Below are 56,951 nucleotides of genomic sequence, written 5' to 3'. Positions count from 1 at the left end.
TGATTTTGCGGGCCTTCTCGGGCCATGACCTGAACGGCGCATCAGACTACAAGTTGCTCGATCAACGGGTCATCGAAGCGTATCGCACGATGAAAGAGCGCAACGTGTTCTTTCGCGGCATGATCAGCTGGATGGGATTCAGGTCTACACAGATTCCCTTCGAGGTCGAGCCACGCATCGCTGGCGATTCGGGATGGTCCGTCTTCGGATTGATTCGCCTCGCCGCCATTGCCGTCACGAGCTTCAGCACTTTTCCACTGCATCTGATCACGATTTTTGGCGTGCTCTTTTTTGCCTTTTCCGTGGTTCTGGGGATGCACACGGTGTACATGAAGTTGTCGGGGGCAGCCATCAACGGCTTTACCACCGTCATCTTGCTGCTGTTGATCATTGGCAGTTCGCTAATGATCGGCCTCGGAATCATCGGCGAATATCTGGCACGCATCTATGACGAGGTCAAACAACGGCCCCGCTACATCGTCTCCCAAAAGCTGCCGCTGAGCCCATCTTCTGAAAGCCCAGCCAGCCATTGAGTCCGCCACGCCGCTCGTCTCGGCACATCCTCGCGCAATGACCCCGCGTTCTGCGCCACCGTGGGACCAGTGCGCGGCCGTCTAGCATTCCTTCTGAACAACGCCTGGACCTTCACGCACAAGACCTCGGACATGCCACAGGCAATCTCCGTGAACGGCCCCGACCCAACCCAGCAAAGTGTGGCTCTTGTACGCTCTTGCCCTTCCACAAACAGGGCACCGTACCCAACCACCAGATGATCCAGAAGGTAGACATGCAGACAGCCGCTTTTCCAACCACCCAGCGAACATCGAGTGACTGGATAGCACTGATCTTCGTCGCCGTACTCGGGGCCATCCAGGTCTATTTTTTTGACATCACATTCCATGGTCCGGACCAGATCCGCGATGTGGAAATTGCACGCAGACTGATTCATCACCAGGAGTGGCCGCTCAACGGCCCACCGCTGTTCGGGGAACGTTTTAACCTGCCACCGGGCTTTTACTATCTGCTTGCCCTGCCCCTTCTTGTCAGGGACACAGAAGCCGCGATCTTCATCACATTTGGTGCCCTGTTTGCGCTGTCGGTCTGGTACCTATTGCGTGTAATCCAGGCGCATTTGGGCTCCAGGTGCGCACTTTCCTATGCAGTGCTGGCGTTTCCCATCTTTGCGTCTTTTTATACCCATAGCGCCTGGAACCCCGCCCTGGTAATGACACTGAGCAATGTGGTCCTGGGCTTGTTCATCCGCCTAGCGCACCAACGCCGCCACGATGGGCTGCTGCTTCCCCTGGCCGCATTCCTGCTCGTGCAGATACACCCTTCTGCCGCGCCCCTGCTGCTGGGTCTGGGAGCCTACGCACTGCTGAATTACCAGATTCTCCTGAACCGCAAGACACTGGCGTCCCTGCTCCTCGTTGCAGGGCTGACATGGGTGTGGATCAGCATGTCAGGTGTTATTTCCAAGCTCCTATCGTCGGCCCCGGCGTCCGCCGGCATATCCCCCGGCAATGGCTGGCTCACCAATCTGGTGGACGTGGCCAAATGGCGCGACGTTTTCCTGATGCCCTACAGCGCCATTGAAAGCATCCAGCCGACCATCAACGGACTGGGCGCACTGGCAGGCTTTCAACTGGCCCTGATGGGAGTGGGTGTGTTGTTGGGCATCGTCTTTGCGGGCAAAGAGCGCACCATCCGCTGGATATTGACCACCACGGCGCTGTGGTTCATCGTTTCCATGGCTTTCCTGAGCCAGGGCGCTTTCTGGCACCTGGATGTGGTGCACCCATGGCTTGCTGTACTCGCTGCCTCGGGACTGGCGCGCGCCAGCGAAAGAACCAGGCTGTCCACCAGGCGTTTCAATGCCGTGGCCGCAACATCCCTGGCCCTCATTGTCGTCGCCCATCTGACCCTCTACACGCAGTTCGAGAAGAAGGGCAAATACGATCTCTTGCTCGCTTCGCTGTTTTTCCCCAAGCTGGAACCCCTGGATTACAAAATTCCGGGATACACGTTCAAGCACCTGCATGCAATGCGCGACAGCCTGGCGAGCCGAGGGATCTGCCAGGATCAGGTCATTGGCCTGGACCCCATGGTGATGGGCAATGCGGTCAATCGAACGCTCAACGCGCCGTGCACCTCCCGAGCGACCACGGGACAGGCTTCGCAGAACCTGTATTTCATATCCGGCGAGCAGGATGCACTCCTGTTTGACTTCACCCAAGGCTTGCAACCCTTGACCACAGTGGGCTCCAGCGGGATTTACGCAGTCAAGAACACCGGTGCTCTGCTCAACGGCAAAGCCGAAAACAATGTCTTGTCGCACAAAAAAATGGACTACATGACCTTCCTGCCCGCGCGACTTGAGGATGGCCTGACCATCACTCTCCCGCCAGCATCAGACACCATCTTGCGTGTTGCCTTGCGGTGCGGCCGGGACTACCCCATCGGGCAACAGACGCACTGGACGGTGCAAGGCGCAGAGTACAAAAAACCCCTGGTAGCCATACACACCCGCTACCTGGGGTCCAACTACTACGACCTGGAATGGACACTGACCATACCAGCAGGCCAAACCCAGGGCGCCACGGTTTCCTCGACGCTGGGTCCGCTCGATTGCGACGTCTCCGCAATAGCCCGTCCTCTCCAGATGCACTGACAAGCCCCCTTGAAAAGGCTGCAAGAAGCGTCACGGTAAAGCTCGTGGGCGGTGAAGTGCCTGGGTCCGGACCAACACCCAGGAAAGCGGAAAAAAGTCCCTCCGCAGGGTGGCCTCTTGTTTTTCTGCACCGGCTCTGTGTCGCAACGGCCATATGGTCGTTCGGGATGCAACCTTTCAAGCCGAAAGTCATCACAGGCGGCCGATGACGCAACATCAGTGCGTTCCACGGCTGCGCTGGAGGCCGGATGATCCTGGGCATCTGTCATGGATGCGCGGTGTCCCAATCTTGCAATCTTTCAAAATTGCCGATCTCCATCGCCGTTGTCAGCGGCCGGCGGTGTGCGCCCAATACGGTAGAGAGCAAAATTTTCTCGGCGCCAAGGTACGCGCTCCGGGAGAGTTCTTCTTCTGAAGAGCCACAATGCGGCAGCCTGATATCCATCAAGATCACATCCCCAGCTTCCACACTGATGGATTGAACGAGAGAGGCATCAGCAGGTTCGCTGGCGGAATCGCTGTCGAGAGAAATGGGCGCCAAATGGGCGCCGGGCACCGTCTTCAGACCCTTTCCGGCCTGCAGATAGCTGCCGCGTTAGGCCGAGTAGCCCTAAGAGTCGGGAGAGAGGAGATGGTACTTTCTCTCAATCTCAGGCAGCAGACGCTGAATAACTTCGCTCAACTCAACGCACTGTATTGGCGTCATCACGGGAACAGTCATGGAAACTCCTTGCAACCTGTGCTGCACAGCAAATGCGTTTCCTTGTGCATGCGCTACGGCATCATTGCGGAAATCTTCAACCGCAGCTAGCCAGCTTCGAAATCGCAGCAGTTCTTCCCGCACAGGAAACGCGGCTACTTCAAGTTCTTCTCTTAGCGCCTTAGTCTCTGGAGACTTGTTGCCCGCCACTTGACCACCGTCCGCATAACCGCTGTTGTATAGCTGCATGAAGTACACCGCAGCCAGTTTGTTCAGATGCATCGAAGCCTCGGAGCATTCGCGCGGCAACGGCAATACGCGGTCGTAGCTAGCGAGCACTACAGCATCATCCGCGTAAGCCACTAGGCGAGAGTATGGCCGCCCTGTTTGCGCTTCATAGTGCTGATGCTGAGCCCTTTCGGTCGCCAAGATTGCGTCAGCTTCCGCCGCATACAGCAAGCGCGCCGCCAACTCTAGACAGGATTGCGCATCAACTAGAGCGGATATCCAGAGCAGTAAGCGCCCTCTCAATTCTTGACTCACAGTTAATCGTAAAAAAGTTGATGAAATGCCGAATACCCCAGAGCCCTTTATCGGGCGCTGGGGTGCATGCTGATTGGTAGTCCTGGGAAGAACTGGACCACCGACACAAGGATTTTCAATCCCCGTGTCACTCGGCGTCAGATCAGTGGAACTGCTCTTCTTCGGTCGAACCCGTCAGGGCCTTCACAGAGGACGAGCCGCCCTGGATCACCGTGGTCACGTCGTCGAAGTAGCCTGCGCCCACTTCCTGTTGGTGCGACACGAACGTGTAGCCCTTGTCGCGTGCTGCGAATTCTGGCTCTTGCACCATGTTCACGTAGTGCTTCATGCCTTCGCCGTTGGCGTATGCATGGGCGAACTGGAACGTATTGAACCAGTTGATGTGGATGCCGGCCAGCGTGATGAACTGGTACTTGTAGCCCAGGGCCGACAGGTCTTCCTGGAACGAAGCGATCTGGCTGTCGTTGAGGTTCTTCTTCCAGTTGAACGATGGCGAGCAGTTGTACGACAGCAGCTTGCCGGGGCAGGCGGCGTGCACGGCCTGGGCGAATTCGCGGGCGAAGCCGATGTCTGGCACGCCGGTTTCGCACCACACCAGGTCGGCGTAGGGAGCGTAGGCCACGCCACGGCTGATGGCTTGTTCCAGGCCGTTCTTGACGCGGTAGAAACCTTCTTGCGTGCGCTCGCCGGTCAGGAACGGCTTGTCGTTGGCATCGTGGTCAGACGTGATCAGGTTGGCAGCTTCTGCATCGGTACGGGCCAGCACGATGGTGGACACGCCCATCACGTCGGCCGCAAAACGTGCGGAGATCAGCTTTTCGCAGGCTTCCTGCGTAGGCACCAGCACCTTGCCGCCCATGTGGCCGCACTTCTTCACGGCAGCGAGTTGGTCTTCGAAGTGCACGCCGGCAGCGCCCGACTGGATCATGTTCTTCATCAGTTCGAAGGCGTTCAGCACACCACCGAAACCGGCTTCTGCATCGGCCACGATGGGCAGGAAGTAGTCGATGAATTCCTTGTCGCCGGGGTTGATGCCACGGCCCCACTGGATTTCGTCGGCGCGCTTGAAGGTGTTGTTGATGCGGCGAACCATGGTGGGCACCGAGTCGTAGGCGTACAGCGACTGGTCGGGGTACATGGTCTCGGACGTGTTGCCGTCAGCGGCCACTTGCCAGCCCGACAGGTACACGGCTTCCAGACCGGCCTTGGCCTGCTGCATGGCCTGGCCGGCGGAGATCGCGCCGAATGCGTTCACGTAGCCCTTCTTGGCGCCGCCGTTGATCTTGTCCCACAGCTTTTCAGCGCCGCGCTTGGCCAGCGTGTGCTCGATAGGCAGCGAGCCGCGCAGGCGCACCACATCGGCGGCGGAGTAGCCGCGCTTCACGCCCTTCCAGCGGGGGTTCTGGGCCCAGTCTTTTTCCAGGGCGGCAATTTGCTGTTCGCGGCTCAGTTGTTCGTTGAGGGATTGGGGCATGAGATCACTCCAGAGGTTGGTTGAAAACGCCGGGCTGCTTGTGCTGCCCTTGGAGATAACTTTAAGTCTTCTATAAGACTTGAGCAAGCTCTTATGTCTTATACAAGAGATAAATTTTCTCCTTGAAAAACAACAACTTAATCACACCATTTCTCAATACAGAAATTGATTTCTCATATCGAGAAAAATTGCGGCAATGCAACATCTATCGTATTCTGCATTACGAAATCCAGTTTTTGCATTACAAAAATCTATGGCGTCACAGGGTGCCCAAACGCGGGGCCTTCAGCCAGTCCCCCTCGGGAATGCGCGGCGCAGAGACCACATATCGGGGATTGATCTCATAGACCAGGCAGGACACGGCTCGCCCGCCCACATCGACCACGATGTCACGCTTCACATACTCGTCGCTGGGATTGGCGCCCAGGTCCTCGATCTCGTCCAGAACGGTCTCCAGAGCAGGCTCAATGGCATACACCTCGCCCTGAACCCACAAGGGCCCGCCCAGCGCCATGCCCGGATAGGCTCCCAGGTGGTAGAGCACCCCCTCCACTTGGGCGGTGCCCAGGAACCGGGGCGCCGGGCGAAGGCGGGTGATGTCATTGGATCCGCCGCGCCGCAGCGTGCCATAGACAAAGACACAGCGCAGGGAGGCAGCGGGCAGGATTTCGTCGGGCATGATGCGCACCTCTTTTTGGCATAAAACAGGTTCTTGTCAATCTCCAGTCTAGTGAACACCATCCCCAGCCGACCTTTCGCGTATCTGTGCCTGGCCCTCAGCATGGCGCTGGTGGGCAGCTACGTGGCGCTGTCCAAACCCCTGGCCGCCGTACTGCCGGTATTCCTGCTCGCATGGATGCGCTTTGGCATTGGCGGTGTGGCCATGCTGCATTGGCTCAGGAAGCCCGTGGACGAGCCCCCACTCACCCCACAAACCCGGCGGCTGCTGTTTCTGCAATCGTTCCTGGGCAATTTCCTGTTCACCATCTGCATGATCTACGGAGTGAGTCTGACCGATGCCGTCTCGGCCGGCGTGACCCTGGCTGCGATTCCCGCCGCAGTGGCGGTGATGGGCTGGGCTTTTCTGCGGGAACGCGTCGCACCACGCACCTGGGCGGCCGTGGCCTGTGCCGTGGCGGGAATTGCCTTGTTTTCGCTATCAAAACAAGAGCATTCAGCGCTTACTGGACAAGCGCTGGGCACTAAAAATTCTCAAAACTTTGCCTGGTTGGGGCCTTGGCTGCTGCTGGGCGCGGTGGTGTGCGAGGCGGCCTATACGGTGATCGGCAAGAAGCTCACGGGCAGCCTGGGCCCCAAGCGCATCTCCTCGCTCATCAACCTGTGGGGCTTTGTGCTGTCCACGCCGTTCGGGCTGTACGCAGCCTGGCATTTCGACTTTGCCGCCGTGGGCTGGGGCATCTGGACGTTGCTGGTGTTCTACGCGCTGGCGGCCTGCGTGTGGACGGTATGGCTCTGGATGACCGGGCTCAAGGCCGTGCCAGCAGCGCAGGGTGGCGTCTTCTCGGTCATGCTGCCAGTGAGTGCAGCCTTGGTAGGCGTGCTGGTGCTGGGTGAATCACTGACCCGCTGGCAATGGGCGGCGTTTGCCATCGCACTGGCCAGCATGCTGCTGGCCACCCTGCCCTCACGCGCCGCCCTGCGTGTGGGTCGGCATGGCGGCCGCGCAGGCTGATGGGGGCCCACCAGCCACCCAGCCCCAACGGCTACGCAGCCAACGGGCGCGCGCTGACGACGATGCCATCCGCATCGGCATACAACCAGTCGCCCGGCCGCACCCAGACCCCCTGGATCTGCACAGCAACATCGCGCTGTCCTTCCCCCCGGCGCTCGGTCGGCAAGGGAATCAGCGCCAGTGCACGAATGCCAACGGCCGCCGCGTTCAACTCGGCCACGTCACGCACGCAGCCGTCCACCACCACACCGGCCCAGCCATTGAGCGCAGCGGCAGCCGCCAGATTGCCCCCCACAAGCGCCCGGCGCAGCGATCCGCCACCATCCACCACCAGAACGCGGCCCTCTCCCGGCGACTCCACCGCAGCCTTGACCTGCGTGTTGTCCTCATGGCACTTGACGGTGCTTATCGGGCCTGCAAACGCGGCCACGCCGCCAAAACTCTGAAAAACGGGGGGCAGAACGCGAAAAGCCCCGGTCATGTCGCCCTTGTGCACATCGCAAAAATCGCAGGTACTAAAGGGGGCGGCAGAAGGTGCAGCAGTCATTTTTGGAAGGCCTTTCGGACGAAGTGAACAACGGGAACGCAGCGGGCGCACAGCGCCGGACAGGTTGCCCCGCATTGTCATACAGCCCCAGGGGGCGGACTGGAAAACGCGGCCAGCGCAGGCGGCTTTGTCAAGGCAGAAGCGCCGCGTGGGCGACTTATTGGCCTGCACGCGGCACCACCGCTACAAATCGAGGCAAAAAAAGCCGTTTCTCCCTTGGAAACGCGTTTTTTTCCCAGTAGCATCAGCCTGCCAGTGGGAAAGCCTAGTTTTCGCTGGTGAAAATTTACTTCCAACAAGGAAAACCCAACATGGCAACTGCAAAAAAAGCTCCGGCAAAAACAGCCCCCGCAGCCAAGACGGCTGCTGCCCCCGCCAAGAAGCGCACCCCCAACGCTGCTTTCATGAAAGCACTCACGCCCAGCCCCGCGCTGGCCGCCGTGGTGGGCTCGGCACCGCTGCCACGCACGGAGATCATCAGCAAGCTGTGGGTCTACATCAAGGCCAACAACCTGCAAGACGCTGCCAACAAGCGCAACATCAACGCCGACGCCAAGCTCAAGGAGCTGTTCGGCAAGCCCCAGGTCTCGATGTTTGAACTGGCTGGCCTGATCGGCAAGCACGTCAAGTAAACACGCACCCTGGTGCACAAAGAAGCCGGCCCAGCCGGCTTTTTTTTCGTCTGGACTCCGGCAAACTGTGGCGTATTGGCATCAATGCAAATGAGAATGACCCGCATTTGATGTAACATAAAGAAGCAAGTCGAAGCACAGCCATGTTGATCTAGCCACTGCCTTTCGTCTGCAATCAGCGCCCCACGCGCCACCTGCACCCATTCCCCATCGACGGAGGCCATCTTGGCAAAAACACGCGCTCAGCGCCGCAGCTCCGTGCTGCGCCCACAACAATCCTCTCCCTCCCCCGTGTCCACCACATCGCGCGGCTTGTCCTCCGACAAGGCACTGCTTCCGCTGGGCGCGCTGATGCTGGCCGCCTCCGTGGGCGCCATGGCACAAACCACCACACCAGAGAAAACACTGGCCCCCGTCGTGGTCAAGGAACGGGCCGAAGCCCCTGAGGGCAAAGACAGCGTGCGTGCCACCGAGACCACCATTGGCAAGGGCAAGCAGCAGCTGCGTGATATTCCGCAGTCGATCACGGTGGTCACCGAGCGCCTCATCGACGACCGTAACCTCGACACCGTCAAGGAAGCCCTGAAGAACACCGCCGGCATCACTTTTCTGGCGGCCGAGGGCGGCGAGGAAGACATCCGCCTGCGCGGCTTTGCGCTCCAAAGCACGGGCGACATGTTCATCGACGGCATGCGCGACCCCGCGTTCTATGACCGCGACACCTTCAACCTGGACCGCGTCGAGCTGCTGCGCGGATCCGCCTCCATGCTGTTTGGGCGCGGCTCCACCGGCGGCGCTGTGAACCAGGTCAGCAAGGCCCCCCGCCTCATCGATTCGCACCAGGTGGACCTGACCCTGGGCAGCCACCAGTACCGCCGCATCACGGGCGACTTCAACATCCTCACGGGTGAAAACGCCGCCCTGCGCCTGAACGCGATGAGCACCACGGCCGACAACAACGGCTCGGGCAGCAGCCTTGAGAAGAAGGGCATTGCAGGCACCTACGCCTTTGGCATCGGCACGCGCGACGAGTTCGCCGTGAGCCTGTACCACCTGGACAACAAGAACGGCATGAACTACGGCATGCCCTGGATCCGCCGCAGCGCCAACTCGCCTGTCAGCGACACCACGCTGCTGCCGCTGGACCCCAAGAACTACTACGGCGCCGCCAGCGACTACAACGCAGGCAGCGCAAGCTTTGCCACGCTGGGCCACATCCACCGCTTTGACGGCGAATCGGAGCTCAAGACCCAGGTGCGTTTTGGCCGCTTCGAGCGCGACCAGCGCGCCGGCACCGTGCGTCTGGCCGCCGCGGCCCAACAGCCGGGCGGCATCGCCGCAACGCTGGACAGCTTCGGCCCCGCCACGCGCCTGACGCGCGGCACGCAGCTCAAGATCCAGAACATGGACACCGTGCACCTGCAAAGCGACTTCAGCAAGAAGTTCGAAGCACTGGGCTACAAACACGAATTGCTGGCAGGCGCCGACTTCGCGCACGAGAAGAAGACCGTGTACGCCGCACGCAACGCCGCGCAAGGTGGCGTGGACCTGGTCAAGCCCCCCACCACCGTGGCCACGCCCAACGATGGCGTCGGCGTGGACGAAACACGCCGCGTGCTGCGCACGTCGAGCGACTTCGATGCCAAGGGCTACGGCTTCTATGCCCAGGACCTGATCCAGATCGCTCCCCACTGGAAGCTGCTGGCCGGCCTGCGCTACGACAACATGGATGGCAGCTACAACACGTTTGGCATCCCTGCTGCAGCCCCAGGCCCTGTCACTACCACCAGCTACCGCCAGAAGATTTCCGAGTGGAGCAAGCGTGCGGGCGTGCTGTACCAGCCCAACGATCTGCAGTCGTACCACTTCTCGTACGGCACCTCGTTCAACACCTCGGGCGACACGTATTCGTACAGCGCCGCGACGGTGAACACGCCCCCCGAAGCCAGCCGCAACATCGAGATCGGTGCCAAGCTGGACTCGGCCGACAAGCGCTTCACCACGCGCCTGGCCGTGTTCCACTCCACAAAGTACCGCGAGCGCAACACCGATCCCGACCTGAATATCGCCGTGCTGTCGGGCAAGCGCCACGCTGCCGGCGCCGAGATCGACGTCACTGGCCGCCTGACCTCCAAGTGGGAGGTCTACGGTTCGTACATGTGGATGCCCAGCGCCAAGATCGACATCGGAGCTGAAGGCGCCGAAGGCCAGGGCAGCCGCCCATCGCTCACGCCCCGCCACAGCGGCACGGTGTGGACCACCTACCAGATCACACCTGAACTGCGTGTGGGTGGCGGCCTGAACTTCCGCAGCTCGCAAACCCCCAACCGCAACCCCGGCTGGGAAGTGCCTGGCTACGTGACCGCCGACCTGATGGCCGAATACGCCATCAACGAGCGCTACACGATCAAGGCCAACCTGAGCAACGTGACGAACAAGCTGTACGCCGACTCGATCTACAGCGGCCACTACGTGCCCGGCGCAGGCCGCATCTTCCAGGTCACGGCCAGCATGAAATTCTGATCTGCGTCACAACGTTTCTTCAAGGTATTTGCCGCCCCCTTACCGGGGCGGCTTTTTTGCTTTACAACCCACGCCATGCTGCTCACGCTCCCCGATCTTCTCTCGCCCCACGACCTGCAGACCGCCCGCCAGCTGCTGCGCAATGCCCCTTGGGCCGACGGCAAGGACAGCGCGGGCACACAGGCGCGCCAGGCCAAGAACAATGAACAACTGCCACGCGACTGCGAGGCCGCGCAGCGCATTGCAGCCCTGGTGATGGCGTCGCTGGACCGCAGTGCGCTGTTCCTGACCGCCACCCTGCCCAAGCGCGTGTTTCCCCCACGCATCAACCGCTACGGCGGCGGAGCCAACCACTACGGCGACCATGTGGACAGCGCCGTGCGCCAGATGGCCGACCGGCGTGAACGCCTGCGCACTGACATCTCGTGCACGGTGTTCCTGTCGGAGCCCGACGAATACGACGGCGGCGAGCTGTGCATCGACGACACCTTTGGCGAGCAGCGCGTGAAGCTGCCCGCAGGCCACGCGGTCATCTACCCCGGCACCAGCGTGCACCAGGTCAGCCCCGTGACCCGCGGGCACCGCATGGCCTGCTTCTTCTGGGTGGAAAGCCTGGTGCGCAGCGACGAGCAGCGGCGCCTGCTCTACAACATGGACATGGCCCTGCTGCGCCTGCGCCAGCAGCACGGCGAGTCGCCTGAGACCGTGGCGCTCACGGGCACCTACCACAACCTGTTGCGCATGTGGGCGGATACGTGAGCCAGCCTCCCGCCGATCCCCGCACCGCGCTGCCGCCCGGCATCGTGAACCTGGCGGACCACGAGGCCCATGCCGCCACCCACCTGGAGCCCGGGGCCTGGGCCTACTTCAACGGAGCTGCGGCCGACGAGATCACCCTGGCTGCCAACCGCCGGGCCTGGGACCAGATCGGCTTGCTGCCCCGCGTGCTGCGGCCCCTGGCGGGCGGGCACACACGCGTGGAACTGCTGGGCCGCACGCTGGCCCACCCCATCCTGCTGGCCCCTGTGGCCTACCAGCGCATGGCCCACCCCGACGGCGAACTGGGCGCAGCCTATGCCGCGGCCGCCCTGGGCGCGGGCATGGTGCTGAGCACCCAGGCGAGCACCCGGCTGGAGGCTGTGGCCAGTGCCATCCGGGACGATGCGGGGCGGGGGCCGTTGTGGTTCCAGCTGTACCTGCAGCACGACCGCGATTTCACCCGTGAACTGGTCGAACGGGCCGAACGCGCGGGCTGCGAAGCCCTGGTGCTGACGGTGGACGCGCCCTGCCACGGGGCACGCGACCGCGAACGGCGGGCCGGGTTCCGCCTGCCGGCTGGCATCAGCGCCGCCAACCTGCTGGGCATGCTGCCCCCGCCGAAAGTCCCGCTCGCCCACGGCCAGAGCGCACTGTTCGATGACTTGCTGCAGCACGCCCCCACCTGGGCCGATGTGCAGTGGCTGCAGTCCATCACCCGGCTGCCCGTGCTGCTCAAAGGGGTGCTGCACCCCGACGACGCCCGTGAGGCCGCCAGCCTGGGCGTGGCAGGAATCATCGTCTCCAACCACGGCGGGCGCACGCTGGACACCACGCCGGCCACCGCCACCCAGCTGCCGCAGGTGGTCGAGGCGGTCCGCGCCGTTCACCCAACGATGCCTGTGCTGGTGGACGGGGGCATCCGGCGTGGCACCGACGTGCTCAAGGCGATGGCGCTGGGGGCCAGTGCCGTGCTGGTGGGGCGCCCCGCCGTCCACGGCCTGGCCAATGCCGGGGCTGCCGGCGTGGCCCACGTGTTGCGGCTGTTGCGCGATGAACTGGAGATCGCGATGGCGCTCACCGGCTGTGCCACCTTGGCCGACGCCTCCCCCGCGCTGCTGGTGCGGCGTTGACGACTTTCCGGCGATCTGGCGCTTTGTCCCCGTTGCGGGAAATGATTTATTGCAAATGCGATAGATTCGTATTTATAATGCAGACACCTTCAACAGCCAGCCACACTGCCTGCCGCCATGATCGTCTGTGTTTGCCGCCGGATTTCCGACCGTGAGATTGCCCGCCACGCACGTGCAGGCATGAGCTTTGACGAAATCCAGTTCGAACTGGGCGTGGCCACCCAATGCGGGTGCTGCGAAAGTTGTGCCCGCGATGTCGTGGCGCAGTGCAGTGCATCGAATCCGGTGGCCGCCCTGCACAATGAGGCAGCGCCGAAAACGATCCAGCTTGCCAGCTCCATCCTGGAAAGCAAGTCATGGAACTCCTCTCTACACTCGCAGGCAGCCTGATCCTCGTCGCAGGCTCGGCCTGGTGGATTTTTCGCAAATAATCGAGGTCTTTTAGGGCGCTAGCGCTTGATGTACAAGCGCTAGCCGCTATCATTTTTATGTCTCACCCTGATCGTTTTGCCACCCCCGGGGGGTTCAGCCGCAACACCGTGATCGTGGGCTCTGTCGTCGCTCTGCATGTTGCGGGCCTTTGGGCCCTGCAGTCCGGCCTGCTGCGCAAGGCCGCCGAGATCATCGTGCCGGCGGAACTGCTGACGGAGTTCATCGCGCCACCCGCCGCACCCAAGATCACGCCCCCGCCGCCCGCCCCCCCGCCACCGCCCAAGCCCGCCCCCAAGGTGGCTCCGCGTCCCGCGCCCATGCCGGTGGCCATCGCAGACCCCACCCCCGCACCCAATGCCCCCACGGGCATCACCACACCCCAGCCGCCTGCGCCCCCCATCGAGGCGCCCATGGCTCCGCCCGCGCCAGCCCCGGCGCCCCCGGCTCCGCCCGCCCCCCCCAAGATCGAGCTGCCGTCCAGCGACGCCGCTTACCTGAACAACCCCAAACCCAGCTACCCCGCCATCAGCAAACGCATGGGCGAGCAGGGCAAGGTGATGCTGCGCGTGCTGATCGGCATCGACGGTACCCCGCAGAAGGTGGAAATCAGCAAGTCCAGCGGCTTCGACCGCCTGGACCGACAGGCCCAGGAAGCCGTCATGCGCTGGCGCTTCGTGCCCGGCAAACGCAACGGCGTGCCCGAGACCATGTGGAACCTGGTCCCTGTCAACTTCGTTCTCGAATAACCAAATTCACCACCAATTACCGCTTTAGGGAGTTTTTCTCATGGAATCGCAATTCGGCATCGCCAACGTCTGGATCCAGGGCGACTTTGTCACCCGCGCCGTCGCCATCCTGCTGCTGGCCATGTCGCTGGCCTCGTGGATCGTCATCCTCATCAAGGCCCTGGACATCATCAAGTTCAAGAAGCACACCCGGGCTGCCCAGGACTTCTGGCACAGCGAAGACTTCGCCGCTGGCCTGACCAAGCTGGGCGCCGACCCGACCAACCCCTTCCGCCACCTGGCGCTGGAAGGCCGTGAGGCCACGGCCCACCACCGCAACACCAAGGCGCACCTGCACGACAGCCTGGACGTGAGCGACTGGGTCACCCGCTGCCTGCGCAACTGCATCGACGAATTCACGTCGCGCCTGCAGTCCGGCCTGGCCATCCTGGCCTCGGTGGGTTCCACCGCCCCCTTCATTGGCCTGTTCGGCACCGTCTGGGGCATCTACCACGCGCTGCTGGCCATTGGCACTTCGGGCCAGTCCACCATCGACAAGGTGGCCGGCCCCATCGGCGAGGCGCTGATCATGACGGCCCTGGGCCTGGCGGTCGCCATCCCTGCGGTGCTGGGCTACAACGCGCTGGTGCGTGGCAACAAGTCCATCCTGGGCGGCCTCAACAGCTTCGCCCATGACCTGCACGCCTACTTTGTCACCGGCGCCCGCGTGAATGCGCCCGGCGAGCAAGGCAAGGTCCTGCCCATGAAGAAAGGTGGCTAAGCCATGGCCTTCGGAACCCAAGACGACGCCGATGACGTGATGAACGAAATCAACATGACGCCCCTCGTGGACGTCATGCTGGTGCTGCTCATCATCTTCATCATCACCGTGCCCGTCATGAAGCACTCGGTCAACGTGGACCTGCCCCGCGCCACCAACCAGCCCGAGAACATCAAGCCCGAGACCGTGCGCCTGTCGGTGTCGGCCGATGGCAAGTATTTCTGGAACGAATCGCAGGTCACGGAAGAAGAACTCTTTCCCCGCCTGCAGGCCGAGGCCGCCAAGGAGCCCCAGCCTGACCTGCACATCCGCGGAGACAAGGAAGTGCGCTACGAACGCGTGGCCCAGGCCATGGCCGCAGCGCAACGTGCAGGTGTGCGCAAGATCGGGTTTGTGACCGAGCCCCAGTCCTGAGCGGAGCGTGCGGTTGGCATGCCCGCCGCACCCGATGCGCCAACAGCCTCTGACTCCGCCGGGCTCTCAGCCCGGCAGCCTGTTCAAGCCGCTGCCCGGTACAGCTTTGCTGGCCGGGCAGCGGCGTTGAAGGCCCCCGGAAAAGCGCCCCGGACCGGCCAGAAAAAACAACAAAAAGAAACATCAAACCCGCTTGACTTGTAATTGCGAATCGTTATCATTAACAAAACGCACTGCAACGCAACAGGAAAAATCTTCATGCAAGCCACATTGACCGCCGCCTCGCTCCTGCGTCCTCTTTCCGCCGACAAGGCTGCCTCGCAGGTCGGCCACGAAGGGGCCGTACCTTTTGCAGAGGCTGGCGCTGCTGCCGTGGACAGCAGTGCCTTGCTGCAAGGCCAGAAGGCGGTCGCCATCAGCCACAACGGTTCGGTCTACCGCCTGCAGGCCACCAAGCTGGGCAAGCTGATCCTGACCAAATAACGGCGTTTCTCCCTCCAGCGTGAACGGGTGAACGCAAAGGCCCAGCACAGGCACTCCAGACAGGTTTCATCGTGGGGCGACTCCCGGGCTTGCAACAAGCTCGCAAGGGTCGTTTTTGCCAGCCAACGGGTTCGCCCGCGTAGCCAGGCTTTTTTTCTGCCCAGTTCTCCCCGCCCCAGGAAGCTTCGAACCCAACAAAAAAACCGGCCACTGGGCCGGTTTTTTTGTTGGGAATGCAGGTTTGGAGTGCAAATTTGAAGATTTTTGGCAGCTAGCGCTTGATGGACAAGCGCTCGCAGCTATAAATTCAATAGCGCCTTCGATAACCCATGTGCATCAAAGCCCAAGCGCTGCAATCCCGGCACGGGCAATTTGCGCATCCTCGGTCGACTTCACGCCACTCACACCCACAGCACCCAGGCACTGGCCGTCCTTGAGGATCGGCACACCGCCTTCGAGCAGGCCGTCGATGCCAGGCGCGCTCAGGAAGGACGTGCGGCCCCCGTTGACGACGTCCTCATACACCTTGCTCTCACGGCGGCCCAGGGCAGCCGTGCGGGCCTTGGACGGGGCGATGTGCGAGGACACGGCGGCGGCGCCATCCAGGCGCTGCAGCCACAGCAGGTGGCCGCCATCGTCGACGATGGCGATCGTTACCGCCCAGTTGTTCTTCAGGGCTTCGGCTTCGGCCGCAGCGGCCACCGCCTTGACGTCGGCCAGTTCGAGTTCGGGTTTGGTTTTCATGGAGCAATCCGGAAAAGGAAGAAATGAAATGGAGGGTGAAAGGGTTGCCAGCAGGCCGCCCCCGGCACCAGAACTGGCAAGCATAGCGGCATCGCAGCGGCCCTTCACCCCCACCCAGGGTGAAAGAACCCTTACCAAAAGTAGGTGACCCAAAGCGGTTATTGCAAGGCCAAAAACCATCACCACCTAAAATTTGTCGTGTCTGCGTTGTGCAGGCCAACAAGGAGAGACACAAGATGAATGACCAAGTCACCACCCTGGGCCACTCTGCGGGCTATGGCATCTCGCAGGAAGAGCGCCACAAGGTGCTTCGCAATACTTACTGGCTGCTCGCGCTGAGCATGATCCCCACGGTGCTCGGCGCCTGGGTGGGCGTGGCCACGGGCATCACCCAGTCGCTGCGCGGCGGCGTGGGCCTGATCGTTTTCCTGGGCGGCGCATTCGCCTTCATGTTCGCGATCGAAAAGACCAAGCGCTCGGCCGCTGGCGTGCCGGTGCTGCTGGCCTTCACGTTCTTCATGGGCCTCATGCTCTCGCGCCTGATCGGCATGGTGCTGGGCTTCAAGAACGGTACCGACCTCATCATGACGGCCTTTGCCGGCACCGCAGGCGTGTTCTTCGTGATGGCCAGCCTGGCCAGCGTGATCAAGCGCGACCTCTCGGGCATGGGCAAGTGGCTGATGGTGGGCGCACTGGTGCTCATGGTCGGCGCCGTCATCAACGTGTTTGTCGGCTCCTCGGTCGGCATGATGGCGATCTCGGTGGCTGCCATCGGCATCTTCAGCGCCTACATGCTGTATGACCTGAAGCAGATCCTGGACGGCGGCGAAACCAACTACATCAGCGCCACACTGGCGCTGTACCTGGACATCTTCAATGTGTTCCAGAGCCTGCTGGCCCTGCTGGGCATCATGGGTGGCGAGCGGGACTGATCCCCTCGTACTCGCGTGTGACCATCCTCAAAGGCTCCTCCGGGAGCCTTTTTTCTTGTACCTTTGCGCCGCCCGGGCCTCAATAGCGCGCACGGCGTGCCGATAATGCAAGTACATGTATCGCAAACCTTCCTCCACCGCATTGCGGCTGCTGGCTCTCTCCAGCATCCTGCTGCTGACTGCCTGCGACAAGATTCCCGGCCTGGGCCCGGACCCGCGCGTCGCCCAGCGTGAGGAGGAAGCCAAGGCCATCGGCGGCGCCTGCCGCCACGCACTGCGGGGCCTGGAAGACTGCTACACCCTGAACCCCAAGGCCGCCAAGGCCTCGGTGTTTGCCGGGTGGAAGGACATGGACGCCTACATGCGCGAGAACAAGCTGGAAGGCACACCTTCGGTGCTCGGCAAGGTGGAAAAGCCCGAACGCACAGAGCGGTCCGGCGACATCGAGACCGAACCCCGCGACCCCGCTGCCAGCCGCAGTCGCAGCTAACAACCCCATCCCGCCATCAGCATCTGAGGGGGCAGCCAGCACAGTGGCCGCCCTGCCCTCGCCTTGGGCTCAGACGCGCTCGAACACCGCCATGCTCTCCACGTGGGCCGTGTGCGGGAACATGTTCACCATGCCCGCCGCCGTGCACTGGTAGCCCCCCAGGTGGACCAGCAGCCCGGCATCGCGGGCCAGCGTGGCGGGGTTGCAGCTCACGTAGACGATGCGTTTCGGGGGCGTCCAGCCCTCGGCCCCAGCAGGCAATGGCCCTGCGCCCTCGGCACCGATGCGCGCCTGCTCGATGTCCGCAAGGGCCTTGGCCAGGGCGAATGCGCCTTCGCGGGGCGGGTCCACCAGCCATTTGTCGGCAGATCCGTCGGCCACCAGCATCTCTGGGGTCATCTCGAACAGGTTGCGCGCTACAAAATCAGTAGCTGCCAGCGCTTTATGGTCATGCGCGACGGCCTGATTCAAGGCATAGTTTTCGCGCGAACGTGCCACCAGCGCCTCGCTGCCCTCAATGCCCAGCACCTCGCGGGCCTGCGTGGCCAGCGGCAGTGTGAAGTTGCCCAGGCCACAGAACCAGTCGATCACACGCTCATGGGGCTGCACATCCAGCAGGCGCAGCGCGCGCGACACCAGCACGCGGTTGATGTGCGGGTTCACCTGCGTGAAATCGGTGGGCTTGAAGGGCATGGTGATGCCGAAGTCCGGCAGTGCATACGACAGCTGCTCGCCGCCTTCGTCCAGCAGCTTCACGGTGTCCGGCCCCTTGGGCTGCAGCCACCATTGCACGTGGTGCTCGGCCGCAAAGGCGCGCAGCCGGGCGAGGTCATCCGCGCTCAGCGGCTCCAGGTGGCGCAGCACCATGGCAGTCACGGTGTCGCCACAGGCCAGTTCGATCTGTGGGCAGGTGTCGCGTGCGTCCATGCCTGCAATCAGCGCCCGCAAGGGCATCAGCATGGCGTCCACATGGGGCGGCAGCACAGGGCACTGCTGCATGTCTGCCACATAGCGGCTTTTGCGTTCATGAAAGCCGATCAGCACCTGGCCCTTCTTGATCACATGGCGCACGGACAGCCGGGCGCGGTAGCGATAGCCCCAGGACGGGCCTTCGATGGGGCGCAGCATGGTCTGGGCCTTGACCTTGCCCAGGTGCCAGAGGTTGTCTTCCAGCACCCGCTGCTTGACGGCCACTTGGGCGCCGACATGCAGATGCTGCATCTTGCAGCCGCCGCAGGCACCGGCATGCAGGCCAAAGTGTGGGCAGCCAGGGCGCACGCGCTGCGACGATTCACGGTGAATCGCCAACAGGCTGGCCTGCTCCCAGTTGTTCTTTTTGCGGTGGGTGTTGGCGGTAACCAGCTCGAATGGCAAGGCACCGTCGATGAAGATGACCTTGCCGTCGGGCTTGCGGGCGACGCCCTGGGCATCCAGGTCCATGGACTGGACCTGCAGCCAGCCCTCGGGCAGGTCGCCCTGGGAATTCTGCTCGGTCGGTTCAAACGCGGGGGATAGTTCTTTCGGTTCGCTCATCCCCCGATTGTCTCAGGCCCGGGACGCCCTTCCGCCGGGGCCGCCGCACCGGGGTCCTGAGAACCTGCTCACGATCGCGCAGGGGATCGTGAGCCGCTTCTTAGCCGCGATCTGCGCGGGCAGGACGGCCGCCCATGCCCATGGAGCCCGTGGCCCCCTGTGCGGACGCCAGAGGCAGCTTGTTGATGGGGAGGTCGCAGTTGTGGTTGTCGGGCGAGAACACCAGCGTGGAGCCCGGGGCAACGAGAGGCAGGGTCTGGTGAATCTGGTAGGACATGTCCACCGGCGGCTCCGGCGCGCGGTACACGATGTCCTTGTCGGGGCCGTAGACCACGTAGCACGAGGCCGCGGCCGACTGGCTGAAAAAGGCGGCTGCCAGCAGGGCAGCAGCAGCGTATGGGAAGCGGATCATGGTTCTTCTCCTCAATCTGGCAGGTCTGCTGGGCATTATGCGGGCTTTGGCAGGTCGAGCCAATGTGGGTGTGGCCTGGAGGCTGCGGTGTCGTTGCACTCTCCACGTGGCTTTCAACGCAGATGCAGGTGGTTGGTGTGCTTGACCTCCTCCATCACCGCATAGGTACGCGTCTCGCGCACGCCCGGCAGTTGCCACAGCACGTTCCCCGCAAACACGCGGTAGGCATTCATATCGGCTGAGCGGGTTTTGAGCAGGTAGTCGAACCCGCCCGCCACCATGTGGCATTCCATGATCTCGGGGTGGACCTGCACGGCAGCCTTGAACTGGTCGAACACGTTGGGCGTGGTGCGGTCCAGCAGCACCTCTACAAACACCAGCATTCCCGCGCCCAGCTTCAGGGGGTTCAGGCGCGCCTCGTAGCCCAGGATGAAGCCATCGCGCGTGAGGCGTTGTACCCGCGCCAGCACGGCCGTGGGCGACAGGGCTACAGCCTCGGCCAGCTTGAGGTTGGCAATGCGGCCGTCTTCCTGCAGGATTGACAGGATCTTGCGGTCAATGCGGTCCATATCGGGTTCTGTTTGCATGTCGATTAGAGTTTTATTCGGCTTCAGCGCCAATTTTCAACCATTTATTCATCAACAACCCAAGGATCATCGCTAATAACGCGCCCAACCAACACTTCCCACCGTGTTGGGCCCCGCCAAACCCCTGAAAGACACCGCCATGACGCAGCCCTCCGCCCCGTTTGCAGACTTCGCACCCCGCACACCGCTGAACAACCCGCTGCGCGCTGCCATCACCGCCGCCACCCGCCGCCCCGAGCCCGAAGCCCTGGCCCCGCTGCTGGCCCAGGCCCGACTTCCTGCCGACCAAGCGGCGTCCGCCGAGCAACTGGCGCTGCGCATTGCCAAGGCGCTGCGCGAACGCAAGGCCAGCGCCGGGCGTGCGGGCATCGTGCAGGGGCTGCTGCAGGAGTTTTCGCTGTCGTCGCAAGAAGGCGTAGCGCTGATGTGCCTGGCCGAGGCGCTGCTGCGCATCCCCGACAAGGCCACACGCGATGCGCTGATCCGCGACAAGATCAGCCACGGCCAGTGGGATGCCCACCTGGGCAAAAGCCCCTCGCTGTTCGTCAACGCGGCCACCTGGGGCCTGCTCATCACCGGCAAGCTGGTGGCCACGCACAGCGAAGGCAGCCTGGGCAACTCGCTCAGCCGCCTGATCGGCAAGGGCGGCGAGCCGCTGATCCGCAAGGGCGTGGACATGGCCATGCGCATGATGGGCGAGCAATTTGTGACCGGCGAGACCATCGACGAAGCCCTGCGCAACGCCCGCACGATGGAAGCCGAGGGCTTTCGCTATTCGTACGACATGCTGGGTGAGGCGGCGCTGACCAGCGAGGATGCCAAGCGCTACTACGCGTCGTATGAGCAGGCCATCCATGCGATTGGCAAAGCCTCTGCCGGGCGTGGCATCTATGAAGGGCCGGGCATCTCCATCAAGCTGTCGGCCCTGCACCCGCGCTACAGCCGCGCACAGTTTGGCCGCGTGATGGACGAGCTGTACCCGCTGGTGTTGCGCCTGACCGCGCTGGCCAAGCAGTACGACATTGGCCTGAACATCGACGCCGAAGAAACCGACCGCCTGGAGCTGTCGCTGGACCTGCTGGAGCGCCTGTGCCACGAACCCACCCTGGCGGGCTGGAACGGCATTGGTTTTGTGATCCAGGCCTACCAAAAGCGCTGCCCCTTCGTCATCGACTATGTGGTGGACTTGGCGCGCCGCACCCAGCGCCGCCTGATGGTGCGCCTGGTGAAGGGCGCGTACTGGGACAGCGAAATCAAGCGCGCCCAGGTCGATGGCCTCGCGGACTACCCCGTCTACACCCGCAAGGTGCACACCGACATTTCCTACATCGCCTGCGCCAAGAAGCTGCTGGCCGCGCCCGAAGCCGTGTACCCCCAGTTCGCCACCCACAACGCCGAGACGGTGGCCACCATCTACCAACTGGCGGGCAGCAACTACTACGCCGGGCAATACGAATTCCAGTGCCTGCACGGCATGGGCGAGCCGCTGTATGAGCAGGTGGTGGGCGCGATCACTGCGGGCAAGCTGGGCCGCCCGTGCCGCATCTACGCCCCCGTGGGCACGCACGAAACCCTGCTGGCCTACCTGGTGCGCCGCCTGCTGGAAAACGGCGCCAACACCTCGTTCGTGAACCGCATTGCCGACGAAACGATTGCACTGGACGATCTGGTCAAGAGCCCCGTGCAAGTGGTGGACCAGCAAGCTGCGGTGGAAGGCGCCGCGGGCCTGCCCCACCCCCGCATTGCCACGCCCCAGGGCCTGTATGGCGCCAACCGCGCCAACTCGCGCGGGCTGGACCTGTCAAACGAGAACACGCTGACCGAACTGGCCACCGCCCTGCAAGCCACGGCGGCCCATGTCTGGACGGCGGCTCCCTTGCTGGGGACCGATGCCCCTGCAGGCCCCAACCAGCCCGTGCGCAACCCCGCCGACCACAGCGACGTGGTGGGTAACGTGCAAGAGGCCACCACTGCCGACGTGGACCAGGCCCTGGCCCATGCCGAGGCCGCCGCAGTCCCCTGGGCGGCCACACCGCCTGCCGAGCGTGCTGCCGCGCTGCTGCGCACGGCCGACTTGCTGGAGGAGCGCATCCAGCCCCTCATGTGCCTGCTGATGCGCGAAGCAGGCAAGAGCGCCAGCAACGCCATCGCCGAAGTGCGCGAAGCCGTGGACTTCCTGCGCTATTACGCAGCCCAGGTGCAAAGCACCTTCGACAACACCACCCACCTCCCACTGGGCCCCGTGGCCTGCATCAGCCCCTGGAACTTCCCGCTCGCCATCTTCATGGGCCAGGTGGCGGCCGCGCTGGCCGCTGGCAACCCCGTGCTGGCCAAGCCGTCAGAGCAAACCCCGCTGATCGCCGCCGAGGCCGTGCGCCTGCTGTGGCAGGCCGGCGTGCCCCGCGCCGCCGTGCAGCTACTGCCCGGCCAGGGCGAAACCGTGGGCGCCCGCCTGATCGGCGACGCCCGCGTGATGGGCGTGATGTTCACAGGCTCCACCGAAGTCGCCCGCATCCTGCAGCGCACCGTGGCCGGGCGGCTGGATGCCGCAGGCCGCCCCATCCCGCTGATCGCAGAGACCGGCGGGCAGAACGCGATGATCGTGGACTCGTCCGCGCTGGTGGAACAGGTGGTGGGCGATGCCGTGTCGTCCGCCTTTGACAGCGCAGGGCAGCGCTGCTCGGCGCTGCGCGTGTTGTGCGTGCAGGAAGACGCTGCGGACCGCGTGGTGGAGATGCTGCAAGGTGCCATGGGCGAACTGCGCGTGGGCAACCCCGGCGAGTTGCGCGTGGACGTAGGTCCGGTGATCGATGCCGAAGCACAAGCAGGCATCGCCCAGCACATCGAGAAATTCAAGGCCCAAGGCCATCGGGTGTTCCAGCACCCGCAGCACCTTGCGACCGCGACCAGCCAAGGCACCTTTGTCCCCCCCACGCTGATCGAGCTGAACCACATCGGCGAGCTGCAACGCGAAGTCTTCGGCCCTGTGCTGCATCTGGTGCGCTACGCACGCAACGACCTGGACCAGCTGCTCGACCAGATCAACGCCACCGGCTACGGCCTCACGCAGGGCGTACACACCCGCATCGACGAAACCATTGCCCGCGTGGTGAACCGCGCCCACGCAGGCAACGTGTACGTCAACCGCAACATGGTGGGCGCAGTAGTGGGCGTGCAGCCCTTTGGCGGCGAGGGCCTGTCGGGCACGGGGCCCAAGGCAGGCGGGCCGCTGTACCTGCTGCGCCTGCTGTCGCAGCGCCCGGCCGATGCGCTGGCACGCACCTTTGCCCAAGCTGACCGCGCCACGCCACCCGAGGAAGCCGTGCGCGAGCGCCTGCTGGCGCCCCTGGCCACCCTGCAGCAATGGGCCCAGCAACAAGGCAATGCAGCCCTGGCCAGCACCTGCGAGCGCTTTGCCCAGGAAACCCAAAGCGGCACGGCCCGCACCCTGCCCGGCCCCACGGGCGAGCGCAACGTCTACACCCTGGCCCCCCGTGCCCGCGTGCTGTGCGTGGCGCAAGGTGTGGACGACCTGCTGGCGCAAACCGCCGCCGTGCTCGCCACCGGTGGCACGGCCCTGTGGCCCAACGCCCAGGCTAGCCTGCGCACCCAATTGCCCACGCTGGTGCAGGCGCAGGTCATGCTGCAGGACAACACACCGAACGACGGCACCCTGGAACTGGATGCCGTGCTGCACCATGGCGACGCCGCATCACTGCAGGCGGTGTGCACCGCCCTCGCCCGCCGCGCCGGACCCATCGTGGGCGTGACCGCGCTCCAGCCCGGCGCGACCGACATCCCGCTGGAGCGCCTGCTCATCGAACGCGCGCTGAGCGTGAACACGGCGGCGGCCGGAGGCAATGCGAGCCTGATGACGATTGGATGAACGCACGGCACTTGGTGCTCATCCATCAGGGAGAAATTTGAACCAATTTGGCTGCTATCGCTTATTGATCAAGCGCTAGCAGCTATTTATTCAATAGCATTTCAAGATGAAGACGCTAGTGGAAGATTGAGCAACAGGTTCTGCGGCTTGATGCGCACCACGCCCTCGGCCGTGGTGGCCAGACCCAAGTACACCGGCTTGCCCGCCACATCGGCGCGCATCTCGGCTGGGTTGCCGAAAGTCAGCGTAAACAGGCTTACCAGGCGCGCCATGCGGTCGGCATCCACCGGCCGGTCCTCATACAGGTCGTTGAGGATGGCCGTGGACTCCACATCCAGCCCCACGTGCCAACGCCACGCACTGTCGGTGACCTGGTGCACAGGCTCGATGTGCACCTGCACACCCAGAAAGTGCAGCACCCAGCGCTCCAGCACCCCCGACAGCGCCTTGAGGCCCGAGCGGGCGCGCGTCATCTTGAAGGTGAGGCCATGGCTCAGGTCCTGTGTCAGTTCGTGGGTCAGGTCGAGCAAGAAGTGGTGCCGGTCGCTTTGCGCCCAATACAGCGGCGCGTTGTCGGCCGTGAGCACCTGCAGGTCGATGGCGGGCTGCAACGCTCCGCTTTGCAGCAGCAGACGGCCTACGTCCCCCAGCCCGGCGGTCTCGTTGAGCAGGTCGAGCGTGGTCCTATCGCCAGCCAGCATCTGCCCGCTTTGCTGCGCAATGCGCTGCGGGCGAAACAGCATCTCGGCCGCGCGCGCCTCCATGGCATCGTCACAGCGGTCCAGCAGATGGCGCAGCACGGCCTGCACCATGGCGTCGATGAACACGGCCGGGATGTTGACGGCCCCGCTGCGCATGAGCTGCAGATAGCAGGCCTCCAGCGAACCCGCCTCCATCAGCGCATCCCGAAATCGCAGGAACACGGTGTAGTTCTCACGCGCATCGCTGTCCTGCACCGCGGCCAGCTCCTGAGGGGCGACGCTGCGTGCGGGCGAAGCGGCCAGCGATTCGTGCAAAGCCACCTCCGACGGGCACGACTCTGGCACCAGGGCCAGTTCGGGTCGGGTCAGCAGCCATTGCAGGTACGCATCGGTGGGCACCAGCCAGCCGCGCGTATCCCGGGCCAGTGCCTGAAAGCCGCATCCGGGCCAGAAATCAGCGGGCGCCGTCATGCGAAGGCCCTTTGCCCCAGGGGGAAGAGCGTTGTGAGGGGGCCAGTGGGGGGCATCAAGGGTCGGACCATGGAGGACGTGGGGTGGAAGCTGGGGTGGATGTGGGCGTGCAACGGGTGGTTTCACAGAAGGTTGCGGCACGGCGCGGGCACAGGCGGTGACTGCTGCCATCGCATTCTGCACAGCTTATGCGGGGCGCGGGCGCCTCTCGCCGACTGCCCCGACCCCATCAGCGAAAAGGGTGCGGCCTCGTACCGAAAAGCACCGTTTTTCCGCTGCTTACCCCGGGATTGGCGCGGGCGAATTCAGGGACCATCAGGGCAACGTCCATAGAACCCCCATCGGCCCGGTGATTGGCCCGGTGCCACGCCATGGACTGCCAGTCCATTGAAGGAGTCGCAAGATGCTCGATATTTCACAAGCCACCAACATGCTGACGTCCCTGGGCGTCTCCAGCACCATGGCGGCCAAGGCGGCCGAGCGCACGGCCCAGAATCACGCGGGCGCAGACCCTGTCACCTTTCTCAAAGAACTGCAGACCACGCTGGAACAGCTGTCTGCCGAGGCGGCGCAGGGAACAGCGGCTGGCACCACCGGGGCTACCACCACTGCCGCACAAACCAAACCCTACCAATCCACTGCGGCCCTCTACAGCAGCAAGGCCGCGACGGAAACCGGGACGACCCAGGCCGCAGTCAAGGCGCCCTTCAGCAACCTGGAAGAATTTCGCGAATGGGAAAGTGACCTGGGCGACACTTTTGCAGAAGACTATGAAGTGCCGGACTATGTGCGGATGATTTCGATGTCGCTGAGCGGTGGGGACCAGGAAGTGGTCGGCCGCTACATGTTCTTCAAGAACCACCCCGAATTTGCGGCCGACTATGAAGCCATTCGCAGCGGCAAACTGTCCAAGTTCCCGACGGATGGCTCGACGCTCGTCAAGAGCGACCTGACCGAGATGCCTTCGGAGACTGCATCGTTCTACAAGAAAAACACCGCCAGGCTGCTGGCGGCCGAGGGGTTCAACATGGACCCGACACTCGCCAAGATGCGAACGGATGGCGTTGTCGAGGTGCCCGACGGCGTCAATCCGTCGGAATGGCTCATGAACAACCGCTGGACGCCCGACGAAATCGTGGCCCAGAACAACCGCGTCGTTTTTGCCCGCGCACCGTACATCGGCCTGGACGGAAAAGGTGCCGACACCTACCGCCTGACCACCTACGACTCCGCCACGAACAGCATCATCAACTTCGACGGAATCGCCTACGACCCGGTCACAGGCGAAGCCAAAGCCTGATCCTGGCCCAGCATCGGGGTTTGCCTTCTTCCATGGGCGGGGGAAGGCGCGGTCTGGCATGGTCCGCCTAAATGAACCTCTTCAACCAGGAGATACGGTGGAAAACCAGTGCCACCACCAGCGCGCCCCCAAACACCAGAGCAGCCACAAGCGGCACGGTGAGCAACGGCGCATGGTCCTCGGGCTTGAAACCGTATTCCCTGAACAACTCCAGCAAAATGGGGTGCACCAGATAGACGCCCAGCGTCAACGGAGCAACCCGCTGAACAGACTGCGCCCATCTACCCGCCAACGTGCATCGCTTGAGCATCAGCATCACGCTGATCGACATGGGAACGACGGACAGGCTCAGGTAGCCATAAAAATACAGCCCTTTGTCCAGCCCTTGCGCACGGCCCAGCCAGTAACAGCCCACGGCGGTGACCGCCACAGCCAACCCAAAGACCGCCATCAACACAGCCAAGGGGATTTTCCTGTCACAGGTCTGGATCAGGTAGCCGCAGAGGAAGTACGGCAGGTACGGCAGAAACCAGTTGATGAAGAGGCCCGCTCCATCGCCAGAGAAGACGCGGGAAAACTCGTTCACGCCAGACAGCACAAACATCAAGGCCACGAGCCACCACAGATCGCGCCGGTTTGTGTTGCGGACCAGCGTTCTCAAAAAGGGAACGAACAGGTACAGGCACAGGATCATGTACAGAAACCACAGATGGTAGTGAGGCCACCCTCTGGCAACGCTGTGCAAGACATCCATCGCGCGCAGCTCGGCCAGGGCCCCCCGGTGGTTCCAGAGAATGTAAACCGCGCTCCAGAAAGCAATTGGCAGCAGGACCCGTGCCGCCCGCTTGCGGTAGAACTCGGCCACGCTCTCGGTCTTGCGGGGGTCGAGCAACAACGCCCCACTCACCATCACGAACACCGGCACACACCAGCGCACGAGTGCGTCGTACAGATTGCCGTACCACCAGCCGGAGGAGCCCAGCGCGGTCAGGGTCACCACGCTGGCGGCCACGTGCAGGACCACCACGGCCAGGATCGAGACGACCCTCGCAGCATCAAGCCAGATCATTGTTTCAAGGTCTTGGCGTGACAGTGCTTGTTATTCCCACTCAATCGTCGCCGGCGGCTTGCTGCTCACGTCGTACGTCACGCGGTTGATGCCCCGCACCTCGTTGATGATGCGCCCCGACACCTTCTTGAGCAGGGCGTACGGCAGCTCGGCCCAGTCGGCGGTCATGAAGTCGCTGGTCTGCACGGCGCGCAGGGCGACCACGTAGTCATAAGTGCGGCCATCGCCCATCACGCCCACGCTCTTGACCGGCAGGAAGACGGTGAAGGCCTGGCTGGTAAGGTCGTACCAGTTCTTGCCGGTGGCTTCGTCCACATGGTTGCGCAGCTCTTCAATGAAGATCGCGTCGGCGCGGCGCAGCAGGTCGGCGTATTCTTTTTTCACCTCGCCCAAAATGCGCACGCCCAGGCCCGGGCCGGGGAATGGGTGGCGGTAGACCATTTCGGGCGGCAGGCCCAGGGCCACGCCGAGTTCGCGCACTTCGTCCTTGAACAAGTCGCGCAGGGGCTCCAGCAGCTTCAGGCCCAGCTGCTCGGGCAGGCCGCCCACGTTGTGGTGGCTCTTGATGGTGACGGCCTTCTTGCTCTTGGCGCCGCCGGATTCGATGACATCGGGGTAGATGGTGCCCTGGGCCAGGAAGGTAGCGCCCTTGTGGCCTCCGTCACCGGCCTTCAGTTTCGCGGCTTCGGCCTTGAACACGTCGACGAACAGGCCGCCGATGATCTTGCGCTTGGCTTCGGGCTCGCTCACGCCCGCCAGCTTGCCCAGGAACAGGTCGCTGGCGTCCACGCGGATGACCTTGGCGTGCAGCTTGCCGACGAACATGTCCATGACCATGTCGCCTTCGTTCAGGCGCAGCAGGCCGTGGTCGACGAACACGCAGGTGAGCTGGTCGCCGATGGCGCGGTGAATGAGCGCTGCGGCCACGGACGAATCGACGCCGCCTGAGAGGCCGAGGATCACTTCCTCGTTACCCACCTGCTGGCGGATCTGTTCCACCGCCTCGGCAATGTGGTCGCGCATGACCCAGTCGGGGCTGGTGCCGCAGATGCCGAGCACGAAGCGGTCGAGCAGCGCCCTGCCCTGCACGGTGTGCGTGACTTCGGGGTGGAACTGCAGGGCGTAGAAGCGGCGCTCTTCGTCGGCCATGCCGGCGATGGGGCAGCTGTCGGTGCTGGCCATGAGTTTGAAGCCCGGGGGCAGTTCTGTGACCTTGTCGCCGTGGCTCATCCACACGTTGAGCATGCCGTGGCCTTCAGCGGTGGTGAAGTCGGCAATATCCTTGAGCAGTGCGGTGTGGCCGCGGGCGCGCACGGCGGCAAAGCCGAACTCGCGCTTGTGGCCGGTTTCGACCTTGCCACCCAGTTGCTGCGCCATGGTTTGCATGCCGTAGCAAATGCCCAGCACGGGCAGGCCCAGATCGAACACGGCCTGCGGGGCGCGGTCGGTGGTGTCTTCGGTCACGCTGGCATGGCTGCCCGACAGGATGATGCCCTTGAGCGAACCGTCCTTGGCATAGTCACGCACCCATTCGTCGGTCACATCGCACGGGTGCACTTCGCAGTACACATTGGCCTCGCGCACGCGGCGGGCGATGAGCTGGGTGACTTGCGAGCCGAAATCGAGGATGAGGATTTTCTGGTGTTGCATGGCGGTGGGTGGTCGAGGGGATGGCAAAAAATGGGGCGCCTGCTCAGAGGCTGGAGAGGTCGAGAAGCGGTACGCCGCTGCGCTTGGCGGCGGCTGCCTGGGCGGGGTCGAACGTGGCCAGGGGCAGGCGCAGGGAGCGGGCCAGCCACAGGTAAGCGGCATCGAAGGTGGGCAGGCCGGTGTCGAGCGCCACGTCGAGCACCGCCTTGTGCTGGGCAGGGGCCAGGTCGTGCAATTCGACGCGGTGACGAATGGCCTCGAGCACGCCCCACAGGCCTTCGACCGATGCGGGCGGGATGCGGCCGCTGTGCACGCCGCTGCTGATGAGGTTGCTGCACTCCCACTGCCAGAGGTTGGGGGCCTGGGGCTCAACCTCGTCGCGGCGGATCAAGGTGTACAGGCGGCGCGTGTGCTCACTGGCCGCGTCGGGCAGCAGCCAGGCGGCGGTGACGGAAGCGTCGAGGACGAAGGCGGTCATGCTGCGGCCCTGCCCTTGCGGCGCAAGGTGTCGGGGGCGGCGGTAGTGGCGGCCTCGCCTGCGGGGCGGATGCTGGCGTGAAGAGCATCCATCTGGCCCAGTTCGCGGGCAATCTGCTCGTCGGTGATGACGGGGCGACGGCGCACGGGCAGCAGGCGCACCACCTCTTTGCCGTGGCGGGTGATGCGCACTTCCTCGCCCTGCTCGACCAGCTCGATCAGGGCAGAGAACCTGCTCTTGGCTTCGTAGATGCCGACGGACTGCATGGATGCGTGAACCCCAAAAGAAAAAGTCTGGCCTGAATGGCGAATTCAGACCAGACTATATCATTCTGACCAGATATTTTCAATCAGGCCAGACTCAGAATCTCCGACGGTAGACCAGACCAATGTCCTGCGAACGCCCGCGATCCAGGCCAGGGCAGCCGTGCAAGGGCCGCCCCGCCGCACTGGCTGCGTCCCCCTTCCCGAATGGCGAAGCTATTCGAGAGAAGGGGGAAGGCGCGAAGCGACTCAGGGGGTTGTCCCTTAATCAGCGCGGTAGTTCGGCGCTTCCTTGGTGATCTGCACGTCGTGCACGTGACTTTCGCGGATGCCGGCGGTGGTGATCTCGACGAACTCGGCCTTGTTGTTCATCTCTTCGATGGTGGCGCAGCCACAGTAGCCCATGGAGGCACGCACGCCACCGGCCATCTGGTAGACGATGGAAACCATGGAACCCTTGTAGGGCACGCGGCCTTCAATGCCTTCAGGCACGAGCTTGTCGGCATTGGGGTTGCCGGTGCTCGATTCCTGGAAGTAACGGTCGGCACTGCCCTGCTGCATGGCGCCAATGGAGCCCATGCCGCGGTAGCTCTTGTAGCTGCGCCCCTGGAACAGGATGACCTCGCCGGGCGCCTCTTCAGTGCCCGCAAACATGCCGCCCATCATCACCGTGCCAGCGCCAGCGGCCAGGGCCTTGGCGATGTCGCCGCTGTAGCGAACGCCACCATCGGCAATCAGTGGCACGCCCGTGCCCTTGAGTGCGGTGGCTACGTTGTCGATGGCCATGATCTGGGGCACGCCCACGCCGGCCACGATGCGGGTGGTGCAGATGGAGCCCGGGCCGATACCGACCTTGACGGCGTCCGCACCAGCTTCGACCAGCGCCAGCGCGGCCGCGCCGGTGGCGATGTTGCCGCCGATTACATCGATCTGCGGATAGTTCTGCTTGACCCAGCGCACGCGGTCGATCACGCCCTTGCTGTGGCCATGGGCGGTGTCCACCACAATGACATCGACACCCGCCTTGACCAGCGCTTCCACGCGCTCTTCAGTGCCCTCGCCCACACCCACCGCAGCACCCACGCGCAGACGGCCAGCGGCATCACGCGCCGCATTGGGGAAGCTTGTTTGTTTGGTGATGTCCTTCACCGTGATCAGACCCTTGAGCTCAAAGGCGTCGTTCACGACCAGGATGCGTTCGAGCTTGTGCTTGTTGAGCAGCGCCTTGGCTTCGGCGGGCGTGGTGCCCTCCTTCTCATTGACCGTGATGAGTTTTTCGCGCGGGGTCATGATCTGGTGGACCTTGACGTCGTAACGCGTCTCAAAACGCAAGTCGCGGCCGGTGACGATACCCACAACCTTGCCGCCATCGCACACCGGGAAGCCCGAGATACCGAGCTGTTCGGACAGCTGCAGCACCTGCAGCACGGTGTGTTCGGGGGTGATGACCACCGGATCACGCAGCACGCCCGATTCGTAGCGCTTGACTTTGGCCACGTGGGCAGCCTGTTCTTGCGCCGTGAGGTTCTTGTGCACGATGCCGATGCCGCCCTCCTGGGCAATGGCAATGGCCAGGCGCGCCTCGGTCACGGTGTCCATGGCGGCGGACACAAGAGGCAGATTCAGCTGGATGTTACGGGAGAGTTTCGTCGCAAGGGACGTGTCCTTGGGCAGGACCTGGGAGTACGCTGGCACCAGCAACACATCGTCGAAGGTGAGCGCTTTTCCAAGAAGGCGCATGAGAAAGCTCCAAAAAACGGATTGTACCCGCGCCGCGTGTGGCGAAAACACGCCCACCCGTCCGCAACGCACTGGCGGGGGGGGAATCACATGGATAAACTTGTCCGCATGAAAATGCACAAGCTTCTCCTGCTGGCCGTGGCCTGCACCTGGACCATGGGCGCAGCAGCGCAATGGCAGTGGATCGACAAGGACGGCCGCAAGGTCTTCAGTGACCGCCCGCCACCACAGGAAACCCCTGAAAAAAATATCCTGAAGCAACCGGGTGGTGGCGTCCCACGTTCAGCACCCGCCCCAGCGGCAGCCACGCCAGCGGATGGCGTGCCTGCGGCCACCGCCACCGCAGCAGCCTCCGCACCAAAGCCCGCCGCCAGCGCGCCGGGCAGCGGCAAGGACAAGGCCCTGGAAGAGAAAAAAGCACAGGCAGAAGCCGCGGAAGCAGCCAAGAAAAAGACGGAGGAAGAAAAGCTGGCCAAGGCCAAGGCGGACAACTGCACACGTGCGCGTCAGGCCAAGGCAACGTTTGACTCGGGCAAGCCAGTCACTCAGTCCAACGCACAAGGCGAACGCATCTTCCTCGACGAATCCGCCCGCGCGGCAGAATCCAAGCGCATCGAAGGCATCATCGCTGCCGACTGCAAACGCTGACGCACAGCCGTCACCAAGGGCGGTGTCAGTAGCCCGATTTCCCCCCCGGCCGCTGACGGGAAAACAAACCAGTAGTGCGGGCACCCTGGCGCGCAAAACGCTCACGGCGGGCCACCTTGGGGTCCACTTTCAGCGAGCGATAAACCTCCACGCGGTCCAGGTGCTTGACAGGCGCATCCAGTGACGCAGCACGGCCCCAGATTCCCAAGGTCGGCACATCTTCTGCACTGACTTGCGGCACCAGCGCGACATCCGCCCCGCAGGCCCGCAGTGCATCGCCCACGGTAGCGCCTTGGGGCAACTCCAGCACCCATTCCTGCGTTCTGCGGGGGGCGAGACAGACCACTACCGTGACCTGCACGGTAGGCCTGAGCACCAGCTCAGCCATACACCTGCTCCGCCCGCTTCACAAATGCATCGACCATGCTGCCCGCGATGCGGTCGAACACAGGGCCCACCAGCGCGGCCAGCGCCGCGTTGTCAAAGCCGTAGTTCAGGCTCAGCTCGACCTTGCAGGCGCGCTGGCTGCCATCGCCCACGGGATGGAAGTGCCAATCGCCGTCAAGCTGCGAAAACGGCCCTTTGATGAGGTGCATCTGTACGCGCCGCCCAGCCTCGTGGGTGTTGCGCGTCACAAAGGTCTGGCGAATCCCGCTGAACGCGATGCCCACCTCGGCAGTCATGCCATCCTTGGTTTGCTCCAATACGCCCGCGTGATCGCACCATGGCAGAAATTGGGGGTAGTGCTCCACCCCGGTGACCAGGGCAAACATTTCTTCGGGGCTGTACCAGATGAGGACGGACTTGTGAACGGTTTTCATGCAGACTGTGCCCGGCATCAATGTGCGCAAGCGGGGGAAATTAGAATCGCTGCCAGCGACACCCACCCATTGTAGGGAGGCCTTTTAACTCCCGGTTTGTGCCGCATCTACATCTTCATGGCCAAAAAACCCGATCCCACGTCCCGCATTGCCGACAACAAAAAGGCGGCCTTCAACTATTTCTTCGAGGAGCGCCACGAGGCGGGCATGGTGCTGCATGGCTGGGAGGTCAAGGCGCTGCGCGAGGGCAAGGTGCAATTGACCGATGGCTATGTGCTGATCCGCGACGGTGAGCTGTATCTGCTCGGCTGCCTGATCCATGCGCTCAAGACCGCCTCCACCCACGTCAATCCCGAATCGGCGCGCACCAAAAAACTGCTGCTCAAGAAGGACGACATCAAACATCTGATCGTCAAGGTGGAGCAAAAGGGCTATACCCTGGTGCCCCTGAACCTGCACTGGAAAAACGGCTTCGTGAAATGCGAGATCGCCCTGGCCAAAGGCAAGGCCGAGCACGACAAGCGCGACACCATCAAGGACCGCGAAGGCAAGCGCGAGGTCGAACGTGCCATGAAAAGCAGGAATCGCTAGCCCCCTGCCCTACGAGGCCACGTAGCGCCTGTTTTGGAGGAATTTTTTCTGGTGCCGTGGAATAAACCGCTGCACCCATGTGTTTACCCCTGTGCAAGGCAGCATTCGCGCCCGCCTGCACCCTCTCAGGAGAAACCCATGAAGAAATTGGTATCAATGGCTGCCGCACTCATCGCCATCGCTGGCATGGCGGGTTGCGCGTCCATGTCCGAATTCCCCGTGAAGACCGTGGACGGCGTACTCGTCGGCGCGGGAGGCATGACGCTTTACACCTTCGACCGCGACACAACCGGCAGTGGCAAATCGGTCTGCAACGGCGCCTGCGCCACCAACTGGCCTCCCCTCGCGGCCAGCACGGCGCCCGGCGGTGACTACACCATCGTCACCCGCGATGATGGCAAGACCCAACTGGCCTACAAGGGCAAGCCGCTGTACTACTGGGTCAAAGACACCAAGCCCGGAGACAAGACCGGCGAAGGTGTGAACCAAGTCTGGCGCACGGCTCGCCCCTGAGGCCTCTGCAGGGTCACACCGCATGGACCGCACCCAGGTTGTCGAACAGCTGCCTGCCCTGCGCCGCTATGCGCGGGTGCTCACGGGCGACAGCTGGGCTGCCGACGACCTGGTCCAGGACACGCTGGAGCGGGCCTGCAGCAAGTGGCTGCTGTGGCGCAACGGCAGCGACCTTCGCGCATGGTTGTTCACCCTGATGCACAACCTGTATCTCAACCAACGCCGCGCGTTGCCCGCGCTGCCCCCTCTGGCCATCGATGAGGTTCAAGACCAGCTGCAAGTCGCCCGCGCGCCCTCAGATGACGCCCGGGACCTGGAGCGCTGCCTGCAGCGCCTGCCCGCCGACCAGCGGGCCGTGCTGCTGCTAGTGGCGATGGAGGACATGAGCTACGAAGATACCGCACGCATCCTGAACATTCCGGTGGGTACCGTCATGTCACGCCTGTCGCGAGCCCGCATGCGCCTGCGGGTGCTGATGGACCGGGAGCCCACACCAGGCTCGGCACCGGCCGCCCCGGCGGGCCCAGCCGCAGCAGCAGGCACGCCGCCTGCGATGCGCCGCCTCAAATAGCCACCCTGACCCGATCCTCCACCATGGACCCGAAACACCCAGCCCCCCCAGCACGCGCTGATGAGAGCAGCGCCTGGCATGCCCTTGTGGACGGCCAGTTGCCGCCCGCCCAGGAACAGGCGCTGCGCGAGCAACTGCGGGACGATGAGGAGGCACAGGCCACACTGGCCCACTGGCAGGCGCAGCGGCAGCGGCTGCACGACCTGCACCAAGACCTTCTCCAAGCCCCCGTTCCCGACGCCTTGCTGGCCGCAGCATTGCGCGCCACAGACCGCCGGGAGCAACAGGCGCAGTGGTGGCGCTGGGGTGGCATGGCAGCCTCTGTCCTGCTGGCCTTTGTGCTGGGCTGGACGGGACGCAGCCAGTGGCCCGCAGGGTTACCCGGTAAAACACTGGCTACTGGCCAAGGTGCCACGCTGGTGGCAGCCGAACCGGCACAGCGGTTCGCACAGCAGGCCTCGGTGGCCCACGCGGTGTACCAACCCGAAGTGCGTCACCCGGTAGAGGTCACGGCTGCCCAGCAAGACCACCTGGTGCAATGGCTGTCCAAACGGCTGGACCGACAGCTGAAAGTCCCTGTGCTGGGCGCCCAGGGCTATGAACTGGTGGGAGGCCGGTTGTTGCCCGGCGATACCGGAGTGCGCGCACAGTTCATGTACCAAAACAGCGCAGGCCAACGAATCACGCTGTACCTGGGCGCTCTAACTCCCACCTCGCCCCGCCCTGCCAATGACAATCAGGGCGGCACCAAAGCGCGCGTGGAAGCACCGACGGCAGCACCCACCACCGCGTTCCAGTTCACACACGAAGGCCCGGTGCCGGGCTTTTACTGGACGGATGCCGGCTTTGGCTACGCGCTGAGCGGACAGTTGTCACGCCCCGAGTTGTTGAGCCTCGCCACAGCGGCGTACCAGCAGCTGAACCCCTGACGCGCCGCTTGCGGCCCGGCCCGACCATGGCCGGCCGCCTAAGGTCAGGACAAATGGGCCAGCGGGTGGGCGTGTGTGGGCCAGGGGCTGGCGAAGAACGGCGCCACCATCTCCGGCGCCACATCTTCAATACGTCCAGGGTTCCACTTCGGTGCATGGTCCTTGTCCACGGCCAGGGCGCGGATGCCCTCCAGCGTTTCGCTCTCGCCCGGGCGCAGGAAGAAGCAGTGGCGCACCATGTCGCGCTCCATGCGCAAGTCTTCCGCCAGACCCATGTCGCGCGCTCGGCGGATTTGCTCCAGCACCACGTGCAGCATCAGCGGCGAGCGCTTGCGCAGCGTGGCGGCCGTGGCACGCGCCCAGTCGGTGTCAGCAGTTTCCAGCGCAGCGACAATCGCACCCACGGTTGGGAGCGAAAAATATTGGTCAATTTGGGCCCTGGCGCTTGAATGGCGAGCGTCACTAGCTATAAATTTAGAAGCAACAAAATCCCGAGCCGCCTTACCATCTGCAAAGCTCTGGACTCCCAGTGCCTCCCACACGGCCGCCTGTTGGTCCAAAGGCAGACAACCATCCGCCAACAGGTTTTCGATGGCATCACCCGCGCCAATGGTGTCACCCGTCAACGCCAGCCACTCGCCCACGCGGCCCGGGCAGCGGCTCAAGAAGTAGCCGCCCCCCACGTCGGGGAACAGGCCGATGGCCGTCTCGGGCATCGCCATCTTGGTGCGCTCGGTCACCACCCGCAGCGCTGCACCCTGGCTGATGCCCATGCCGCCGCCCATCACGATGCCGTCCATGAACGCGATATAGGGCTTGCCGTAGTTGTGAATCAGGTGGTTGAGCGCGTATTCCTCGGTGAAGAAGTCTTCCAGCAGCGGATTGCCCTGGCTGCCCGCCTGGTGCAGAAATCGAATGTCCCCACCGGCGCAGAAAGCACCGAACGGACCCTCCTTGTTGCTGCCACGGATCGCCACCGCGAGCACACGCGCATCGTTCTGCCAGGCCAGCAGAATACCCATCAGATCGCGCACCATGCCCAGCGACAAGGCGTTGAGCGCACGTGGGCGGTTCAGGGTGATGAAGCCTATCTGGCCACGCACTTCACTCACGACTTCCGCCGCCACTGTCGTCTCCGTCATTTTTGTTCCTTCCAGCCTAAAAGTTCATTGAAAACCAGCGCACCGATCACCAGCGCGCCCCCAGTCAGCACCGCTACGCTGGGCTCTTCGCCCGCACCCAGCCATGCCAGCAAGATGCCAAAGATCACCTCCAACAGGCCCAGCAGCGCCATCTCGGGCGCCTTGAGCACACGCCCGCAGCGCACCGCCAGCACGCAAGGGATCGCCAATTGCACCACGCCCAGCAGAGCGAGCAATCCAAGGTCATGCAATGACGCTTGGAATGGCAGGGCCAGTGGCAGTGTGGCCACCACCGAAATCACCGCGCCCACCAGCACGGCCGGCACGAGATCCACCGCATGGCCATGCCGCTGCGAATGCTGCACCACGGTCCAGTTGATGGCTGCTGCCACCGGCACACACAATGCCACCAAGGTCCCCGCCAGCGGCAGGCCCGCCATCTGTGAACCATACATCCACGCAATGCCCAGACCCGCCACCGCAATCGCAGCCCAGGTGCGCGGTGTGATGTGGTGGCCGATGAAAACACGCGCAAACAGCGCCGTGAGCAGCGGTCCCGCTGCCATGGTGACCAGCACATTGGCCACCGGCATGAGCAGGATCGCCACCATGAAAGCGGTGAACATCACGCTCCAGCAGACGCCCGAGACCCACAGCGCGCGGCCGCTGTGGCGCATGGAGGAAAACACGGCCCGGCCCTGCAAGGTCGGCAAGATGATGAGCAACGCCAGCAGTGTGAAGAAGCTGCGCCAGAAGGTCACCTCGAAGCTGCGCGCGTGTTCGAGGTGGCGCGTGACCACACCGGCGATGGACCACATCAGGGTCACCGCCACCATCAAGGCCACCGCGCGGGAATGCGTGAGCTTCAGCATGGGAACCTGCAGTTCATGGAATCTGGGGGAACAAGGGATTCAAGACGGCAAAAAGGGCCACAGCATGGCAGTGGCCCTTCGGGTCGCGCATCGGGAGCGCAGCTCCTCGACGCGCAACGATGCTACCGGTTTAAGCCACCACAAGAAGCGGCCCCAACCAGTAAAGCAGCTCAGGAGCGGCCTGCGCGCTTGCGCTCGTTTTCCGTCAGGAACCGCTTGCGGATCCGGATGGACTTGGGCGTGATTTCGACCAGCTCGTCGTCCTCGATGAATTCCACTGCGTATTCCAGGGTGGCATCAATCGGAGGCGTGATCTTGATCGCGTCTTCCTTGCCGCTCACACGGAAGTTGGTCAGCTGCTTGGTACGCGTCGCGTTCACGATCAGGTCGTTGTCACGGCTGTGGATGCCCACAATCATGCCTTCGTACACCGGGTCGTTCGCCTTCACGAACATGCGGCCACGGTCGTCCAGCTTGCCCAGGGCGTAGGTGAAGATTTCACCGTCGTCCATGGAGATCAGCACGCCGTTCTTGCGGCCGCCGATGTCGCCCTTGTGCGGCTCGTAGCTGTCGAAGATGTTGCTGATCAGGCCCGAGCCGCGCGTCAGGTTCAGAAATTCGTTGGTGAAGCCGATCAGGCCCCGTGCGGGAATGCGGTACTCCAGGCGCACACGGCCACGGCCGTCCGGCTCCATGTTCACCAGCTCGCCCTTGCGCTCGCCCAGGGCTTGCATGACGCCGCCTTGGTGGCCTTCTTCGATGTCGACCGTCACCAATTCGATAGGCTCGTGCTTTTCGCCATTCACGTTCTTGAACACGACGCGGGGCTTGGACACAGCCAGCTCATAGCCTTCACGGCGCATGTTTTCCAGCAAGATGGTCAGGTGCAGTTCGCCGCGACCCATGACTTCGAAGATACCTTCTTCGTCGGTCTCGGACACGCGCAGGGCCACGTTGTGCTGCAGTTCCTTTTGCAGGCGGTCCCAGATCTGGCGGCTGGTCACGAACTTGCCTTCACGCCCAGCCAGTGGCGAGGTGTTCACGCAGAAGTTCATGGTCAGCGTGGGCTCGTCCACCTTCAGCATGGGCAGCGGCGAAGGGTTGGCGGGATCGGTCACGGTCACGCCGATGCCGATGTCTTCGATGCCGTTGATCAGCACGATGTCGCCAGGGCCGGCCAGGGGCGTCTGCATGCGGTCCAGACCCTGGAAGGTCAGCACCTGGTTCACGCGGCCCTTGATGCTCTTGCCATCGGGGCCTTCCATCACCAGCACGTCTTGGCCGGGCTTGATGGTGCCTTGGCTGATGCGGCCTACACCGATGCGACCGACGAAGGTGGAGAAGTCCAGCGCCGAGATTTGCAGTTGCAGCGGAGCGGCTGGGTCACCCGTGTTCGGAGGAACGTGGCTGAGGATGGTGTCAAACAGGGCCGACATGTCGGGACCCCACTGCTCGCCCGGTGCGCCTTCTTCGAGCGAAGACCAGCCGTTGATGCCCGAGGCGTACACCACGGGGAAGTCGAGTTGTTCGTCGGTAGCACCCAGCTTGTCGAACAGGTCGAAGGCTGCGTTCACAACCTTGTCGGGGTTGGCACCAGGCTTGTCCACTTTGTTCACGACCAGAATCGGGCGCAGGCCCAGGGCCAGGGCCTTCTTGGTCACGAAACGCGTCTGGGGCATGGGGCCTTCTTGCGCGTCGATCAGCAGCACCACGCTGTCGACCATGGACAGCGCACGCTCTACTTCACCGCCGAAGTCCGCGTGACCAGGGGTATCGACGATGTTGATGTGCGTGCCCTTCCAGCTCACGGCACAGTTCTTGGCCAAAATCGTGATGCCGCGTTCTTTTTCGATCGCGTTGTTGTCCATCACCGTATCAACCACTTTTTCGTGGTCGGCGAAGGTGCCGGACTGGCGCAGCAGCTGGTCGACCATGGTGGTTTTGCCATGGTCAACGTGGGCAATGATGGCGATGTTGCGGATTTGTTTAGTCATAGTTTTTCCAATGTGCCGCTGGCTTGTAGGTGCGGCGTGCCTTCCAAAATTTGTTGAATTTCCAGCGGACTCAGGAGCCTGTCGGGCACCAGCTCCCCGCCAGCGATGTGACCTACCCCCAGCAAGGCCGGAGGGGTGTCGCCAAAAACGGCCACTGCACTTGCATCGGGCCAAGACCCACGGCGACGCACGCCCGACAGGAACCGCGCCGCATTGTCGCTGTCCAGCGTGACACGCACGTGTTGTGCCAGCAACGATTCGGGGGCTTCCAGGCAGGCAAGGCGCTCAGCCTCGGGCATGGCTTCAAGCTGGGCCAGCGTGACGCAGCGCTCCACACCGATACCGCCGGTATCGATGCGGCGCAGGAAGGTCAGATGTGCCCCGCAACCCAGCGCAGCCCCAATGTCTTCACCCAAAGTGCGAATGTAGGTGCCCTTGCTGCAGGTCACTATCATTTTAATAGCTACCTGCGCTTCATCTGCTTGCGCCAGGGTCAGTTTTAATGCATGAATGACGACATCACGCGCCTCACGCTCCACCGTGACACCGGCCCGGGCGTATTCGTACAGCGCCTTGCCATCTTTCTTGAGCGCGCTGTGCATGGGCGGCACCTGGCGGATGGGGCCGGTGAACTGCTTTTGCACGGCCTCCAGACGCTCAGGGGTCAGCTGTGCGGGGTCCACATCGCAGCGCTGCACCACATCGCCTTCGGCGTCGCCGGTGGTGGTGGTGGTGCCCAGCAAAGCAACGGCCTCGTAGGTCTTGGCGGCATCGAGCTGCAACTGGCTGAATTTGGTGGCTGCGCCGAAACACAACGGCAACACGCCGGTCGCCAGTGGATCAAGCGTGCCTGTATGGCCCGCCTTTTCGGCGCGCAGCAGCCATTTCGCCTTCTGCAAGGCGTCATTGCTCGAAAGGCCGAGCGGTTTGTCGAGCAGCAACACCCCATGCACAGGGCGCCGCTGCACCCTGGTGCGAGGCGCGTGCATGGACTACTCCTCTTTGGCGCGCGACGAAACAGCCTTGGCAATCAAGGCGTTCATGTCGGCCGCACGCTCGGAAGTGCGGTCAAACACAAAGTGCAGCGTGGGCACCGTATGGATGTGCAGGCGCTTGAACAACCCATTGCGCAAGAAACCTGCAGCCTGATTGAGCGCCGCCTGCGTTTCCACAGGGTCACCCGTCAACAGGCTGAAGAACACCTTGGCATGGGCGTAGTCGGGAGTCACCTCCACACCCTGCAGCGTCACCATGCCCACGCGCGGGTCTTTCAACTCGCGCGCGATCAGCTCCGTCAGATCGCGCTGGATCTGATCGGCCACCTTGAAGGCGCGGTTGGGGGTGGAGGACTTCTTTGCAGCCATGTCGTCGTACCGTTGCTTTACAGCGTCCGGGCGATTTCCTTGATGTCAAAGAATTCGAGGTGATCGCCTTCCTTGATGTCGTTGTAGTTCTTGAGCTTGATACCGCACTCAAAGCCTTCCTTGACATCCTTGACATCGTCCTTGAGGCGCTTGATCGAATCGACTTCGCCGGTGTAGACCACCACGTTGTCGCGCAACAAGCGGAAGCGTGCGTTGCGATGGACCATGCCCGAGGTGATGTACGAACCAGCAATCGTGCCGATCTTGGTGGCCACGAACACCGTGCGGATCTCGGCCGTACCGATGATCTCTTCGCGCTGCTCGGGGGCCAGCATGCCGGACATTGCCACCCGCAACTCGTCCACAGCGTCGTAAATGATGCTGTAGTAGTGCAGATCGACGCCATTGCCCTCGGCCAGCTTGCGCGCACCGGCATCTGCCCGCACGTTGAAGCCGATCACGATGGCCTTGGAGGCGATCGCCAGGTTGATGTCGGACTCGCTGATGGCGCCGACGGCGGCGTACACCAGTTGCACCTTGACCTCGTCGGTCGAGAGCTTGAGCAGCGACTGGGCCAGCGCTTCCTGCGAACCCTGCACGTCGGCCTTGACGATGATGGGCAGTGTCTTCACTTCGCCTGCCGTCATGTCGGCGAACATGTTCTCGAGCTTCGCAGCCTGCTGCTTGGCCAGCTTGGTGTTGCGGAACTTGCCTGCACGATAGGTAGCGATTTCACGGGCACGGCGTTCGTCCGTGAGCACCATGAATTCGTCGCCTGCCTGGGGCACTTCCGTCAGACCCTGGATTTCCACCGGGATCGACGGGCCTGCCGTCTTGGCAACCTTGCCGTTTTCGTCCAGCATGGCGCGCACGCGGCCATAGGTCTGGCCGGCCAGCACGATATCGCCCACCTTGAGGGTACCGGCCTGCACAAGCACAGTTGCCACAGGGCCGCGGCCCTTGTCGAGCTGGGCTTCGATCACGAGGCCCTTGGCCAGCGAATCGACCGGAGCCTTGAGTTCCAGCACTTCGGCCTGCAGCAGCACTTGTTCCAGCAGCGTGTCGATGCCCATGCCGGTCTTGGAAGACACAGGCACAAAAGGCGAATCGCCACCGTATTCTTCCGGCACCACCTGCTCCACAACCAGCTCTTGCTTGACGCGTTCAAAGTTGGCGTCGGGCTTGTCAGCCTTGGTGATGGCCACCACGATAGGAACACCCGCCGCCTTGGCGTGCTTGATGGCTTCCTTCGTCTGGGGCATGACGCCGTCGTCCGCTGCCACGACCAGAATCACGATGTCGGTGGCCTGCGCGCCGCGGGCACGCATGGCCGTGAAGGCCTCGTGACCCGGGGTATCGAGGAACGACACCATGCCGCGTGGCGTTTCCACGTGGTAGGCGCCAATGTGCTGCGTAATGCCACCGGCTTCGCCCGCAGCCACCTTGGCACGGCGGATGTAGTCGAGCAGCGAGGTCTTGCCATGGTCCACGTGGCCCATGACGGTGACCACGGGTGCGCGTGGCAACAGCTCGACATCCTTCTGGCCCGAATCTTCGTCGGTGAAGGCTTCTGGATCGTCCAGCGCCGCCACCACAGCCTTGTGACCCATTTCTTCCACCATGATCATGGCGGTGTCCTGGTCCAGCGGCTGGTTGATGGTGACCATCTGGCCCATCTTCATCAGGGCCTTGATGACTTCGTTGGCCTTGATCGACATCTTGTGCGCCAGTTCCGCCACCGTGATGGTTTCTGGAACGTGCACTTCGATGATGCGCGCCTCCACCGGAGCAGCCTGCTGGTGGTCGTCGCGATGATCGCGGTTGTCGCCACGGCGGCCACGGGGGCCACCACGCCAGTTGTTGCGCCCAACACCGCCGCTGCTGTCGCCACGGGTCTTGATTTCCTTCTTCTTGGCAGTATCGCCTGCCCAGCTGGAGGACAGCTTGGCCGACTTCACTTCCTTGCCCGCACCCGGTGCACCCGCACCTGCGCCAGCCGTGGCCGGAGCGCCTGCACGCGCCACACCGGTGCCTACAGCAGGCTTGTGCAAGGTACCCTTCTTGGCGTCACCCACCGCAGCGGGCTTGGCCACCGGCTTGGGTTCCTCAGGCTTCTTGGCCACCATGACCGCCTTCTTGGGCGTGGCCATCATGGAACGGATTGCGGCAGCTTCCGCCTCGGCCTTGCGGCGACGGGCGTCGAGATCGGCGGCACGCGCTGTTTCCTCGTCGGCGCGCGCCTTGGATTCAGCAGCGGCCTTCTCGCGGGCTTCGGTCTGGGCGGCAGTACGCGCAGCCGTTTCAGCTGCTTGCTCGCGGGTAGCCTCCTGCTTCACGGCAGAGGCTTGCGCCTTCTTTTCGGCTTCCTGGGCGGCATAAGCGGCGGCGCGCTCTTCGGCTTCGCGCTCGCGCTTTTCGCGGGCTTCGCGTTCAGCGCGCTTTTCGGCCAGCTCTGTTTCCTGGCGGCGGATCAGCTCAGCCTGGCGGCGGGCCTCCTCCTCGCGGCGAGACAGTTCCAGGTCTTCGCTGGAAACAGCAGCCTCTTCCACGGCGGCGGACGCATGGGACTCCGCAGAGCCCTCGGCGCCTTCGTCGCGCTGAATGAACGTGCGCTTCTTGCGCACTTCCACCTGGATCGTGCGAGCCTTGCCGGTGGCATCGGCCTGCTTGATCTCGCTGGTGGACTTCTTCACCAGCGTGATCTTCTTGCGATCGGCCGAGGCCGTGCCATGGCTGGCCTGCAGGTAGGCAAGCAGCTTTTGCTTGTCCGATTCGGTCAACGCATCGGAAGGGGCAGCCTTGCCCACGCCCGCAGCCTTGAGCTGGTCGAGCAGGGTTTCAGATGATTTTTTGAGTTCGGTTGCAAACTCGGCGACAGTATTACTGGACATATGTGGTTCGTGCCTCCCTGACCTTTACTCTTGCCCCGCGAACCAATGTTCGCGCGCCTTCATGATCAAGGCCTTGGCATCTTCTTCAGACTGTCCGGTCAGGTCGGTCAGTTCATCAATGGCCAGATCGGCCAGGTCGTCACGTGTGTGCACACCGCCTTCGGCCAATTTTGCAATCAGCTCCGGGGTGAGGCCTTCGAGGTCGCGCAGGTCCTGGGAGACCTCTTCCACGCTTTCCTCACGGGCGATTTCCATCGTGAGCAGCGCGTCCTTGGCTCGGGCGCGCAACTCGTTGACAGTGTCTTCGTCGAAGCTTTCGATCTCCAGCATTTCCTGCAGCGGCACATAGGCCACTTCTTCGAGGCTGTTGAAGCCTTCGGAGATCAGGATGTCGGCGATTTCCTCGTCCACATCGAGTTTTTCCATGAACAGCTTGCGGGCGGTGTCGGTCTCGTTGGCCTGCTTCTGCGCGCTTTCAGCGGCGTCCATGATGTTGATCTTCCAGCCGGTCAGGTCGGAAGCGAGGCGAACGTTCTGGCCGCCGCGGCCGATGGCGATGGCGAGGTTCTCCTCATCCACCACCACGTCCATGGCGTGCTTTTCTTCATCCACCACGATGGAGGACACGTTGGCCGGAGCCAGTGCACCAATCACGAACTGGGCGGGGTCTTCGGACCACAACACGATGTCCACGCGTTCGCCGGCGAGCTCGTTGGTCACCGCATTCACACGGGTGCCGCGCACGCCGACGCAGGTGCCAATGGGGTCCACGCGCTTGTCGTGAGAGAGCACGGCGATCTTGGCGCGCGAGCCGGAGTCGCGGGCGCAGGACTTGATCTCCAGCAGGCCTTGCTCAATCTCGGGCACTTCCTGGCGGAAGAGCTCGATCATGAACTCGGGGGCCGATCGCGACAGGATGATGGGCGCGCCGCGCAGCGTCAGGTCCACTTCCATGATCATGGCGCGCACACGGTCGCCACTGCGCAGGTTTTCCTTGGGGATCATCTCGCCACGGCGCAGGCGGCCTTCCACGCGGCCGGACTCGACAATGATGTCGCCCTTGTCCATGCGCTTGACGGTGCCGGTGAAGATGCGTTCGCCGCGCGACATGAAGTCGTTGAGAAGCATCTCGCGCTCGGCGTCGCGGATCTTCTGCAGGATGACCTGCTTGGCGGCCATGGCGCCGATGCGGCCGATGGGCACCGACTCGACGCCTTCTTCGATGTACTCACCGACTTCGATGTCTGCAATGCGATCCTTCGCATCCATCAGCAGTTCTTCCGCTTCAGGATTTTGCAGGCCCGCATCATCGGGCACGACCAGCCAGCGGCGGAAAGTCTCATAGTTGCCACTGTCGCGATCCACGGACACGCGAATGTCCACCTCGCCCTGGTACAGCTTCTTGGTAGCCTGGGCCAGGGCCGACTCCACGGCGCCCAAGACCACATCACGCTCCACGTTCTTCTCGCGCGAAATGGCCTCAACCAACATCAACAATTCGCGATTCATGCGACGACTCTCCTGTTTCAATCACCCGAAGGCAGGGGCTGCACGCAGCGACCCTCCGCCCCAATTCATTCAGCGACTCAGGCGGGTGCTGACCCGGCCTTGCCTCCACGCCCCTTGAAATCCACGATGGGCGCCAGGCGCACATCCCGAACCTCATCCAAGGTAAAGCCCAGCGCCTGCAAAGGGGCGGGCACGCGTTTCTTGCTGACTCTTTGACCTGGCTTGACCGGCGGCTCGTCACTCCAGACGATCTGCCAACCTCCAGCCTCGGCCCGCTCCAGCGTGCCGCGAAATTTCTTGCGGGTGGCATTCACCTGCCCTGCAGCTGCTGCCACACCAATGGGCGCCCTCAGGGTGACGTCGATGATCGAGCCCTCAAAACGCACGAAGTCCTGTTCGTGGCGCAAAGGACGGTCGATGCCGGGAGACGAGACTTCGAGGCGCTTGTACTCGGCACCGTCCACCTCCAGCGCAAACTGCAGCTGGCGCGTGACCTTCTCGCAGTCTTCCACCGTGACAAACTGGTCCAGCACGGGTGCCGGCGCACCGGCGGCCGGCTGAACCCAGGGCAAGTCGATGGTGATGCGCAGCAAACCACCGGCGGAGCGTTCAATCTCCACCAGGTCATACCCCAGGCCCGTCACAATTTGTTCAACGACTTGCTGCAATGCCACGTGTTCAGTTCAATCCCGGAAAAAACAACACAACTTACGCAAACCGGGATCAGGCACGTTGCCCACCCATCGGCACACTGCACGTGCACCCATTTTTTTGCGCAAATCCAAAACAAAAAACCCGATAACCCCCGGAGACCCTCTCCGACAGCTTCGAGCTCCAAAAGCGTTCGACCAAAAAAAACGGGCGGTTGGTACCCGCCCGTTTGGTCGTGAGAGTCGTATTGTAGCGTGCAAAGTGTTGATTTGCAAAGGCGCGCACAGGGAAAACTGTTGTCAACGTGCCCATGCCTGTGTTCATGCGGCCCGCCGGGCGGTGCAGTGCCAAAACGGCACCCGGCGCTTATCCAATCGGCGCGAGCAGCTATGACAGTGATAGCGGCGCCAGCAGCTCGGCCAGATCGCTCTCGGTGAACAGCGGCTCCGTGCGCGCGGCGGCGCCGCCGTACAGGCTGCCGGCCAGCTGCGCCTTCCTGTCCTGCAGCGCCAGGATGCGCTCTTCGATGGTGCCCTGCGCCACGAGCTTGATCACCCACACGCTCTGCGTCTGGCCGATGCGGTGGGCGCGGTCGGTGGCCTGGGCTTCGGCTGCGGGGTTCCACCAGGGGTCGAAGTGGATCACGGTGTCGGCCTGCGGCAGGTTCAGCCCCACCCCGCCCGCTTTCAGGCTGATGAGAAACAGCGGCACCTGCCCGCTGGTGAACTGATCGATGACCGCATCGCGCTTCTGGCTCTGCCCGGTGAGCTTGACCCAGGGCAGGCCCCGCTTTTTCAGCTCGGCCTCGATCAGCGTGAGCATGCTGGTGAACTGCGAGAACAGCAGCACCCGCCGCCCTTCGGCCAGCATCTCGGGCAGCATCACCATCAGCTGCTCCAGCTTGGCCGATGCGTTGACCGCCCGGGCGGCCTCGAGCGGCAGCAGCTGCGGGTGGCAGCACACCTGGCGCAGCTTGAGCAGGGCATCCAGCACGGTGATCTGCGACTTGGCCAGCCCCTTGGTGTGCAGGGCCTCGCGCACGGTTTTCTCCATGCCCAGGCGGATGGTCTCGTACAGGTCGGCCTGCGCGCCGGCCAGCTCCACGGGCATCACGGTCTCGACCTTGGGCGGCAGCTCGCCGGCCACCAGCGCCTTGGTCCGCCGCAGCATGAACGGGGTGATGCGCGCGCGCAACTGCGCCATGCGCGCGCCGTCGCCCTGCTTTTCGATGGGCGTGCGAAACACCTGCTTGAAGCGCTGCTGGCTGCCCAGAAACCCCGGCATCAAAAAGTGGAACAGGCTCCAGATCTCGCCCAGGTGGTTTTCCATGGGCGTGCCCGACAGGCACAGGCGGTGGTGCGCATTCAGCTCGCCCACCACCTGCGCCGCCTGGGTGCTGGCGTTCTTGATGTTCTGCGCCTCGTCCAGCACCACCAGGTGCCACGGCTGCGCCAGCCACCGGTCGCGGTCGCGCTGCAGCAGCGAATACGGGGCGATCACGAGGTCGTGCTCGGCCACCGCGTCGGCCACCGCATGGCGACCCGCGCCATGCAGCACCAGGCAGCGCAGGCCGGGGCAAAAGCGCGCGGCCTCGCGCTGCCAGTTGCCCATCAGGCTCACGGGCGCAATGACGAGCGCGGGGTCGGTCAGGCGCCCGGCGTCTTTTTCGACCTGGATGTGGGCCAGGGTCTGCAGCGTCTTGCCCAGGCCCATGTCGTCGGCCAGCACCCCGGCCAGGCCGTGGGCGCGCAAGAACTGCAGCCAGTTCAGGCCCTGCTGCTGGTACGGCCGCAGGGTGGCGCGCACCCCGGCGGGCAGCGGCACCTCGGGCAAGGCACTGGCGCCCTGCAGCTGGGCTACCACCGCGCGCAGTGCGTGGGCGCCCTGCCAATCCACCCCCTGGCCCAGCGCGGCGCTGGTGCGCAGGGCGTCCAGGCGCGACAGCTTCAGGCTGTCGGCGGTGAAATCGTGCACCCGGTCGCCCACCAGGTCCAGCAGCGCTGCCATCCACGGGCGCAGGGTGTCGGTCGGCAGGCGCACGAAGCCTGGGCCCTGCAGCGATGGCAGGTAGACATAGGGCGGCAGCTGCGGCAGGCCGGTGGCGGCATCCAGCGGCTGGTCGGCCGCGGCGGCGATCAGGTCGGGCAGCCAGGGCAGGATGTTGTGGCGCACGCCGTCGACCTCCATGCCCAGCGACAGCGCGAACCAGGGGGAGGTGGCCTCGTCGCCTTCGCCCTCGCCTAACCCACCGTCTCCTTCGCCCGCACCGTCTGGCTGCAGCGCCACGGCCAGCGTGTCGGCATGGGTGATCCAGCCGTGCAGCGCCGCATCCACCGTGACGGCAAAGCCCGCATCACGCAGCACCGCAAAGCCGTTGTCGGCCCAGTGCATCCAGGCGGTTTGCGGCTGCTCGCCGGGAATGCCGAACAGGCCGTCGTCGGTGCCCAGCAGGCCCAGATGGAGCAGGCGTTCGATGGCCGACAGCTCGGCCTGTGCATCGCGCTGCAGCAGCACCTGGACGCCGTCGGCCCCCGGGACCATCACGGCCAGGTCCTGCCCCTCCCACCAGCCCACGTGGCCCTGGTAGTCGAACTGCAATTGCGCGGTGATGAGGCCCATGTCGGGCATATCTGCAGGCGGCGTGGGCCCCAAATGCAGCCGCGCCAACGGCTTCACGCCCTGCACTCGGGCTAGGGGCGCTCCCACCGGCGGCAGCGGCAGCACGCCACCCAGGCGGGTGGCCAGTTCGGCCTGGTGTTTTTGCAGCGCCGCGGTGCTCAGCGCCGGCGCCTTGAGCAGCATGGCCAGTTGCGCCGCGCTCAGGCCCTGGGTATCGACCGTGCCGCACAGGCCGTTGGCAGAGTCCACGTACAAAGGCGGCGTGTTGCTGCACAGCGTGGCCGTCGTGCCGGGCAGGCCGGGGCGCAGCGCCCAGGTGGTGTCGCCACCGGCCGCTGCCGGGGCCCGCGACTCGTGCCACGCCCAGGTGATAGCCAGCGGTGGCCCCCAGGCCAGGGGTGCGCCCACCATGGAGCCGCCCGCATCCGCAAACAGGCGGCCGGTGCTGGCCGCCTGCTGCAGCGCCAGCACGCCCACCGAGCCCTCCAGCACCGCCACCGGCCCGGCGCTGTAGGCCGAGTAGTAGCCCAGCCCGCGCGGCATGGCGCGCAGCAGCTGCAGCACCTGGCGGTCGGCGTCGCTCGCGCGGTCGTACACCGCCTGCCCTGGCGCGGGCTGCGTGCGCACCGGCTTGGGCTTGGCCCAGCCGCCCGTCACCTTGGGGTAGGACACCACGGCTTCGAGCTGCATTTGCTGCAGCGTGGCGCGGGGCAGCCCCACGGTGGAGACCAGATACAAGTATTGCTCGGGCCGGTCCGCCTGCGGATCGGACGGTGCGGTGGCCGACGCGCCGGCAGCCCGGTCCCATTCGCGCAGCCAGTGCACCAGCCGCGCCTCGGCCTCGGTGCGCGCCAGCGCTTCCTTGCGCTGCTGCAGGGCTTTCAGCGCGTCTGCAGTCTGGGTAGCCTGCGTGGCCGTGGCCGGAGGCTCGCCCCCCAGGTGCACGGATTTGAGCGCCAGCGCCACCGCGTGCTTGCAGTCGGCCCCCACCGGGCAGCTGCATTCGCCCCACCACGACTGGACCACGCCGGCGTCGGACATGGTGAGCTGGACCCGCACGGCATACGGCACCGGCTGGCTGCCCAGCACCTCGCCTTCCAGCGCCCACCTATCGATACCATCCGGCTTGACGGCGATGCGCAGCACGGCCCCCTGGCGGTGCAGCTCTGCCCCGCGCGACCAGGTGCCTTTGTCGCACTGGGCCTGCAATGAGCCGATCTGGAACCAGGGGGGACGGGGTGTAGGCACAAAATCCAAGCAAAAAACGGCTCTAACGCTTTTCCATAAAGCGCTAGCAGCTATAAAAACAGGAGCATTCCGTAAAATCAGAAGGTCGCCGGGGGCGCCTATCTGCTGCGCGCAGCGCGCACGCGCTCGAAGACTTCTTGCGCCTCACCCCCCGCACCTGCAGCACCCGGTGTTGCCGCCTGCAGGCTGGCCAGCAGCCGCCCCAGCACCGGCGCCTGCGGCAGCAGCGGCCCGAGGAACAGCGCCCGCTCGCCGTCGGCGATCAGCAGCGTGGGGAAGGTTTCCACATCCAGGTCCCCGGCGATCTCCGCGTCGTCCTCGATGTCCACCCATTCGAAGCGCACGTCCGGGTGCGCACGGGCCAGTTCGTCGAACAGGGGGCGGTACACGCCGCAGGTGCCGCACCAGGCAGCGCACAGGCACACGGCCCACCAGCCGCGCGGGGTGGCGGCGGCCGGGCTCTGCGGTGTGGGTTCTGGCAACGAGGCCGGGCTTTGCATCGACGGGGGCTCCTCTGGGGGTGGGGCGGCGCGGCGGGCGCTGCCGGCAGACCCTGCCACCGCACCACCGCGCCTCTACATGCCGCGCCGTTCGCGGGCGCGATAAACCTCGATGGTACCCACACCGGGCGCCCGGTTGCCCCAGCTGTTGCGCACAAAGGTGCCCACCGCCGCCACGTCCTCGTCACCCAGCGTTTGCTGAAACGGCGGCATGCCGTGCGGGCGCGGGTTGCCGGCCGTGGCGGGCAGGTAGCCGCCCTGCAGCACCACCCGCACCACGTTGGTCGGGTCGGCCAGCAGCACGGCGCGGTTGCCCGCCAGCGCCGGGAAGGCGCCCGCCTGGCCCTGCCCTACATCGCCGTGGCATTGCGCGCACTGCTGCTCGTACACCTTGCCGCCCCGCGCCATGGCGGCGGTGGGTGGCGCTGTGTAGGGCGCCGGGTTGGCGCGGGCGGCCTGCTGCGGCAGCGCTTGCAGGTACACGGCCATGGCGCGTGCGTCGGCATCGGTCAGGTACTGCGTGCTGCGGAACACCACCTCGGCCATGGGGCCCAGCACCGACCCGTGCGGGGCCACGCCGGTTTTCAGCAAGGCCACCACGTCGTCGGTGGCCCATTCCTTCACGCCCGCCTCGGCCGCCGCGTTGAGCGCGGGGGCATACCAGTTCTGCACCGGGATCAGCCCGCCGTTGAAGGCCTTGGCGTCAGCCGTGGCGCCCAGCGCGTTGCGCGGCGTGTGGCAGGCCGTGCAGTGGCCCAGGCCGTTGACCAGGTAGGCGCCGCGGTCGTATTCCGCCGTCGTCGAGGGCGCGGCGTCGGCCGCGGTGCTGGCCGCGCCCGGGGCAAAGAACAGCGCACGCCACACGCCCAGCGCCGCCTGCGTGCTGTACGGAAAACGCAGCGCGTGTTCGCGGTTCGGCTCACTGGCGGGGGGCACGCTGCGCAGGTACGCAAAAATGGCGTCCGAATCCGCACGCGTCACCTGGGTGTAGTTGGGGTACGGAAAGGCCGGGTACAGCAGGCGCCCATCCTTGCTGCGGCCATGGTGCATGGCGCGCCAGAACTCGGCCGACGTCCAGCTGCCGATGCCCTGCGCCGGGTCGGGCGTGAGGTTGGAGCTGTGCACCACGCCAAAAGGCGTCTCGATGCCGCGCCCGCCTGCAAAAGGCGCGCCGCCCTGCGTGGTGTGGCAGGCCATGCAGTTGCCGACGCGGGCTAGGTACTCGCCGCGCGCCACCAGCGCGGGCGTGCTCTGCAGCGTCTCGGCGGCAGGCAGCGGCTCTTCGCCGCGCAGGTTCAGGGTGACCAGCGCGGCGGCCACGAGCCCCAAGGCCGCCAGGGTGGAAGACAAGGTCCAGAGGATGCGTTTCATGGGTGCATCCTTTCTCAACGTGAAGAAGCCGCCGGAGCAGCCGTTGCCTCAGCCGCTGAAGCCACGGGCACCTCGGCCACGCCGCCACAACGGGCGGGCATGGCGGCCGGCAGGGTGCGCGCAGGCTTGCCGCCCCCGGCCACCGGCTGGGCCGCCAGCCAGGCCGACACGGCACTCACATCGTCAGGCGTCAACTGCCGGGCGATGTCGGCCATGCAGTCGGGCGCATGGGCTCGGCGCTGGCCGGTCTTCCAGGCGCCCAGCTGGCTGTTGAGGTAGTCGCGCGGCAGGCCCAGCAGGCCCGGGATGGACGGCGCCACGCCCGTCATGGCACTGCCGTGGCACGACACGCAGGCAGGGATGCGGCGCGCAGCGTCGCCCTGGTGCACCAGCCGGCGCCCCTGCTCCAGCGCGGCGGCAGGCGCCTGGGGAGCGGGCGGCGGCGGGTACGGCACATCCTGCGCGGCAAAGTGCTCGGCCATTTCACGCAGGTAGTCGTCCGTCAGGTGCTCGATGAGGTAGGTCATCTGCGGGTAGCTGCGCCGCCCGTCGCGAAAGTTGAGCAACTGGTTGGCCAGGTAGCCCGCCGGCTTGCCCGCGATGCGCGGAAAGTAGCCGTCGGGCGTGGCGCGGCCTTCCTTGCCGTGGCAGGCCGTGCAGGCCAACACGCGCGAGGACATCGACGACGCGGACACCGTGGCGGACGGGGCCGCCGCAGCCGTCGCAGGAGTGGACACGGGCTGGGCCCAGGCGCCAGCGCTCCACGCCAGCGCCATTGCGGCAGTGGCGCCAGCCAGGCGGGAAACAGGGCGCAGCAGGCTGCGCAGGCAATCAATCATGGATTTTTTTCGAGTGGGGATCGACAGGGTCGCCAGCTGGGCGGAGCGTTCGTCACCACCCGCACCAGCGCACCACGGCACTCTACGCTCCGCCCCAAAAACAGTACAGATTCAGTTTCCAGTTAAAAATACAGATCAGTTTGCCCTGGATCAACCCCAGCCTCCCATGAAACGCTACGAACGCCACGCCGACGCCATCGCCCAGCTCATTCACAGCGGCGCCCTGCGCCCGGGCGACCGCGTGCCGTCCGTGCGCGAGGCCAGCCGCACGCGTGGCATCAGCCCGTCCACCGTGTTCGAGGCGTATTACCTGCTGGAGGCCCAGGGCCTCATCCACGCCCGGCCCCGTTCGGGCTACTACGTCAGCGCCCGGCTGCCCGCCACCGGGTCCCGCCCCGCAGAGCCCCTGCCCTCGCAGCCCGCGCACACCTCCACCGGCGTGGCCATCAGCGAGCTGGTGTTCGAAGTGCTGGGCCTGGCGCGCGACCGCGACCTGGTGCCGCTGGGCTCGGCCTTTCCGGGGCTGGAGCTGTTTCCGCTCGACCGGCTGGCGCGCTGCCTGGCCAGCGGCATGCGCAAGCTCGACCCCTGGAACATCGTGCAAAGCCTGCCGCCGGGCGACGAACGCCTGCGCCAGCAGATCGCGCTGCGCTACGGCCTGCACGGCAGCGCGGTGGATGTGGAAGAAATCATCATCACCAACGGCGCGATGGAGGCCCTGAACCTGTGCCTGGAGGCCGTCACCCAGCCGGGCGACATCGTGGTGGTCGAATCCCCCACCTTCTACGCCGCGCTGCAGGCACTGGAGCGGCTGAACCTGCAGGCCCTGGAGATTGCCACCCACCCGCGCGACGGCATCGACCTGGCCGCCCTGGCCGAGGCGCTGGAGCGCCAGCCAGCGCACCAGCGGGTCAAGGCCTGCTGGCTCATGCCCAGCTTTCAAAACCCCCTGGGCAGCCTGATGCCCGAAGCCAAAAAGCGCGAGCTGGTCACCCTGCTGGCCCGCCACCAGGTGCCGCTGATCGAAGACGACGTGTACGGCGAGCTTCACTTCGCCCCGCACCGTCCGCCCCCGGCCAAGGCGTTCGATACCGAAGGCCTGGTGATGCACTGCAGCTCGTTCAGCAAGAGCCTGGCGCCCGGCTACCGCGTGGGCTGGGTGGCGGCGGGCCGCTTTGCCACGGCGGTGCAACGCCTCAAGCTCATGACCACCCTGTCGGCCGCCACGCCGTCGCAGCAGGCGCTGTCCGAATACCTGGCCCAGGGCGGCTACGACCGGCATTTGCGCCAGTTGCGCCGCAGCCTGGCGCAGCAGCAGTCCATTGCCCTGGCGGCGGTGGCCCGGCACTTCCCGCCGGGCACGCGGGTGTCGCAGCCCGAGGGCGGGTACTTTGTGTGGGTGGAGCTGCCGCCGCAGGTCGACGCCCTGCAACTGCACCGCCAGGCACTGCAGCAGGGCATCAGCCTGGCGCCGGGGCAGATCTTTTCGGCCGACCGGCGCTTTGCCCACTGCGTGCGCATCAACTACGGGCACCCGGCGCAAGAGCGGTTTGAAGCAGCCTTGGCCACCGTCGGCAGGCTGGCTACGGCGTTGGCGGTCGACGACTCTGCCGGAAAGCAAAAACAAGCTTCAAAACAGATGGAGCCCTGAGAGCGCCTTGGTGTGCGGCAGAAAGAAAAACACAAAGAAGGCCCCCTCCATGTGCACTCCTCTGCACTCTTTTTTGATAGCTACTAGCGCTTGACAGACAATCGCTGGCAGCCTGTATTGATCATTTTTTTGCCGCGCTTTGCATGCGTGGGCTCAGAAACGCTCCCATTCGTCGTCATCGCCTCCTGCCAATGCCGGTGCCGGGCTGTGCGCCCCGGGCTTGCCGTCGGCAGGGGCGGCACCTGCCTTCGGCGTGGGCAGTTTTGTCTGGGGTTTGACCGCCGTCTTGGGGCCGCGGAAGCTGCTGCCACCGGCCTTGGACGGTGTGGCGCGATGGGCGGCCATCCCCGGTGCAGGCATGGAGGCCCGGGCTGCAGGTGCAAGGGAAATGCTGGTGCTTGTATTGGCGTTGGCGTCGGCGTCCAGCTTGAACACAGCCACAGCCCCCACCAGCGCCTGGGCCTGCTGGCTCAGGCTGCTGGCGGCAGCGGCCATTTCCTCCACCAGCGCGGCGTTCTGCTGCGTGACCTGGTCCATCTGCGTCACGGCCTCGCCCACCTGCGACACACCCGTGCTCTGCTCGCTGCTGGCCGCACTGATCTCACCCATGATGTCCGTCACGCGGCGGATGGAGGACACCACCTCCGTCATCGTCACACCCGCCTTGTCCACCAGCGCCGAGCCCTGCTCCACGCGCTCGACGCTGGCGGTGATCAGGGCCTTGATCTCTTTGGCGGCCTCGGCACTGCGCCCTGCCAGGCTGCGCACTTCTCCGGCCACCACGGCGAAGCCCCGGCCTTGCTCACCCGCACGGGCCGCTTCCACGGCCGCATTCAGCGCCAGGATGTTGGTCTGGAAGGCGATGCCGTCGATGACGCTGATGATGTCGGCGATCTTCTTGCTACTGTCGTTGATGCCTTTCATGGTCTCGACCACCTCGGACACCACATCGCCGCCCTGCCCGGCCACGGTCGATGCGCTCATCGCCAGCTGATTGGCCTGGCGCGCGTTGTCGGCGTTCTGCTTGACGGTGGAGCTCAGTTCTTCCATCGACGCCGCCGTCTCCTGCAGCGCGCTGGCCTGCTGCTCGGTGCGGATGGACAGGTCGTTGTTGCCCGAGGCGATCTCGGCGCTGGCCGATGCGACACCCTGCGCATTGCCACGCACGCCCGACACCACATTCGCGAGGTTGTCGCGCATGGCCGTCAGGCCACCGAGCAGCTGGGCGATCTCGTCCTTGCCCTGCGCCTTGATCGGCACCGTGAGGTCGCCCTGCGCCACCGAATCGGTGATCTGCACCGCGTTGCCCAGCGCACGCGAGATCTGCCGGATCATGGCGCCGCCCATCAACACCGCCAGCAGGATGCCCAGCACCACCGCCGTGAGCACCATGGCGCGGATCGTCTGAAAGCTCGTCTCGGCGCGGTCGTACTCGGCCTTGGCGCGGTCAAGCTGCACCTGCATGAGCTGGCTCAGCACATCCTGCAGCGGATCGATGGCGGGGTACATCTCCTTGGCCGCAAAGGCGGTGAGCGCGGCCACATCGCCCGATCGCAAATGGCCGGTGAGCGCATCGGCCGCCCCGTCGGCCTTGACCTGCAGGGGCTTGAAGCGCTCGACCAGCTGGGTTTCCTCCGGCACGAGGTGTGTGGCCAGGTAGGCTTTCCAGTTCGACTCGATGGCCTTGCGTGCGTCAGCCACCGACTGCAGCCCTTGCGCTGAAGTCATGGCGCCGTCACGCACCTTGTGCGCGGCATCGACCACATTGACGGCATACATGTCTGCCACCACCTTGATCTGCTTGAGGGGCACGACGCGATCGTCGTACACCGACTTGAGCCCCGTATTCGACTGCCCCATGCCGAACAACCCCGCCACGCCGACCAGCAACACCAGCAGGCACAAGGCTGCGAGCAGACCGGCAAGGCGCGTGGATATCTTGAACTGGTTCATGGCAACGCTCCTGAAGTGGGGACATGGAAGAAACTGCAACTCCACCACGCGCCAGGGCGCCATCGGTCTGCAGGCCGGCGGCAGAGGGCTGGGTTGTGGTGGTGCAAGCGGGCGAGAAGCGACACGCAGGATGTGCGCCAGGCAGATGACCGGCAACCCTGGTCCCAAGGGCCGACAGCCCATGCACCCGCAAAGTCAAAGCCGTGAACCATGAAAGAACTCCCGGCAAAAGACCAACGCATCCAAGACAAACCCGCAGCCGCACAAGAGCGGGAGGCCTGTGCGTTCAGCATAGCGCTTTCCGTTACGTTTGCGAACATTTGTCCCAAGAAAAACGACGACCCCCGGCAGCGGCGATACGCGGGCCGTGGCAAACGTAATGGCGCCAGAATGCTCCTTTTTTGATAGCTATGAGCGCTTGATAGACAATCGCCAGGGGCTTTTTTTAATCACACCCCATGGGCTCGGGCAGTGTGCCCCGCTCAGAAGCTCTCCCAGCTCAGAAGCTCTC

Annotated in this window: 52 protein-coding genes (1 of these 52 running past the window's edge); 22 read left to right on the top strand and 30 right to left on the bottom strand. The window is 64.3% G+C overall.

The annotated features are described in order from the left end of the window. Both ASE39_RS06165 and ASE39_RS06160 read left to right on the top strand, forming a co-directional pair. A protein-coding gene (locus ASE39_RS06165) for a glycosyltransferase family 2 protein (protein WP_199864246.1) crosses the window boundary here: on the top strand, positions 1–533 show its 3' portion. The gene continues 424 nt to the left of window position 1, outside the view; 533 of the gene's 957 nt are visible here — the last part of the coding sequence; the start codon falls outside the window, past its left edge; it ends in the stop codon at positions 531–533. Between the two features lie 254 nt (positions 534–787). Beyond that, a complete protein-coding gene (locus ASE39_RS06160; protein WP_140426691.1) occupies positions 788–2,671 on the top strand; it encodes a hypothetical protein in 1,884 nt (627 codons plus the stop codon). A gap of 265 nt (positions 2,672–2,936) precedes the next feature. Here ASE39_RS06160 and ASE39_RS26260 read toward each other — a convergent pair whose 3' ends face one another. The 4 genes from ASE39_RS26260 to ASE39_RS06145 all read right to left on the bottom strand — a co-directional run bounded on the left by ASE39_RS26260 (position 2,937) and on the right by ASE39_RS06145 (position 6,067). Further along, positions 2,937–3,227, bottom strand: coding sequence for a hypothetical protein (locus tag ASE39_RS26260; RefSeq protein WP_140426690.1), 291 nt, complete (start codon positions 3,225–3,227; stop codon positions 2,937–2,939). Positions 3,228–3,281: 54 nt separating this feature from the next. Continuing rightward, positions 3,282–3,914, bottom strand: coding sequence for a hypothetical protein (locus ASE39_RS26255; protein ID WP_140426689.1), 633 nt, complete (start codon positions 3,912–3,914; stop codon positions 3,282–3,284). Between the two features lie 142 nt (positions 3,915–4,056). Next, complete coding sequence (aceA, locus tag ASE39_RS06150) at positions 4,057–5,388, bottom strand: isocitrate lyase (protein ID WP_056171944.1); 1,332 nt, start codon at positions 5,386–5,388, stop codon at positions 4,057–4,059. 259 nt (positions 5,389–5,647) lie between these two features. Further along, positions 5,648–6,067 carry a gamma-glutamylcyclotransferase family protein gene (locus tag ASE39_RS06145; protein ID WP_010458162.1) on the bottom strand — a complete coding sequence of 140 codons (420 nt, stop codon included), beginning with the start codon at positions 6,065–6,067 and terminating at the stop codon, positions 5,648–5,650. A 51-nt stretch (positions 6,068–6,118) separates the two neighbouring features. On the opposite strand from ASE39_RS06145, the gene ASE39_RS06140 reads away from it, so the two are divergent. Beyond that, on the top strand, positions 6,119–7,081 hold the full coding sequence (locus tag ASE39_RS06140; RefSeq protein WP_258070057.1) for a DMT family transporter: 963 nt from the start codon (positions 6,119–6,121) through the stop codon (positions 7,079–7,081). A gap of 31 nt (positions 7,082–7,112) precedes the next feature. On the opposite strand, the gene rraA is transcribed toward ASE39_RS06140, so the two are convergent. After that, positions 7,113–7,628: a ribonuclease E activity regulator RraA gene (gene rraA / locus ASE39_RS06135; protein WP_010458167.1), complete on the bottom strand. Its 516-nt coding sequence runs from the start codon at positions 7,626–7,628 to the stop codon at positions 7,113–7,115. A gap of 311 nt (positions 7,629–7,939) precedes the next feature. Here rraA and ASE39_RS06130 point away from each other — a divergent pair, with 311 nt between their 5' ends. From ASE39_RS06130 to ASE39_RS06090, 9 genes are all read left to right on the top strand, one after another. Further along, positions 7,940–8,260 carry an SWIB/MDM2 domain-containing protein gene (locus ASE39_RS06130; protein ID WP_010458169.1) on the top strand — a complete coding sequence of 107 codons (321 nt, stop codon included), beginning with the start codon at positions 7,940–7,942 and terminating at the stop codon, positions 8,258–8,260. Between the two features lie 351 nt (positions 8,261–8,611). After that, the gene (locus ASE39_RS06125; protein ID WP_085940279.1) at positions 8,612–10,783 is read left to right on the top strand and encodes a TonB-dependent siderophore receptor; all 2,172 of its coding nucleotides are present in this window, start codon (positions 8,612–8,614) and stop codon (positions 10,781–10,783) included. Positions 10,784–10,858: 75 nt separating this feature from the next. Beyond that, complete coding sequence (locus ASE39_RS06120; RefSeq protein ID WP_057270557.1) at positions 10,859–11,542, top strand: Fe2+-dependent dioxygenase; 684 nt, start codon at positions 10,859–10,861, stop codon at positions 11,540–11,542. Continuing rightward, positions 11,539–12,672 carry an alpha-hydroxy acid oxidase gene (locus ASE39_RS06115; RefSeq protein WP_057270556.1) on the top strand — a complete coding sequence of 378 codons (1,134 nt, stop codon included), beginning with the start codon at positions 11,539–11,541 and terminating at the stop codon, positions 12,670–12,672. The genes ASE39_RS06120 and ASE39_RS06115 overlap by 4 nt, the downstream gene beginning before the upstream one ends. 117 nt (positions 12,673–12,789) lie before the next feature. Further along, complete coding sequence (locus ASE39_RS06110) at positions 12,790–13,062, top strand: (2Fe-2S)-binding protein (RefSeq protein ID WP_010458177.1); 273 nt, start codon at positions 12,790–12,792, stop codon at positions 13,060–13,062. A 98-nt stretch (positions 13,063–13,160) separates the two neighbouring features. Continuing rightward, positions 13,161–13,850, top strand: coding sequence for an energy transducer TonB (locus ASE39_RS06105; protein ID WP_057224979.1), 690 nt, complete (start codon positions 13,161–13,163; stop codon positions 13,848–13,850). A gap of 40 nt (positions 13,851–13,890) precedes the next feature. After that, positions 13,891–14,610, top strand: coding sequence for a MotA/TolQ/ExbB proton channel family protein (locus tag ASE39_RS06100; RefSeq protein ID WP_010458181.1), 720 nt, complete (start codon positions 13,891–13,893; stop codon positions 14,608–14,610). A gap of 3 nt (positions 14,611–14,613) precedes the next feature. Then, positions 14,614–15,024: a biopolymer transporter ExbD gene (locus ASE39_RS06095; protein WP_010458183.1), complete on the top strand. Its 411-nt coding sequence runs from the start codon at positions 14,614–14,616 to the stop codon at positions 15,022–15,024. Positions 15,025–15,282: 258 nt separating this feature from the next. Continuing rightward, complete coding sequence (locus ASE39_RS06090) at positions 15,283–15,507, top strand: hemin uptake protein HemP (protein ID WP_010458185.1); 225 nt, start codon at positions 15,283–15,285, stop codon at positions 15,505–15,507. Between the two features lie 336 nt (positions 15,508–15,843). Here the strand turns inward: ASE39_RS06090 and ASE39_RS06085 are convergent, their stop codons facing one another. Then, the gene (locus ASE39_RS06085) at positions 15,844–16,251 is read right to left on the bottom strand and encodes a heme-binding protein (protein WP_010458090.1); all 408 of its coding nucleotides are present in this window, start codon (positions 16,249–16,251) and stop codon (positions 15,844–15,846) included. Positions 16,252–16,487: 236 nt separating this feature from the next. Here ASE39_RS06085 and ASE39_RS06080 point away from each other — a divergent pair, with 236 nt between their 5' ends. Both ASE39_RS06080 and ASE39_RS06075 read left to right on the top strand, forming a co-directional pair. After that, a complete protein-coding gene (locus ASE39_RS06080; protein WP_010458089.1) occupies positions 16,488–17,183 on the top strand; it encodes a Bax inhibitor-1/YccA family protein in 696 nt (231 codons plus the stop codon). A gap of 115 nt (positions 17,184–17,298) precedes the next feature. Further along, the gene (locus ASE39_RS06075) at positions 17,299–17,673 is read left to right on the top strand and encodes a hypothetical protein (RefSeq protein ID WP_010458088.1); all 375 of its coding nucleotides are present in this window, start codon (positions 17,299–17,301) and stop codon (positions 17,671–17,673) included. A 69-nt stretch (positions 17,674–17,742) separates the two neighbouring features. Here ASE39_RS06075 and rlmD read toward each other — a convergent pair whose 3' ends face one another. The 3 genes from rlmD to ASE39_RS06060 form a co-directional block, all read right to left on the bottom strand. Then, positions 17,743–19,206 carry a 23S rRNA (uracil(1939)-C(5))-methyltransferase RlmD gene (gene rlmD / locus ASE39_RS06070; protein WP_010458086.1) on the bottom strand — a complete coding sequence of 488 codons (1,464 nt, stop codon included), beginning with the start codon at positions 19,204–19,206 and terminating at the stop codon, positions 17,743–17,745. 100 nt (positions 19,207–19,306) lie between these two features. Continuing rightward, positions 19,307–19,618: a hypothetical protein gene (locus tag ASE39_RS06065; protein WP_010458084.1), complete on the bottom strand. Its 312-nt coding sequence runs from the start codon at positions 19,616–19,618 to the stop codon at positions 19,307–19,309. Between the two features lie 113 nt (positions 19,619–19,731). Then, positions 19,732–20,205 (bottom strand): Lrp/AsnC ligand binding domain-containing protein, encoded by a 474-nt coding sequence (locus ASE39_RS06060; protein ID WP_057270555.1) that lies wholly within the window; start codon positions 20,203–20,205, stop codon positions 19,732–19,734. A gap of 139 nt (positions 20,206–20,344) precedes the next feature. Between ASE39_RS06060 and putA the strand changes: the two genes are divergently transcribed. Continuing rightward, positions 20,345–24,091 carry a trifunctional transcriptional regulator/proline dehydrogenase/L-glutamate gamma-semialdehyde dehydrogenase gene (gene putA / locus ASE39_RS06055; RefSeq protein ID WP_057270645.1) on the top strand — a complete coding sequence of 1,249 codons (3,747 nt, stop codon included), beginning with the start codon at positions 20,345–20,347 and terminating at the stop codon, positions 24,089–24,091. Between the two features lie 101 nt (positions 24,092–24,192). Here putA and ASE39_RS06050 read toward each other — a convergent pair whose 3' ends face one another. Then, positions 24,193–25,263 (bottom strand): DUF6352 family protein, encoded by a 1,071-nt coding sequence (locus ASE39_RS06050; RefSeq protein WP_057270554.1) that lies wholly within the window; start codon positions 25,261–25,263, stop codon positions 24,193–24,195. Between the two features lie 403 nt (positions 25,264–25,666). On the opposite strand from ASE39_RS06050, the gene ASE39_RS06045 reads away from it, so the two are divergent. Then, entirely contained in the window at positions 25,667–26,563 is an 897-nt protein-coding gene (locus ASE39_RS06045) for a hypothetical protein (RefSeq protein WP_010458075.1), read from the top strand. 67 nt (positions 26,564–26,630) lie between these two features. Here ASE39_RS06045 and ASE39_RS06040 read toward each other — a convergent pair whose 3' ends face one another. The 5 genes from ASE39_RS06040 to guaB form a co-directional block, all read right to left on the bottom strand. Further along, a complete protein-coding gene (locus tag ASE39_RS06040) occupies positions 26,631–27,632 on the bottom strand; it encodes an acyltransferase family protein (protein WP_057270553.1) in 1,002 nt (333 codons plus the stop codon). Positions 27,633–27,662: 30 nt separating this feature from the next. Further along, a complete protein-coding gene (gene guaA, locus ASE39_RS06035) occupies positions 27,663–29,282 on the bottom strand; it encodes a glutamine-hydrolyzing GMP synthase (RefSeq protein ID WP_057270552.1) in 1,620 nt (539 codons plus the stop codon). A gap of 43 nt (positions 29,283–29,325) precedes the next feature. Continuing rightward, the gene (locus ASE39_RS06030) at positions 29,326–29,760 is read right to left on the bottom strand and encodes a type II toxin-antitoxin system VapC family toxin (RefSeq protein ID WP_057270551.1); all 435 of its coding nucleotides are present in this window, start codon (positions 29,758–29,760) and stop codon (positions 29,326–29,328) included. Further along, the gene (locus ASE39_RS06025) at positions 29,757–30,026 is read right to left on the bottom strand and encodes a type II toxin-antitoxin system prevent-host-death family antitoxin (RefSeq protein WP_057270550.1); all 270 of its coding nucleotides are present in this window, start codon (positions 30,024–30,026) and stop codon (positions 29,757–29,759) included. The genes ASE39_RS06030 and ASE39_RS06025 overlap by 4 nt, the downstream gene beginning before the upstream one ends. Before the next feature lie 261 nt (positions 30,027–30,287). Next, entirely contained in the window at positions 30,288–31,763 is a 1,476-nt protein-coding gene (gene guaB, locus ASE39_RS06020) for an IMP dehydrogenase (protein ID WP_057224993.1), read from the bottom strand. Between the two features lie 108 nt (positions 31,764–31,871). Between guaB and ASE39_RS06015 the strand changes: the two genes are divergently transcribed. After that, positions 31,872–32,411 (top strand): DUF4124 domain-containing protein, encoded by a 540-nt coding sequence (locus ASE39_RS06015; protein WP_057224996.1) that lies wholly within the window; start codon positions 31,872–31,874, stop codon positions 32,409–32,411. 25 nt (positions 32,412–32,436) lie between these two features. On the opposite strand, the gene ASE39_RS06010 is transcribed toward ASE39_RS06015, so the two are convergent. Both ASE39_RS06010 and ASE39_RS06005 read right to left on the bottom strand, forming a co-directional pair. After that, positions 32,437–32,799: an RnfH family protein gene (locus tag ASE39_RS06010; protein ID WP_057270549.1), complete on the bottom strand. Its 363-nt coding sequence runs from the start codon at positions 32,797–32,799 to the stop codon at positions 32,437–32,439. Then, on the bottom strand, positions 32,792–33,232 hold the full coding sequence (locus ASE39_RS06005) for a type II toxin-antitoxin system RatA family toxin (protein ID WP_010458060.1): 441 nt from the start codon (positions 33,230–33,232) through the stop codon (positions 32,792–32,794). Before ASE39_RS06005 ends, ASE39_RS06010 begins: the two co-directional genes overlap by 8 nt. Before the next feature lie 117 nt (positions 33,233–33,349). On the opposite strand from ASE39_RS06005, the gene smpB reads away from it, so the two are divergent. From smpB to ASE39_RS05985, 4 genes are all read left to right on the top strand, one after another. Then, entirely contained in the window at positions 33,350–33,823 is a 474-nt protein-coding gene (gene smpB, locus ASE39_RS06000; protein ID WP_010458059.1) for an SsrA-binding protein SmpB, read from the top strand. Positions 33,824–33,961: 138 nt separating this feature from the next. Next, positions 33,962–34,336, top strand: a complete 375-nt coding sequence (locus ASE39_RS05995) for a hypothetical protein (protein ID WP_057270548.1) — start codon at positions 33,962–33,964, stop codon at positions 34,334–34,336. Between the two features lie 22 nt (positions 34,337–34,358). After that, positions 34,359–34,907 (top strand): RNA polymerase sigma factor, encoded by a 549-nt coding sequence (locus ASE39_RS05990; RefSeq protein WP_057270547.1) that lies wholly within the window; start codon positions 34,359–34,361, stop codon positions 34,905–34,907. Positions 34,908–34,930: 23 nt separating this feature from the next. Further along, positions 34,931–35,836, top strand: a complete 906-nt coding sequence (locus ASE39_RS05985) for an anti-sigma factor (protein ID WP_057270546.1) — start codon at positions 34,931–34,933, stop codon at positions 35,834–35,836. A 44-nt stretch (positions 35,837–35,880) separates the two neighbouring features. On the opposite strand, the gene ASE39_RS05980 is transcribed toward ASE39_RS05985, so the two are convergent. The 12 genes from ASE39_RS05980 to ASE39_RS05925 form a co-directional block, all read right to left on the bottom strand. Continuing rightward, complete coding sequence (locus ASE39_RS05980; RefSeq protein ID WP_057270545.1) at positions 35,881–36,978, bottom strand: enoyl-CoA hydratase/isomerase family protein; 1,098 nt, start codon at positions 36,976–36,978, stop codon at positions 35,881–35,883. Next, positions 36,975–37,850, bottom strand: coding sequence for a DMT family transporter (locus ASE39_RS05975; protein WP_057225008.1), 876 nt, complete (start codon positions 37,848–37,850; stop codon positions 36,975–36,977). The genes ASE39_RS05980 and ASE39_RS05975 overlap by 4 nt, the downstream gene beginning before the upstream one ends. 170 nt (positions 37,851–38,020) lie before the next feature. Continuing rightward, a complete protein-coding gene (gene typA, locus ASE39_RS05970) occupies positions 38,021–39,844 on the bottom strand; it encodes a translational GTPase TypA (protein WP_010458042.1) in 1,824 nt (607 codons plus the stop codon). After that, on the bottom strand, positions 39,841–40,833 hold the full coding sequence (gene truB / locus ASE39_RS05965) for a tRNA pseudouridine(55) synthase TruB (protein WP_010458040.1): 993 nt from the start codon (positions 40,831–40,833) through the stop codon (positions 39,841–39,843). Before truB ends, typA begins: the two co-directional genes overlap by 4 nt. Positions 40,834–40,836: 3 nt before the next feature. After that, positions 40,837–41,208 (bottom strand): 30S ribosome-binding factor RbfA, encoded by a 372-nt coding sequence (gene rbfA, locus ASE39_RS05960; RefSeq protein ID WP_010458038.1) that lies wholly within the window; start codon positions 41,206–41,208, stop codon positions 40,837–40,839. A gap of 17 nt (positions 41,209–41,225) precedes the next feature. After that, complete coding sequence (gene infB / locus ASE39_RS05955; protein WP_010458036.1) at positions 41,226–44,099, bottom strand: translation initiation factor IF-2; 2,874 nt, start codon at positions 44,097–44,099, stop codon at positions 41,226–41,228. A 24-nt stretch (positions 44,100–44,123) separates the two neighbouring features. Continuing rightward, on the bottom strand, positions 44,124–45,608 hold the full coding sequence (gene nusA / locus ASE39_RS05950; protein ID WP_010458033.1) for a transcription termination factor NusA: 1,485 nt from the start codon (positions 45,606–45,608) through the stop codon (positions 44,124–44,126). 77 nt (positions 45,609–45,685) lie between these two features. Next, positions 45,686–46,282, bottom strand: coding sequence for a ribosome maturation factor RimP (gene rimP, locus ASE39_RS05945; RefSeq protein ID WP_057270544.1), 597 nt, complete (start codon positions 46,280–46,282; stop codon positions 45,686–45,688). A 364-nt stretch (positions 46,283–46,646) separates the two neighbouring features. Beyond that, positions 46,647–50,087, bottom strand: coding sequence for a DEAD/DEAH box helicase (locus ASE39_RS05940; protein WP_057270644.1), 3,441 nt, complete (start codon positions 50,085–50,087; stop codon positions 46,647–46,649). A gap of 137 nt (positions 50,088–50,224) precedes the next feature. Beyond that, entirely contained in the window at positions 50,225–50,626 is a 402-nt protein-coding gene (locus ASE39_RS05935) for a thioredoxin family protein (RefSeq protein WP_057270543.1), read from the bottom strand. Between the two features lie 75 nt (positions 50,627–50,701). Then, a complete protein-coding gene (locus ASE39_RS05930) occupies positions 50,702–51,997 on the bottom strand; it encodes a cytochrome c (protein ID WP_057270542.1) in 1,296 nt (431 codons plus the stop codon). A gap of 14 nt (positions 51,998–52,011) precedes the next feature. Further along, complete coding sequence (locus ASE39_RS05925) at positions 52,012–52,836, bottom strand: c-type cytochrome (protein ID WP_057270541.1); 825 nt, start codon at positions 52,834–52,836, stop codon at positions 52,012–52,014. Positions 52,837–53,002: 166 nt separating this feature from the next. On the opposite strand from ASE39_RS05925, the gene ASE39_RS05920 reads away from it, so the two are divergent. Beyond that, positions 53,003–54,487 (top strand): PLP-dependent aminotransferase family protein, encoded by a 1,485-nt coding sequence (locus ASE39_RS05920; protein WP_057270540.1) that lies wholly within the window; start codon positions 53,003–53,005, stop codon positions 54,485–54,487. Between the two features lie 153 nt (positions 54,488–54,640). Here the strand turns inward: ASE39_RS05920 and ASE39_RS05915 are convergent, their stop codons facing one another. Continuing rightward, entirely contained in the window at positions 54,641–56,440 is a 1,800-nt protein-coding gene (locus tag ASE39_RS05915; protein ID WP_057270539.1) for a methyl-accepting chemotaxis protein, read from the bottom strand. Positions 56,441–56,951 lie beyond the last annotated feature (511 nt).

Origin of the sequence: Acidovorax sp. Root267, from assembly GCF_001429215.1 — a bacterium.
GTDB classification, from domain to species: Bacteria; Pseudomonadota; Gammaproteobacteria; order Burkholderiales; family Burkholderiaceae_C; genus Acidovorax; species Acidovorax radicis.
The sequence above is the reverse complement of the archived record's forward strand: the minus strand, read 5'-3'. Positions and strand labels throughout refer to the sequence as shown.

Bases quoted from the DNA above. Each gene is read 5' to 3' on its own strand.
- ASE39_RS06160 (WP_140426691.1), top strand. From the start codon at position 788: ATGCAGACAGCCGCTTTTCCAACCACCCAGCGAACATCGAGTGACTGG.
- aceA (WP_056171944.1), bottom strand. From the start codon at position 5,388: ATGCCCCAATCCCTCAACGAACAACTGAGCCGCGAACAGCAAATTGCC.
- ASE39_RS06145 (WP_010458162.1), bottom strand. From the start codon at position 6,067: ATGCCCGACGAAATCCTGCCCGCTGCCTCCCTGCGCTGTGTCTTTGTC.
- rraA (WP_010458167.1), bottom strand. From the start codon at position 7,628: ATGACTGCTGCACCTTCTGCCGCCCCCTTTAGTACCTGCGATTTTTGC.
- ASE39_RS06130 (WP_010458169.1), top strand. From the start codon at position 7,940: ATGGCAACTGCAAAAAAAGCTCCGGCAAAAACAGCCCCCGCAGCCAAG.
- ASE39_RS06125 (WP_085940279.1), top strand. From the start codon at position 8,612: ATGCTGGCCGCCTCCGTGGGCGCCATGGCACAAACCACCACACCAGAG.
- ASE39_RS06120 (WP_057270557.1), top strand. From the start codon at position 10,859: ATGCTGCTCACGCTCCCCGATCTTCTCTCGCCCCACGACCTGCAGACC.
- ASE39_RS06110 (WP_010458177.1), top strand. From the start codon at position 12,790: ATGATCGTCTGTGTTTGCCGCCGGATTTCCGACCGTGAGATTGCCCGC.
- ASE39_RS06105 (WP_057224979.1), top strand. From the start codon at position 13,161: ATGTCTCACCCTGATCGTTTTGCCACCCCCGGGGGGTTCAGCCGCAAC.
- ASE39_RS06100 (WP_010458181.1), top strand. From the start codon at position 13,891: ATGGAATCGCAATTCGGCATCGCCAACGTCTGGATCCAGGGCGACTTT.
- ASE39_RS06095 (WP_010458183.1), top strand. From the start codon at position 14,614: ATGGCCTTCGGAACCCAAGACGACGCCGATGACGTGATGAACGAAATC.
- ASE39_RS06090 (WP_010458185.1), top strand. From the start codon at position 15,283: ATGCAAGCCACATTGACCGCCGCCTCGCTCCTGCGTCCTCTTTCCGCC.
- ASE39_RS06085 (WP_010458090.1), bottom strand. From the start codon at position 16,251: ATGAAAACCAAACCCGAACTCGAACTGGCCGACGTCAAGGCGGTGGCC.
- ASE39_RS06080 (WP_010458089.1), top strand. From the start codon at position 16,488: ATGAATGACCAAGTCACCACCCTGGGCCACTCTGCGGGCTATGGCATC.
- ASE39_RS06075 (WP_010458088.1), top strand. From the start codon at position 17,299: ATGTATCGCAAACCTTCCTCCACCGCATTGCGGCTGCTGGCTCTCTCC.
- rlmD (WP_010458086.1), bottom strand. From the start codon at position 19,206: ATGAGCGAACCGAAAGAACTATCCCCCGCGTTTGAACCGACCGAGCAG.
- ASE39_RS06065 (WP_010458084.1), bottom strand. From the start codon at position 19,618: ATGATCCGCTTCCCATACGCTGCTGCTGCCCTGCTGGCAGCCGCCTTT.
- ASE39_RS06060 (WP_057270555.1), bottom strand. From the start codon at position 20,205: ATGCAAACAGAACCCGATATGGACCGCATTGACCGCAAGATCCTGTCA.
- putA (WP_057270645.1), top strand. From the start codon at position 20,345: ATGACGCAGCCCTCCGCCCCGTTTGCAGACTTCGCACCCCGCACACCG.
- ASE39_RS06050 (WP_057270554.1), bottom strand. From the start codon at position 25,263: ATGACGGCGCCCGCTGATTTCTGGCCCGGATGCGGCTTTCAGGCACTG.
- ASE39_RS06045 (WP_010458075.1), top strand. From the start codon at position 25,667: ATGCTCGATATTTCACAAGCCACCAACATGCTGACGTCCCTGGGCGTC.
- ASE39_RS06040 (WP_057270553.1), bottom strand. From the start codon at position 27,632: ATGATCTGGCTTGATGCTGCGAGGGTCGTCTCGATCCTGGCCGTGGTG.
- guaA (WP_057270552.1), bottom strand. From the start codon at position 29,282: ATGCAACACCAGAAAATCCTCATCCTCGATTTCGGCTCGCAAGTCACC.
- ASE39_RS06030 (WP_057270551.1), bottom strand. From the start codon at position 29,760: ATGACCGCCTTCGTCCTCGACGCTTCCGTCACCGCCGCCTGGCTGCTG.
- ASE39_RS06025 (WP_057270550.1), bottom strand. From the start codon at position 30,026: ATGCAGTCCGTCGGCATCTACGAAGCCAAGAGCAGGTTCTCTGCCCTG.
- guaB (WP_057224993.1), bottom strand. From the start codon at position 31,763: ATGCGCCTTCTTGGAAAAGCGCTCACCTTCGACGATGTGTTGCTGGTG.
- ASE39_RS06015 (WP_057224996.1), top strand. From the start codon at position 31,872: ATGAAAATGCACAAGCTTCTCCTGCTGGCCGTGGCCTGCACCTGGACC.
- ASE39_RS06010 (WP_057270549.1), bottom strand. From the start codon at position 32,799: ATGGCTGAGCTGGTGCTCAGGCCTACCGTGCAGGTCACGGTAGTGGTC.
- ASE39_RS06005 (WP_010458060.1), bottom strand. From the start codon at position 33,232: ATGAAAACCGTTCACAAGTCCGTCCTCATCTGGTACAGCCCCGAAGAA.
- smpB (WP_010458059.1), top strand. From the start codon at position 33,350: ATGGCCAAAAAACCCGATCCCACGTCCCGCATTGCCGACAACAAAAAG.
- ASE39_RS05995 (WP_057270548.1), top strand. From the start codon at position 33,962: ATGAAGAAATTGGTATCAATGGCTGCCGCACTCATCGCCATCGCTGGC.
- ASE39_RS05990 (WP_057270547.1), top strand. From the start codon at position 34,359: ATGGACCGCACCCAGGTTGTCGAACAGCTGCCTGCCCTGCGCCGCTAT.
- ASE39_RS05985 (WP_057270546.1), top strand. From the start codon at position 34,931: ATGGACCCGAAACACCCAGCCCCCCCAGCACGCGCTGATGAGAGCAGC.
- ASE39_RS05980 (WP_057270545.1), bottom strand. From the start codon at position 36,978: ATGACGGAGACGACAGTGGCGGCGGAAGTCGTGAGTGAAGTGCGTGGC.
- ASE39_RS05975 (WP_057225008.1), bottom strand. From the start codon at position 37,850: ATGCTGAAGCTCACGCATTCCCGCGCGGTGGCCTTGATGGTGGCGGTG.
- typA (WP_010458042.1), bottom strand. From the start codon at position 39,844: ATGACTAAACAAATCCGCAACATCGCCATCATTGCCCACGTTGACCAT.
- truB (WP_010458040.1), bottom strand. From the start codon at position 40,833: ATGCACGCGCCTCGCACCAGGGTGCAGCGGCGCCCTGTGCATGGGGTG.
- rbfA (WP_010458038.1), bottom strand. From the start codon at position 41,208: ATGGCTGCAAAGAAGTCCTCCACCCCCAACCGCGCCTTCAAGGTGGCC.
- infB (WP_010458036.1), bottom strand. From the start codon at position 44,099: ATGTCCAGTAATACTGTCGCCGAGTTTGCAACCGAACTCAAAAAATCA.
- nusA (WP_010458033.1), bottom strand. From the start codon at position 45,608: ATGAATCGCGAATTGTTGATGTTGGTTGAGGCCATTTCGCGCGAGAAG.
- ASE39_RS05935 (WP_057270543.1), bottom strand. From the start codon at position 50,626: ATGCAAAGCCCGGCCTCGTTGCCAGAACCCACACCGCAGAGCCCGGCC.
- ASE39_RS05930 (WP_057270542.1), bottom strand. From the start codon at position 51,997: ATGAAACGCATCCTCTGGACCTTGTCTTCCACCCTGGCGGCCTTGGGG.
- ASE39_RS05925 (WP_057270541.1), bottom strand. From the start codon at position 52,836: ATGATTGATTGCCTGCGCAGCCTGCTGCGCCCTGTTTCCCGCCTGGCT.
- ASE39_RS05920 (WP_057270540.1), top strand. From the start codon at position 53,003: ATGAAACGCTACGAACGCCACGCCGACGCCATCGCCCAGCTCATTCAC.
- ASE39_RS05915 (WP_057270539.1), bottom strand. From the start codon at position 56,440: ATGAACCAGTTCAAGATATCCACGCGCCTTGCCGGTCTGCTCGCAGCC.